Origin of the sequence: Chitinophaga silvisoli (genome assembly GCF_003412465.1) — a bacterium.
Lineage (GTDB): Bacteria > Bacteroidota > Bacteroidia > Chitinophagales > Chitinophagaceae > Chitinophaga > Chitinophaga silvisoli.
This window is the reverse complement of record NZ_QTJV01000001.1, coordinates 1,038,086-1,095,756: the sequence shown is the minus strand read 5'-3', so window position 1 is coordinate 1,095,756 and position 57,671 is coordinate 1,038,086. Positions and strand designations below refer to the sequence as shown.

Annotated in this window: 50 protein-coding genes (1 of these 50 cut by a window edge); 18 read left to right on the top strand and 32 right to left on the bottom strand. The window is 45.1% G+C overall.

Annotation, left to right across the window (positions count from 1 at the left end; all coding sequences use genetic code 11):
* Positions 1 to 903, bottom strand: partial view of a SulP family inorganic anion transporter gene (locus tag DXN04_RS04445; protein WP_116852077.1) — the 5' portion only. Its footprint begins 588 nt before the window's first position; only the first 903 of its 1,491 coding nucleotides appear in the window; its start codon is at positions 901 to 903; its stop codon lies beyond the left edge, outside the window.
* 73 nt (positions 904 to 976) lie between these two features.
* Between DXN04_RS04445 and DXN04_RS04440 the strand changes: the two genes are divergently transcribed.
* Complete coding sequence (locus tag DXN04_RS04440) at positions 977 to 1,498, top strand: hypothetical protein (protein WP_116852076.1); 522 nt, start codon at positions 977 to 979, stop codon at positions 1,496 to 1,498.
* Here DXN04_RS04440 and DXN04_RS04435 read toward each other — a convergent pair.
* Together DXN04_RS04435 and DXN04_RS04430 are read right to left on the bottom strand one after the other, a co-directional pair.
* The gene (locus DXN04_RS04435; RefSeq protein WP_116852075.1) at positions 1,487 to 2,020 is read right to left on the bottom strand and encodes a flavin reductase family protein; all 534 of its coding nucleotides are present in this window, start codon (positions 2,018 to 2,020) and stop codon (positions 1,487 to 1,489) included. The two genes, DXN04_RS04440 and DXN04_RS04435, sit on opposite strands and share 12 nt — an antisense overlap.
* 1 nt (position 2,021) lies before the next feature.
* On the bottom strand, positions 2,022 to 3,053 hold the full coding sequence (locus DXN04_RS04430) for an SDR family NAD(P)-dependent oxidoreductase (protein WP_116852074.1): 1,032 nt from the start codon (positions 3,051 to 3,053) through the stop codon (positions 2,022 to 2,024).
* A 99-nt stretch (positions 3,054 to 3,152) separates the two neighbouring features.
* On the opposite strand from DXN04_RS04430, the gene DXN04_RS04425 reads away from it, so the two are divergent.
* The 4 genes from DXN04_RS04425 (at position 3,153) to DXN04_RS04410 (ending at position 7,781) form a co-directional block, all read left to right on the top strand.
* Positions 3,153 to 3,935 carry a mechanosensitive ion channel family protein gene (locus DXN04_RS04425; protein ID WP_158568843.1) on the top strand — a complete coding sequence of 261 codons (783 nt, stop codon included), beginning with the start codon at positions 3,153 to 3,155 and terminating at the stop codon, positions 3,933 to 3,935.
* 133 nt (positions 3,936 to 4,068) lie between these two features.
* The gene (locus DXN04_RS04420; RefSeq protein ID WP_116852072.1) at positions 4,069 to 5,793 is read left to right on the top strand and encodes a carbamoyltransferase family protein; all 1,725 of its coding nucleotides are present in this window, start codon (positions 4,069 to 4,071) and stop codon (positions 5,791 to 5,793) included.
* 3 nt (positions 5,794 to 5,796) lie between these two features.
* Positions 5,797 to 6,762, top strand: a complete 966-nt coding sequence (locus DXN04_RS04415) for a glycosyltransferase family 2 protein (protein ID WP_116852071.1) — start codon at positions 5,797 to 5,799, stop codon at positions 6,760 to 6,762.
* A gap of 11 nt (positions 6,763 to 6,773) precedes the next feature.
* Complete coding sequence (locus DXN04_RS04410; protein ID WP_116852430.1) at positions 6,774 to 7,781, top strand: glycosyltransferase family 9 protein; 1,008 nt, start codon at positions 6,774 to 6,776, stop codon at positions 7,779 to 7,781.
* Here the strand turns inward: DXN04_RS04410 and DXN04_RS04405 are convergent.
* The 6 genes from DXN04_RS04405 to DXN04_RS04380 all read right to left on the bottom strand — a co-directional run bounded on the left by DXN04_RS04405 (position 7,687) and on the right by DXN04_RS04380 (position 13,752).
* Positions 7,687 to 8,820, bottom strand: coding sequence for a glycosyltransferase family 9 protein (locus DXN04_RS04405; RefSeq protein WP_116852070.1), 1,134 nt, complete (start codon positions 8,818 to 8,820; stop codon positions 7,687 to 7,689). The genes DXN04_RS04410 and DXN04_RS04405 overlap by 95 nt on opposite strands.
* Complete coding sequence (gene rfaE2, locus DXN04_RS04400; protein WP_158568842.1) at positions 8,817 to 10,301, bottom strand: D-glycero-beta-D-manno-heptose 1-phosphate adenylyltransferase; 1,485 nt, start codon at positions 10,299 to 10,301, stop codon at positions 8,817 to 8,819. Before rfaE2 ends, DXN04_RS04405 begins: the two co-directional genes overlap by 4 nt.
* Positions 10,270 to 10,860 (bottom strand): D-glycero-alpha-D-manno-heptose-1,7-bisphosphate 7-phosphatase, encoded by a 591-nt coding sequence (locus DXN04_RS04395; RefSeq protein WP_116852068.1) that lies wholly within the window; start codon positions 10,858 to 10,860, stop codon positions 10,270 to 10,272. The genes rfaE2 and DXN04_RS04395 overlap by 32 nt, the downstream gene beginning before the upstream one ends.
* A complete protein-coding gene (locus DXN04_RS04390) occupies positions 10,838 to 12,091 on the bottom strand; it encodes a glycosyltransferase family 4 protein (protein WP_116852067.1) in 1,254 nt (417 codons plus the stop codon). Before DXN04_RS04390 ends, DXN04_RS04395 begins: the two co-directional genes overlap by 23 nt.
* Before the next feature lie 3 nt (positions 12,092 to 12,094).
* Positions 12,095 to 13,123, bottom strand: coding sequence for a glycosyltransferase (locus DXN04_RS04385; protein WP_233525514.1), 1,029 nt, complete (start codon positions 13,121 to 13,123; stop codon positions 12,095 to 12,097).
* Between the two features lie 338 nt (positions 13,124 to 13,461).
* Positions 13,462 to 13,752: a hypothetical protein gene (locus DXN04_RS04380; protein ID WP_116852065.1), complete on the bottom strand. Its 291-nt coding sequence runs from the start codon at positions 13,750 to 13,752 to the stop codon at positions 13,462 to 13,464.
* Between the two features lie 38 nt (positions 13,753 to 13,790).
* Here DXN04_RS04380 and DXN04_RS04375 point away from each other — a divergent pair, with 38 nt between their 5' ends.
* Entirely contained in the window at positions 13,791 to 14,570 is a 780-nt protein-coding gene (locus DXN04_RS04375; protein WP_116852064.1) for a DNA-formamidopyrimidine glycosylase family protein, read from the top strand.
* On the opposite strand, the gene DXN04_RS04370 is transcribed toward DXN04_RS04375, so the two are convergent.
* Positions 14,559 to 14,783 (bottom strand): hypothetical protein, encoded by a 225-nt coding sequence (locus DXN04_RS04370; RefSeq protein WP_147319832.1) that lies wholly within the window; start codon positions 14,781 to 14,783, stop codon positions 14,559 to 14,561. The two genes, DXN04_RS04375 and DXN04_RS04370, sit on opposite strands and share 12 nt — an antisense overlap.
* A 1-nt stretch (position 14,784) precedes the next feature.
* Positions 14,785 to 15,315 (bottom strand): hypothetical protein, encoded by a 531-nt coding sequence (locus DXN04_RS04365; RefSeq protein ID WP_116852062.1) that lies wholly within the window; start codon positions 15,313 to 15,315, stop codon positions 14,785 to 14,787.
* Positions 15,316 to 15,498: 183 nt separating this feature from the next.
* Here DXN04_RS04365 and DXN04_RS34500 point away from each other — a divergent pair, with 183 nt between their 5' ends.
* A complete protein-coding gene (locus DXN04_RS34500) occupies positions 15,499 to 15,867 on the top strand; it encodes a hypothetical protein (RefSeq protein WP_147319831.1) in 369 nt (122 codons plus the stop codon).
* Positions 15,868 to 15,942: 75 nt separating this feature from the next.
* Entirely contained in the window at positions 15,943 to 16,119 is a 177-nt protein-coding gene (locus tag DXN04_RS34715) for a hypothetical protein (RefSeq protein WP_158568841.1), read from the top strand.
* 34 nt (positions 16,120 to 16,153) lie between these two features.
* Here the strand turns inward: DXN04_RS34715 and DXN04_RS04355 are convergent, their stop codons facing one another.
* A complete protein-coding gene (locus DXN04_RS04355; protein WP_116852061.1) occupies positions 16,154 to 17,644 on the bottom strand; it encodes an MFS transporter in 1,491 nt (496 codons plus the stop codon).
* Between the two features lie 62 nt (positions 17,645 to 17,706).
* Complete coding sequence (locus DXN04_RS04350; RefSeq protein ID WP_116852060.1) at positions 17,707 to 18,435, bottom strand: DUF6348 family protein; 729 nt, start codon at positions 18,433 to 18,435, stop codon at positions 17,707 to 17,709.
* Positions 18,436 to 18,556: 121 nt separating this feature from the next.
* Between DXN04_RS04350 and DXN04_RS04345 the strand changes: the two genes are divergently transcribed.
* The 4 genes from DXN04_RS04345 (at position 18,557) to DXN04_RS04330 (ending at position 25,360) form a co-directional block, all read left to right on the top strand.
* A complete protein-coding gene (locus DXN04_RS04345; RefSeq protein ID WP_116852059.1) occupies positions 18,557 to 18,946 on the top strand; it encodes a VOC family protein in 390 nt (129 codons plus the stop codon).
* Between the two features lie 26 nt (positions 18,947 to 18,972).
* Positions 18,973 to 20,865, top strand: a complete 1,893-nt coding sequence (locus DXN04_RS04340; RefSeq protein ID WP_116852058.1) for an AAA domain-containing protein — start codon at positions 18,973 to 18,975, stop codon at positions 20,863 to 20,865.
* Between the two features lie 104 nt (positions 20,866 to 20,969).
* A complete protein-coding gene (locus DXN04_RS04335) occupies positions 20,970 to 23,129 on the top strand; it encodes a hypothetical protein (RefSeq protein ID WP_116852057.1) in 2,160 nt (719 codons plus the stop codon).
* A gap of 128 nt (positions 23,130 to 23,257) precedes the next feature.
* Positions 23,258 to 25,360 (top strand): hypothetical protein, encoded by a 2,103-nt coding sequence (locus DXN04_RS04330; protein ID WP_116852056.1) that lies wholly within the window; start codon positions 23,258 to 23,260, stop codon positions 25,358 to 25,360.
* Between the two features lie 238 nt (positions 25,361 to 25,598).
* Here the strand turns inward: DXN04_RS04330 and DXN04_RS04325 are convergent, their stop codons facing one another.
* The 8 genes from DXN04_RS04325 to DXN04_RS04290 all read right to left on the bottom strand — a co-directional run bounded on the left by DXN04_RS04325 (position 25,599) and on the right by DXN04_RS04290 (position 37,682).
* Positions 25,599 to 26,609, bottom strand: a complete 1,011-nt coding sequence (locus tag DXN04_RS04325; protein WP_116852055.1) for an AAA family ATPase — start codon at positions 26,607 to 26,609, stop codon at positions 25,599 to 25,601.
* Positions 26,602 to 27,231, bottom strand: a complete 630-nt coding sequence (gene pnuC, locus DXN04_RS04320) for a nicotinamide riboside transporter PnuC (protein ID WP_116852054.1) — start codon at positions 27,229 to 27,231, stop codon at positions 26,602 to 26,604. The genes DXN04_RS04325 and pnuC overlap by 8 nt, the downstream gene beginning before the upstream one ends.
* Positions 27,231 to 29,204: a TonB-dependent receptor gene (locus DXN04_RS04315; protein ID WP_116852053.1), complete on the bottom strand. Its 1,974-nt coding sequence runs from the start codon at positions 29,202 to 29,204 to the stop codon at positions 27,231 to 27,233. Before DXN04_RS04315 ends, pnuC begins: the two co-directional genes overlap by 1 nt.
* Before the next feature lie 167 nt (positions 29,205 to 29,371).
* The gene (locus DXN04_RS04310) at positions 29,372 to 30,649 is read right to left on the bottom strand and encodes a histidine-type phosphatase (RefSeq protein ID WP_158568840.1); all 1,278 of its coding nucleotides are present in this window, start codon (positions 30,647 to 30,649) and stop codon (positions 29,372 to 29,374) included.
* A 5-nt stretch (positions 30,650 to 30,654) separates the two neighbouring features.
* Complete coding sequence (locus DXN04_RS04305; RefSeq protein ID WP_116852051.1) at positions 30,655 to 32,016, bottom strand: hypothetical protein; 1,362 nt, start codon at positions 32,014 to 32,016, stop codon at positions 30,655 to 30,657.
* Between the two features lie 21 nt (positions 32,017 to 32,037).
* Positions 32,038 to 34,806 (bottom strand): TonB-dependent receptor, encoded by a 2,769-nt coding sequence (locus tag DXN04_RS04300; RefSeq protein WP_116852050.1) that lies wholly within the window; start codon positions 34,804 to 34,806, stop codon positions 32,038 to 32,040.
* Positions 34,807 to 35,049: 243 nt separating this feature from the next.
* Positions 35,050 to 36,609, bottom strand: a complete 1,560-nt coding sequence (locus tag DXN04_RS04295) for a tetratricopeptide repeat protein (RefSeq protein WP_116852049.1) — start codon at positions 36,607 to 36,609, stop codon at positions 35,050 to 35,052.
* A 38-nt stretch (positions 36,610 to 36,647) separates the two neighbouring features.
* The gene (locus tag DXN04_RS04290) at positions 36,648 to 37,682 is read right to left on the bottom strand and encodes a serine hydrolase domain-containing protein (protein ID WP_158568839.1); all 1,035 of its coding nucleotides are present in this window, start codon (positions 37,680 to 37,682) and stop codon (positions 36,648 to 36,650) included.
* A gap of 139 nt (positions 37,683 to 37,821) precedes the next feature.
* Here DXN04_RS04290 and DXN04_RS04285 point away from each other — a divergent pair, with 139 nt between their 5' ends.
* The 5 genes from DXN04_RS04285 (at position 37,822) to DXN04_RS04265 (ending at position 44,279) form a co-directional block, all read left to right on the top strand.
* The gene (locus tag DXN04_RS04285) at positions 37,822 to 38,658 is read left to right on the top strand and encodes an SDR family oxidoreductase (protein WP_116852429.1); all 837 of its coding nucleotides are present in this window, start codon (positions 37,822 to 37,824) and stop codon (positions 38,656 to 38,658) included.
* A gap of 72 nt (positions 38,659 to 38,730) precedes the next feature.
* Positions 38,731 to 39,036: a hypothetical protein gene (locus DXN04_RS04280; protein ID WP_116852047.1), complete on the top strand. Its 306-nt coding sequence runs from the start codon at positions 38,731 to 38,733 to the stop codon at positions 39,034 to 39,036.
* Between the two features lie 147 nt (positions 39,037 to 39,183).
* On the top strand, positions 39,184 to 40,545 hold the full coding sequence (locus DXN04_RS04275) for a DNA/RNA non-specific endonuclease (RefSeq protein WP_116852046.1): 1,362 nt from the start codon (positions 39,184 to 39,186) through the stop codon (positions 40,543 to 40,545).
* Positions 40,546 to 40,831: 286 nt separating this feature from the next.
* Positions 40,832 to 43,024: a B12-binding domain-containing radical SAM protein gene (locus tag DXN04_RS04270; RefSeq protein ID WP_116852045.1), complete on the top strand. Its 2,193-nt coding sequence runs from the start codon at positions 40,832 to 40,834 to the stop codon at positions 43,022 to 43,024.
* A gap of 58 nt (positions 43,025 to 43,082) precedes the next feature.
* Entirely contained in the window at positions 43,083 to 44,279 is a 1,197-nt protein-coding gene (locus DXN04_RS04265; RefSeq protein WP_116852044.1) for a tetratricopeptide repeat protein, read from the top strand.
* Here DXN04_RS04265 and DXN04_RS04260 read toward each other — a convergent pair.
* From DXN04_RS04260 to spt, 10 genes are read right to left on the bottom strand one after another with little or no spacing between them, the layout of a single operon-like run.
* The gene (locus DXN04_RS04260; RefSeq protein WP_233525513.1) at positions 44,256 to 45,191 is read right to left on the bottom strand and encodes a phosphatase PAP2 family protein; all 936 of its coding nucleotides are present in this window, start codon (positions 45,189 to 45,191) and stop codon (positions 44,256 to 44,258) included. The genes DXN04_RS04265 and DXN04_RS04260 overlap by 24 nt on opposite strands.
* 5 nt (positions 45,192 to 45,196) lie before the next feature.
* Positions 45,197 to 45,829 (bottom strand): sterol desaturase family protein, encoded by a 633-nt coding sequence (locus DXN04_RS04255; protein ID WP_116852042.1) that lies wholly within the window; start codon positions 45,827 to 45,829, stop codon positions 45,197 to 45,199.
* A 36-nt stretch (positions 45,830 to 45,865) separates the two neighbouring features.
* Complete coding sequence (locus DXN04_RS04250; protein WP_116852041.1) at positions 45,866 to 47,128, bottom strand: DUF4833 domain-containing protein; 1,263 nt, start codon at positions 47,126 to 47,128, stop codon at positions 45,866 to 45,868.
* 23 nt (positions 47,129 to 47,151) lie between these two features.
* Positions 47,152 to 49,707, bottom strand: a complete 2,556-nt coding sequence (locus DXN04_RS04245; RefSeq protein ID WP_116852040.1) for a DUF5686 and carboxypeptidase-like regulatory domain-containing protein — start codon at positions 49,705 to 49,707, stop codon at positions 47,152 to 47,154.
* A 9-nt stretch (positions 49,708 to 49,716) separates the two neighbouring features.
* Entirely contained in the window at positions 49,717 to 50,085 is a 369-nt protein-coding gene (locus DXN04_RS04240) for a GtrA family protein (RefSeq protein WP_116852039.1), read from the bottom strand.
* A gap of 37 nt (positions 50,086 to 50,122) precedes the next feature.
* The gene (locus DXN04_RS04235) at positions 50,123 to 50,575 is read right to left on the bottom strand and encodes a phosphatidylglycerophosphatase A family protein (protein WP_116852038.1); all 453 of its coding nucleotides are present in this window, start codon (positions 50,573 to 50,575) and stop codon (positions 50,123 to 50,125) included.
* Positions 50,572 to 51,897 (bottom strand): inositol-3-phosphate synthase, encoded by a 1,326-nt coding sequence (locus DXN04_RS04230; protein ID WP_116852037.1) that lies wholly within the window; start codon positions 51,895 to 51,897, stop codon positions 50,572 to 50,574. Before DXN04_RS04230 ends, DXN04_RS04235 begins: the two co-directional genes overlap by 4 nt.
* A 41-nt stretch (positions 51,898 to 51,938) precedes the next feature.
* A complete protein-coding gene (locus DXN04_RS04225) occupies positions 51,939 to 52,919 on the bottom strand; it encodes an NAD-dependent epimerase/dehydratase family protein (RefSeq protein WP_116852036.1) in 981 nt (326 codons plus the stop codon).
* On the bottom strand, positions 52,916 to 54,097 hold the full coding sequence (locus tag DXN04_RS04220) for a GNAT family N-acetyltransferase (protein WP_199414981.1): 1,182 nt from the start codon (positions 54,095 to 54,097) through the stop codon (positions 52,916 to 52,918). Before DXN04_RS04220 ends, DXN04_RS04225 begins: the two co-directional genes overlap by 4 nt.
* A 27-nt stretch (positions 54,098 to 54,124) precedes the next feature.
* Positions 54,125 to 55,351 carry a serine palmitoyltransferase gene (spt, locus tag DXN04_RS04215; protein ID WP_116852034.1) on the bottom strand — a complete coding sequence of 409 codons (1,227 nt, stop codon included), beginning with the start codon at positions 55,349 to 55,351 and terminating at the stop codon, positions 54,125 to 54,127.
* A gap of 582 nt (positions 55,352 to 55,933) precedes the next feature.
* On the opposite strand from spt, the gene DXN04_RS04210 reads away from it, so the two are divergent.
* Entirely contained in the window at positions 55,934 to 57,022 is a 1,089-nt protein-coding gene (locus tag DXN04_RS04210) for a hypothetical protein (RefSeq protein ID WP_116852033.1), read from the top strand.
* A 23-nt stretch (positions 57,023 to 57,045) separates the two neighbouring features.
* Here DXN04_RS04210 and DXN04_RS04205 read toward each other — a convergent pair whose 3' ends face one another.
* A complete protein-coding gene (locus DXN04_RS04205) occupies positions 57,046 to 57,618 on the bottom strand; it encodes a GNAT family N-acetyltransferase (RefSeq protein WP_116852032.1) in 573 nt (190 codons plus the stop codon).
* Between the last annotated feature and the right edge of the window lie 53 nt (positions 57,619 to 57,671).

Genomic DNA, 57,671 nt, shown 5'->3' with positions numbered 1-57,671 from the left:
CGCCCTGGATCCGGCGGAGAGATTCACAAAGGTTTGCGCGATCATTGCACATCCACCCATTCCGGTGAAGAACCCATTTAAGACATTCGCACTCCCCTGGGCAATACATTCTTTATTGCTTCGCCCCCTGGTACCGGTGATTTCATCTACCACATTTAATGTAAGCAGGGATTCAACCAAACCTACACCTGCCATTACCAATGAATAAGGAAAGATGAGTTGCAGGGTTTCGAATGTCCAGGAGATAGCAGGGATATGGAATGGAGGAAAACCACCACTGAGTGCTGCGATATCTTTTACTGTTTTAGTAGGGATGCCGAAACCTACTACCAGGGCAAATACAATGATAATTGCAACGAGGGATGCAGGTACAGCCTTTGTCAATTTTGAGAAGAAAAAGACGATTGCAATAGTTAATAACACTAAGCCCAGCATAATATACAATGGCGACCCTGACAGCCATTCCCCACTTGCTGATTTAAACTGCTGTAACTGGGCAGTGAAGATGATAATCGCTAATCCATTCACAAATCCATACATGACCGGCTGAGGAACCAGCTTAATAAATTTTCCTAATCTGAACAAGCCGACCAGGATCTGTAAGATTCCCGCCAGCATAACAGCAGCAAATACATACTCAACACCGTGTGATTGCATCAGGGTAATGAGTACGACTACTGTAGCCCCGGCCCCACCGGAAACCATGCCGGGACGGCCGCCTGATACCGCTGTCACTAATCCCATAATAAAGGCAGCATATAAGCCTGTTAATGGTGAGAAACCTGCTAAGATGGCAAAGGACAGGGATTCAGGAATCATGGTCATGGCTACAGTGAGTCCGGCCAGGATTTCATTCTTATAATCAACTTTTTGTTTAAAGTCAAATAAATTCAGGTAAGCCATTATGGTGGTTTAATAATTGTGCGCGGGCCGCAAAGTTAGCCGATTTTTTCGGGGATTCCAGTAAATTCGCAGCATGCCCGCATCATCAAACATCCTGTTCAATGCCCTTAAACACCACAGAGGCTTTATTCACCAGCAGATTAAAATAGCGACACCAGCCACTTTGCCGGGTTTATTGAAGAAACTGGGGAATTCACAGATGGATATTTATTATGGATCTTTATCGCTGGAAGGATTGTTTGAAGCCGTTCTCACCCATATCCCTGTAGCAGATGAAGCTGGCTACCTGGCATGGCTGAAAGGGGAATACAAAGAGATTACATTATCTGATACCTCCCGGTGGATCCTACTGGCAGGTAATGTACCCGGGCAATATATTCACCTGCACCCCGCAAGATATTCACCTGAAAGCATGCGGGTAAAAGCGCCTATCTTAAAAACGGCGATTGCCTGTATGGTATGCCATCCGGGCTTGACTCATCCGGATCTGAAAATGGTAAATCATATCCGTACAGGCATGTTGCAACTCTCCCCGGTGAAAGACCTGGACCAATGCCAGCACCTGTGGCAGGTGATGAATATGCTACTTATCTGAGTGGATCCTGATATTTTTCCCCGAGAGCACAAACTGACTGTCTCCCCTATAGGCAATGGTTTCAGGGAATTTAGGCCGGGAGGCTACGTGCGCCCTGACTACTTCGAAAATGAAAAAGTTGTAAGCATTGATGAGCTTAGAGTCGTGGATCTTACATTCAAAACTGGCAAAACATTCTTTGAGCAAAGGCGCTTTCACTATACTGGCAGGCTCCGCTGTGAAGCCGATGCTTGTAAATTTATCTGTGTCAGCACCGCTGCAATTTCCTACTGCAACTACTTTTTTCGCAAGGTCTGAAGAAGGGATATTAATAACGCATTCTCTGCTTTTAGTAATCAGACCGAAACTGTAATTACTTCCTGTAATCATACAACCAATGAGGGATGGTACAAATTCCATGACGGTGTACCATCCCATGGTCATAATATTCTGTTTATCTTTGTAAGCAGATGTGACGAGGACTGTGGGCGTTGGCTCCAGGAACCGTCTTACATCTTCAACAGGAAAATCCTTTTTTATCATATTAATTTGAATCTTGTCTTTGTCCTGAACCTACCTTTCCACTGGACTCATTTGTCGCATCGGGCAGATTTTCTTTTGTGAGCACAGGCTCATTTGAATCAGGATCCGGCCTGTCCTTATACTTACGACCAGTGATCAAATCACCATCCCGCTCGCCACTCTGCTGCGAAATATATTCCCTTTCATTCAGGGAAGCCTCGTGCTGTGGCAACTTCTCTCCTGCCGTATTATGACTCGGCTCATTCAGCTTGCGGGCATTTGAGGCAGACATTTTCGATCCTAACAGATCATTCATCCATACATGCAATTTAGTCTTATTACCAGAGATAATTTTACGCTCCCCTTTCATCAATGCCTCATAACCATCCTTCGCCACCACCTCCGGTGAAGCCAGTTCGGATTCCCTGTAAGTGACAGTATCCTCCTGCCCTGCTTTGTGGAAGAAGTCCGTATCTGTAGCTCCCGGCAATAAAGCGGTAATAGTAATATTTGTATCACGCAACTCCTCAGCCAGTGCAGCACTGAATGAGAGGACAAATGCTTTGGTCGCAGCATATACTGACAACAACGGCATTGGCGTTGTTCCAGCCTCTGACCCCACCTGCAGAATCTTCCCTTCGTTGCGGCGCACCATGTCACGCAGGAATAATTTCGTGAGTGACAGCAGGCCGATTATATTCAGGTGAATGATATCCAGGTCACGCTCCAGGCTGGTATCAATGAATGGGCCCCATTCGCCCTGTCCGGCATCATTGACCAATACATCCACAGTAATCCCCATTTTTCTTGTTTCTTCGTAGATTTCTTCCGCAGATCCGGGTGCAAATAAATTCTTCGCAATAGGTGTTACCTCTACCGAGAAATTTTTCTTCAACTCATTCGTCACTTCATTTAAGCGATCTTCATTACGTGCGACCAGGATCAGGTTGTAACTATCCTTTGCAAAACATTTAGCCAACTCAAATCCAATCCCACTGGTAGCGCCTGTTATCAGCGCATATTTATTTCTGTTCTCTACATTAACAGGTTCCATAATTTAGGTTTTATACACAGGGAAATACAAAGATGAGGCCACGTGATTGCTAAGACTGGTATGATATTTCATATAGTGTTCATTAAAAAAGGTTTTATTATGATGGACAAAATGCTTCAGAACGCTTACCATTGGATCGTTCTCTACGGACCCAGAATAGCTCTTGCATTGTTCGTTTTATTAGCAGGACAATGGGTTATTCACGTAGTTAAGAAATGGTTGTTAAAGACCTTAATGAAGCACCGTGAAGACACGACTTTACGCCCCTTTTTAACCGGTCTAATCACAACAACATTACAGGTCTTCCTCTTATTAGGCGTAATGCAGATGCTCGATATCCGTATGACCATCTTTGCCGCCTTAGTAGGATCTATCGGTGTTGCCGCTGGCCTGGCACTTTCCGGTACTTTACAAAACTTTACCAGCGGTATTATAATCCTGTTACTCAAACCTTATAAGGCAGGTGATACAATCATGGCACAGGGCCAGACCGGCATAGTAAGTTCTATACAATTATTCAACACCATTATTATTACGACTGACAACAGGGCTGTGATTATTCCTAATTCCAAATTGTCCAATGAAGTAATTATCAATCATAGCAGCACTGAAACCCGCCGCATTGAAATAGATCTTAAACTTAGCTACGCTTATCCACCTGATCAGGTAAAGCCGATTGTATTGAAAGTGGCAACAGAAACGCCCAATGTGCACAATGATCCAAAACCAGAAGCCATTGTATCGAACCTGGAACCAGATGGATGGCATATCATGATCTATGCGTGGACCACCCAGGAAGAATTTGATGAAACTAAATTTGATCTGAACGCCAGGGTGATCCATACTTTGCGCGACAACGGCATTAAACTGCCGGGTATGTAGGCAAGCATGCTGTGTATGGGTAAATAACTCACACGGTGCCAATTCGCTGAACAGTTAAAGCACAGCATGGCTGTGCTTTTTGCATTCTGCAAGGTATTTGTGCTGCTACCCCTGACACAAAAAAATATTGCTTATGTACACGCTGGGCATTAATGCAGCCTTTCATGATTCCGCTGCCTGCATTCTCAAAGACGGTCAACTATTGGCAGCTGCAGAAGACGAACGCTTTACACATGTTAAACATGGGAAAAGACCCATTCCCTTCTCTGCATATGAATTACCGTTTCACGCAATTGATTATTGCCTGAAAACTGCCAATATTCATTTACGTGATGTAGACCATATTGCTTATTCATTTGACCCTTATTTGTTGATGGACCCGAACGATGTGATCCAGCAGAAAGTGGAATTACCTTTGGACCCTACGAAAAGATTAATGCCTGAGAAATGGTTATCACCATGGGATCCTTTATTCCTCTCCTCCATTATCAATGCTCCCGGCCAATTGATTGATGGTTATCCACATCACCTGCAGGAAAGATTCAGGGAGGCTGAGATGACAAAGGAACGCTGGCATTTTATCGAACACCATCTCAGTCATGCGAGTAGTGCGTTCCTGCCCTCTCCATACATGGAAGCGGCTGTGCTCACAGTGGATGGCCGGGGTGAAAAAGCCACTACTACTTTTAGTATGGGCAGTGGCAACGATCTGCGGAGAATCAGCCAGGTAGACATGCCGCATTCCCTGGGACTGCTATACGAAAAAGTGACTTCCCACCTGGGTTTCCTGCATTCTTCCGACGAATACAAGGTGATGGCACTTGCTTCTTATGGCAAGCCTGTATTCACCAATGCATTCCGCTCCATGATCAATATGAGTGATAATGGAATTTATACTATCAATGATGATTATATGGTGGAGTTACTTGGCCCTGCAAGAAAAAAAGGAGATCCATTCACAGATCATCATTTCAATATTGCATATTCTTTACAGCAGGTTTTGCAGGAATCGGTACTGGAGCTGGCCAGCTGGCTGAAAAGTGAAACAGGGGCAGAGAATCTTTGCTTTGCAGGAGGTGTAGCGCTCAACTGTGTGCTGAATGCCAAACTGAGAGATGCCGGTTTGTTTAAAAACATCTGGGTACAACCTGCTGCAGGAGATGCAGGCACAGCACTGGGTGCAGCTATGTGGGTAGATGCGACTGAAAGGAAAAGCACCAGGAAGGATTTTACAATGGATCATGCTTACTGGGGGCCGGAATATGGTGACGATGAAATTGAGTCCTTCCTGAAATGGACCAAGACCCCTTATCGTAAGATGACGAACATAGCAGAAGAGACGGCTGACTTACTGATTGAGGATAAAATCATCGGTTGGTTCCAGGGCAGAATGGAATTTGGTCCACGGGCATTGGGGAGCCGATCTATACTGGCATCTCCCCTGCATGCAGACATGCAGGCCAGGCTCAACGAGGTAAAAGACAGGGAAGATTTCAGGCCCGTAGCCCCCGTGGTGATGGAAGATAAGGCAGCTGAGTGGTTTGAAGGCGCTTCGTATTCTCCATTCATGTTGTTCGTATATGAAGTGAAAGAAGAAAAAAGAGGTATGATTCCTGCGGTGACTCACGTAGACGGAACAGCGAGGATTCAGACAGTCAACAGAGAACAGCACGAGAAATACTACAACCTGCTGGAAGCATTTTACAAAAAAACAGGCGTGCCTGTGTTAATCAATACTTCGTTCAATACTTTAGGAAAACCCATTGTATGCACACCACGCGATGCTATTGAATGCTTCTGGTCTTCACCTTTTGATGCATTGGTAATCGGATCATTCCTGGTGGAAAAACAAAAATAAAACATGAAGATTTCAGTTGTTATCCCAACATACAGGCGCCCGCAATTGTTATCGGCATGCCTGGCAGCTTTGTCAAGGCAGGACCTCGACAAAGCTGATTTTGAGGTAATCGTAGTCAGCGATGGCCCGGATGTAGCGACCCGTACTGTAATAGATGACTGGTACCAGAAAGGCTTACTGGACCTGCGATACATTCCACTGAACAGGAAAAAAGGGCCGGCAGCGGCTCGCAATAAAGGCTGGAAAGCAGCTGTAGCACCGTTGGTGGCATTTACAGATGACGATACTTTGCCGGATAGCCGTTGGTTAAGTGGCTTTCTCAGTGCCTGGGATGGCGTAAAACCAATGGCCTTTACAGGAAAAGTGATTGTACCCATTCCCAAAGAACCTACAGATTATGAACGGAATACTGCCCGCCTGGCCACCGCTGATTTCGTAACGGCCAACTGTGCCGTTACGAAAGATGTGTTGACTGCACTTAATGGTTTTGATGAAAGGTTTTCTATTGCGTGGCGGGAAGACAGTGATCTTGAATTCAGGTTACTGGCCCTAAAAGTACCCGTTCTAAAAATTCTGGATGCTATCGTTGTACATCCCGTACGTAAGGCAGAATGGGGCGTGAGCATCAGGGAGCAGAAGAAGAATATGTACAATGCACTGCTCTACAAAAAATTCCCGGGCATGTACAGGCGCAAAATTCAGCCGAGGCCGGCCTGGAATTATTATGCAATGATTGCGATGATTGTGCTGGCAGCCATCTGCCTTGCCGAAGGACTAATGCTACTTGTCAGCCTTTGCCTGTTAAGCTGGATAGTTATGGTAGGGATGTTTATTTCAAAACGCTTATCAGACACTACCCGGCGGCGCAGTCATGTTTTAGAGATGATTATCACATCCATGGCTATTCCATTTGTGGCTATCTATTGGAGCCTGTACGGCGCATGGCGGTACAGGGTATTTTTCCTTTAATATACATGCTTATGAACTTTGCAGGTAACCTTCAGAAAATTGCCATCTTCCGGGCATTACAGCTGGGTGATATGCTTTGCGCCATTCCGGCTATCCGTGCTTTGCGCACCGTTTACCCTGATGCACATATTACATTGCTGGGATTACCCTGGGAGGAATCCTTATTAACAAGGTTTCCAGGCTATTTTGATGCCTTTATTGAGTTCCCGGGATATCCAGGCTTACCGGAGCAGGAACCTGATTTAAAGGGTTTCCCTGCGTTTCTAAAGGCTATGCAACAGGAGCAGTTTGACCTGGTATTGCAAATGCAGGGAAACGGGTCTATTGTAAATCCTATGCTCACCCTGTTCAATGGCCGCTATACAGCTGGTTACTGGCGCAGGGAAGATTATTGCCCTGATCCGGCATTATTCCTGGAATACCCGGACCATGTCAACGAAATTGAAAGACATTTGTTATTGATGAATCATTTGGGAATTCCCTCCCAGGGTAAGGAGCTGGAGTTTCCGATTACCCCGCAGGACAAAGATGAGTTTGAGCAATTGCAATTGCCCCTGACACCGGGAGAATACATTTGTATTCACCCCGGATCAAGGGGAAGTTGGCGGCAATGGCCTACTGAATTATTTGCTTCGCTAGCAGATCACTTTGCTTCTTTAGGCTGGCAGATTGTATTGACCGGTACAAAGGAAGAAATTCCGCTCACTATGGAGGTAGCCTCACAGATGCAGTATACAGCCATCAATGCGGCGGGAATTACAACATTGGGCAGTCTGGCTGTCATGATAAAACATGCCCGTGCCCTATTTTCAAACTGTACAGGTGTTTCACACATTGCGGCTGCATTGCAGACACCAAGTATTGTCATCAGTATGGATGGGGAACCTGATCGCTGGGGACCATTGAACAAACAATTGCATTATACTATTGATTGGACAAGAGAGCAGCATTATGACCGCGTACAGAACTGGAGTGAACATCTGCTTGCTCAAACAGCGCGGCGGCCGATATTGCAATAGATTCCGGTGTAGCTGGGGGCAGCATCTTTTGTGCGGAGATGTGATAAGCATATCGAACCACTTCGTTTCTGCTCCTCAGTTTTTCCGGTATATCAAAATACAATACCTTGCTGTGCACATTCCATGGTGTATGCTGTGGATTGGTAAGTGCATAAATCACCAGTACGGAGGTATCGGTGGCCGCTGCAATATGAATAATGCCGGTATTGACAGCAATAACCAGTCTTGCATGACTGACCAGTGTAATAAGTTCGTAGATATCCAGTTGTCCTGTCAGTGAATAAACCGGGTAGCTTTCCAATGCCTGTATGAGTGCTTCATTCGGCTGTAAGCCTGTGAGCAAAAACTGACAGTTCAGCGTAGCTGACAATTTCTCGACCGCCGCCACCCATTCCGCTACCGGGTACAATCGCTTTTCCTCGGATACATCCGGATGCAAAATGATCCATGGCTTTTCCAGGTCCAATCCGGCGGCTGACATTTTTGTCCGGATCACCGGCCATAAAGATTCATCAACTTCCAGTTTTAATTGTTCATCAGCTGTAAAGGCACCGATACTGCTCACCAGGTCCAGGTCACGCCTTACCTGGTGACGAATGTAATCATAAGGCTCCTTATCAGGCTCCCAATGTGTGAGCAAACCGTAAGGATTCTCCCTGCAATAAGCGAGACGCAAAGGGATTCCTGCCTGGTATACCATCATGGCGGAAGGTAAGGGATTCTGACTATAGACGGTGAATATCACGGCACCATCAAATTCTTCATTTCTCAGCAACGTGATGATTTCATTATAATCGTCAGTAGATGTTGTCTTTACCCAGGGGGCATCAAAGACAATGGTATCATCTATTTCAGGAATACTATCTGCTATCAGTGCGCCTCTTGAGGAAGTCAATACGGTGATCTCACAGTCAAATGTCTGTTTCAGTGCCCTGATGGCAGGTGCGCTCATGAGCAGATCACCCATGTTATCAGGTCTTACTACCAATATGCGTTTACAACCGGCCCATTGCCGGTGTGGAGTCGTATTTTCTTTCATCCTTGTGCCACTTTTAATACCGGGGATGTATGGATCCGTCGAATCAATGAGGTTGTAGATCTGTCAGGAACAACCGGGAGTATGGTCACCACGCCACCGAGTTCTTCTACCACTTCAGCTTCAGGCAATCCTTCACGGGTATAATCTCCACCTTTGGTAAACACATCAGGAGCAATGGTCCTGATCAGTTCTATCGGGGTATCATCACCTGGTTTACCAAAAGCGATAATATGATTCACAGCACCCAGCCCGCCTAACACTTCCATTCTATCCTGGAGTTGATTGATGGGTCTTGTGCTCCCCTTTAGGCGTTTGATGCTTTCATCGTTATTGATACCCACGATGAGGATATCTCCTAATTCCCGGGCACGGGTCAGGTAACTCACATGACCACTATGCAGGATATCGAAACAACCATTGGTAAATACGATACGCTTGCCCTGCGCCTTGTATACGGCACATACTTCTTTGAGCTGTGCAGTACTATCCAGGTATTTATTGTGCATGGAGAAGAAGGCTATCAGCTCACCTCTGGCGCAGTATGCTGTATCATCCTTGTTGATCACAATAGCTGCGGCGGCGGCAGCCATTTCCGCAGCATCGCATAGCTCCATGCCTGACAGGCAGGACATTGTGAAGGCACTGATATAGGTATCACCAGCACCGGATACGTTCAATTGTGAAACCGGGTAAGCAGGTGTATGACAGACTATTTCACCCTTATTAAAAATCAGCGCACCTTCTGCATCCAGTGTCAATGCCACTACTTCTGCCCCGGTAAGACGGCTGATAGCGCCTCCCATATCCCGCAGTTGTGCAGCACGGTAAGACGATTTCTCAGGCAATTGGAGGAGCTGCATGATCTCGTGGTAATTCGGTTTCACCAGTGAAGGCCGTAATTGCCTGTACAGGTCCAGTCGCTTTGCATCTACAGCAATAAATTTCTTTCTCTCAGCATTCAGCCTTTCCAGTGCAGTAATAATACCGGGAGTGACCACTCCTTTATTGTAATCAGCGATCACGATGGCATCGTAGTGGTCAAAGGTATCCTCCAGGAAAGCAATCAGCTTTTCTTCACAACCATCAGGCACAGGTATCTCAGTACCTTCGTCATACCTGGTAAGCAACTGGCTGCCTGCTATCACCCTGGTCTTTACGATTGTATTCCGGCTATTGCAATTAATCAGGTAAGTATGAATTCCTTCTTTGGAGAGTAAAGCCTGCGCCTCTTTCCCGGCAGTATCCTCACCTACTATGGCTGCAAATGTAACCGCTGCTCCCAGGTATCTTAAATTGATTGCTGTGTTGGCTGCGCCACCAGGCACACAGGTGTGGGAGGTAATATTAACAACCGGTACCGGTGCTTCCGGGGTTAATCTTGTACTGGCTCCCCGAAGGTAGGTATCCAGTATCAGGTCACCAATTACCAGAACAGAAGGCTGATGCAGATTATTTACCAGTGAATGAAATTGTTGGGTCATGTTGATTAACTTTAGTAATAAATTGTGCGGCATCGAGCAGATCACTGGCAACGTATACAGGCTGGCGTTGAGGATTAATTTTCCACTCCGTTTCATGCCCGTTATTGATCAGTAATGAGCGACACCCAGCCTGATTGCCGGCTTCTACATCATGGAGGATGTCGCCGATCATCCATGATTGTTTTAAATCAATGCCCAATTGCTCAGCAGCTGTCAGCAGCATACCAGGATTTGGTTTGCGGCAATTACAGTTGATGGCATATGGAAAAATGGTTCCCTCAGGATGATGCGGGCAATAGAAAAATCCATCGAGTAGTACCTTGTATTCACCTAACAATGCATTGATCTTTTGTTGAACGCCCTCTAATTGCTCTTCTCTGAAGTATCCCCTTGCAATGCCTGACTGATTTGTAATAACTACCAGCATGTAACCCTGCTCCTGGAAAAGCTGCATGGCCTTTCCGGCATATGGTTCCAGTACTATCAACCCAGGATCTACATTGTAAGGAACATCTTTTATCAGCGTACCATCTTTATCAATAAATATGGCTTTTCTCATAGTAAGCTTCGTTGATAACCTGCTGGTACAGGTATTTCATTTTGCGGGCCACACATTCCCATGTAAACAATGCATGGATCCGTTTGATTGCATTGCTCCCCATTTCCTGACGCAGGCTATCATCCTGCAGCAGTTTAAAGATAGCCGCTGCCAATGATACAGGATCTTCAGGCGGCACCAGTAAACCGGTTCTTCCATCTGCCACACTGTATTTAATGCCACCTACATCACTGCCTATCACCGGTGTGCCACATGCCATAGACTCCAGCGGTGTAATACCAAAGGGTTCATACCAGGGAGTGGTAATAAACAGGTCTGCAGCAGAATAATAGTGTTTCAATTCATGGCGGCTTCGCTGGCCGGCAAAGATGACCTGTGCCCCTACCTTCAGTTCATTGGCCAGGGTACGCAGTCTTTCCAGTTCATAATCTACGTCTCCTGACGAAGCAGGTACATTGCTGCCTACTATGATGAGTTTTACATCCGGCATCTTCAACTGTGCCATTGCCCTGATCACGTTATCCACACCTTTTCGTGGCACCATTCTGCCCAGTTGTAAAATGATCTTTTCATTTTTAGGCAGTTTTAAAATCTCTCTTGCTTTTTCTTTATCTACAGCATACACCTCATCCAGGTTAACGCCGCAAGGAATGATGGTAATCTTATGGACGGGTGCCTTATAATAATTAATGAGGTCTTCCTTATCCTGTGGACATTCAGCAATGATCTGGTTGGCTTGTAAGATCACTTCAGTTTCAATGTCGGTACGTTCAGGCGGGAAGCGGTCCTTATCGCCCTGGTAGATTTTACGTACATGTCCCAGGGCGTGAAAGGTGACCACGAAAGGAATGCCCAGCAATTGTTTCAGCTCCATGGCCACAAGTGCAGACATAAAGAAATTTGCATGTACAAGATGATAAGCTGTTTGCTCCTCTTCCATGAAACTGATCATTTCTTCTCTGAATGCCGCCATATAAGGTAATAGTTCTTCTTTGGCGACCACCTTTGCCGGGCCTGCATCTATCTGGATAACCCTTACCTCCTCCATCCACATTGTGACAGCGGGCAGATCAGGGTTCTCGCGGCGTGTAAATACATCTACTGCATATCCCATACGGGATAATTGTTTTGCCAGTTCTCCTACATACACATTCTGCCCGCCGGCATCCACGCTCCCCGGGGTGACCAGGGGAGAAGCGTGTTCACTAATAAATGCAATCCTCTTTTTCATATTCTACATGATTTTTTCTTTTCCGCTTACATTCGCATTGCAGGTATCTGCATTGAAAGGCTGTCCTGGTACATTGGCACAGACAGCATTGAAAAGGTTTTCCCAATCCGCTGTGAAGCGGTCTATGTTAAAGCGTCTGAGAGCGGTTTCCCTTGCAGCTTTACCCATTTGAGCAGCCAGTTCGGGATCATTCATCAGCAGTTTCATTTTATCAATCAGGAAGTCGATATCAGTGTGAATCCAGCCATTCACGCCATTTTCAATCACGGTCACCAGTTCAGTGGTAGCCAGGCCAATTACAGGCAATCCCTGCATCATGGCTTCGCATACGGCCAATCCTAAACTGGTATGGCGTACCGGATGGAAAAAGTAACGGTATTTCCCTCTGAATGCAGGCAGCTGCGGGTGTAGTACCTCAGCTCCGCCCACAGCCTCATTGCCCATGCCTGCAAGATCCACAGGCACCTGCCTGGTTACCTGCTGGAATACATCCCAGCCCAGTGCACGACCTCTTTGAGGCAGGTGATTGATGATGGTTACACCTTTGTCCAGTTCTCCTGTATAAGGAATATTTGAATCTGTGACACCATGTTCTATTACTGTAACAGGCGTACGGTTATTATCCCACATCAGTCGATTATAGTGGGTGACATGTACCAGGCAAATACGACGGTCATTTACCGTATGGCGGGTGCCAAAAGGGCTTTTGAGCGGCGTATTGTGCTCCAGATATACTCTGGGAAGCCTGCGCTGTGTAGGTGTCAGAATCTCGTATTGGTCTACGAGATAATTCTTTACTGACTGATACATGATGACATCAAAGTCATAACTCTTCACCATATCAGCAGGAATTTCTATTACATTACTTCCAAAAGGAAATGTCCTCCCACGACCATAATAACCGGGTGTTCGCTCATCATTTACCGGGATATATATATCATAGTTCCCTTGTGATAGATAATACAAATAGCTTCCGTGAATATGCCATGTAAAGATTTTCAATCTGGTTTCATTTCCAACCCGGGTCATCATACAAACAGAAATTTGATTTTATAGTGAGTGAATATTTGTCGCGCGTCATTGATGGATCAGAGCCAAGCATACAGGTGGAATGTTCGTCGGATAGTAATAGTGCCTTTCACTAATAATAACAAGAAGTAAACCAATAGTACTCAATGAATAAGGAAACGTACGGGGAACAAGCGTTTATTCCGGTGAAAGTGTCTCGCAGTGGGCGGGGGTTTGCGGGCGGATGAGAAAGATGTTCCCCATTTATAGGAACCATGGGAACAAGTAAAGCAAATGTACAGATCGCCTGAAATTCTTCGCCGGGGCAGTAATTAAAAAGGGAGGACCTGCCTCCCTTTTATTCATTTACTTTCGTTTTCTCTGCTGATTAACTTGTTGAAATAACTAACTTCGCCGTCTGCTGTTTTCTCCTGGTAAAGAAACGCGAGACTTTCTTCATCAAACTTTTCAAAGAATTGTTCCCAGGAGATTTCCTGTAGCCGCCCGGAATCATTTCCCGGGAAATCGATTCGCAGAACGCCCGGTTCCTTCTTGTTGCCGGTGCCTTCTACCTGTGCAGGTTTGCCCTTTCGTTCCTCTACCCATTGCCTGATCGTTTCGTGATCAGTAGTTGTATTTGATAAGCTGCTCATGATATATTAATTTTAAGCGTGAATAAATCTTCATTGTTATGCCTGAAATACCAGACCTCGAAGTGTTCAGTATGAACCTTACGAAAATGCTCAAAGGGAAAGTGGTAAAGAAGCTGGAAGTACCCTACCCCAAAAAACTAAAAACGACAGTCGCCGCTTTAAAGAAGCAGATTGAAAAACAAAAACTCACGGAGATTTATCGTGAAGGAAAACAGTTACGACTTGCTTTCAGCAATAAAAATAAACTGGGTTGGCACCTGATGCTTCATGGAGAACCTGCTCTCTTTGAGGGAAAGGATTTTCCCAAATGGACGATTATCGCATTGCAATTCACGGATGGCAGTGGCCTGGCGATGACTGACTTCCAGGGGCAGGCGACAGTAACGCTCAATCCTGAAGAGAGTGAGGTACCTGATGCCATGTCCAAACAGGTCAATACCAAATTCCTGAAAGAGACTTTCGCCTCCTCGAAAAAAGCCATTAAAGAGGTGTTGATGGACCAGGACCTGATCCGGGGTCTCGGGAACGCCTACACAGATGAGATCTTATACCATGCACGTATTTCGCCCTTCTCTGTGGCCAATAAGATTCCCGGCACGCAAATAAAAGTGCTCGCCAGCAGTATTAAAAAAGTACTGAAGGACGGCATTAAACAGATTCTCAAACACGATAAAAATCTTATCAGCGGTGAATACAGAGACTTTATGAAAGTGCATCATGCGAAAAAAGAAGAAAGCCCTGGCGGATATGCTATCCGGAAGCATAAAGTGGGTTCCAGGAAAACGTATTATACAGACGAACAGGAGTTATTTTCCTGAGCGTTCATGATAAGCTTTTTCCCAATTTAATAAGGCTGCTTCTACTGTATTGCCCTCTCCATATATAGCCTGTTCTGTACCAGCCCCTATTACGCAATAAAACATATCGCCGTCAGTATAAACCTCAGGACGAAAATTGAGGACAGTAGCAGGTAGATTCATTGATGTGAAATCTACCTGCACTTTTTCTTTATCAAGAGATGTATGCTTCATATTATAATTCATTACGGTCACCACCTACGCTGTAAGGATTATTTTCTTCATCTTCTGCACCCTGGCTTTCATTGTCGTCATCCAATTCGCTACCGGGTACATCCAGGTCTTCGCCGGATAAATGGCTGGATTTCTCCTCCAGGAATTCACCTTCATCATCTACATTATTTAACTGCGCACGTTTCAGATCTCTTGCGCCTTCATCGCCCGGAGTCACATTAGCACTTTCGTATAAATCCTGTCTTTCCTGGCGGGATACATTGCTGCTTTCATCAGTGATCAGCTGTTCATCGTCTGTTTCTATTGCATCCTGTGGACTGCCATTCAGGTCGTCGAGCACACCATATCCTTCTTCATCATCAGAGGCTGCTGTCGGCACACGACCTGTGCCCGGAGGCAATGGTTCTACATTCTCCTGGCCGGGAATATCACTCACTTCAGGCAGATCTACGATAGTTGTTTCTGGTTTCATGCGTTCCTGATCGCGCTTGGAATCCTGTATATCGCTTGTAATTTTTGTCTTGTTTGCCATAACATTCGTTTTCTTTTTTAGCAACAAGAATAAGGCCATGCCATTTACACAGCAGGAAGTTGTTTTCACTTCGGTATGCGGGGAAATAACTCACAGAAACGCTTTATAAAAAAGGTAATTAGGGCATGGAACCATGTTTGCACTATTGTTTATAAAACATTCACCCTTTAAAAATTCTATTTTATGCAAAACAAAAAAGACCAATTGGAAAACCCTGTTGAAGACAAAAATGAACAGGCTTTTGATGATCAAAGAGGGAAAACTACACAGGAAGGCGACAATGATTCTTCTGTAGCTGATGATGAAAATGATTCTTCTGTAGCTGACGATGAAGAAGATGATGGATCACCAGTCCTGGATGAAGCTGATCTGGAAGAAAATAATATTTCTGATGATGAGGCCGAAAATATTGAATGGGGCCCTGAGGGCAGGAAAGGCGGCAAACAGGATATCACTAATGCTGCAGACACCGGCTCCCAGAATAAGGGAACTGATGATGATAACAGAACGGGGTCCAATACGATGCGCACATCGGACCAGCCCCTTAAATAAACGCTGATGAAGCCGCCAGAAAGCATTCTGGCCTTGTATTTGTGCTTTCATTACTATTCACTAAAACTTCATTTTATGAAAAAGTCAAATGATCAACATCCTTCCCAGGATCAACAAAACAGGCAAAAGGCCTTTGATGATCAGAGACGCAGAAGAATGCAGGAAGGTGAAAAAAATGAAAGAAAGACTGCGGACTCGAACAGAAACGACAGAGACAATACTTTACAACCGCAGCAAAAACCACTTAAATAACAGTGGCATTTTAACAAACAGCAAACAGGCAGTATCAGACGACACTGCCTGTTTTTTTTGCGTTCCTTTTTTGCTGTATCCGCTTTAATATACCCCACAATTGTTCATGCAAGGTGATCATATTTCCTATCAGGAAGTAATCCCGAAGATTGTTTTTAATACTGCTTCGCATGACACGTTTCGCCATTTCCTTATCTACTTCTCCAGTTTCCCTGACCTGTACCAACAGTTCTACCGCTACAAACAACAGCACCGCACTGATCAGAAATAAAAACGTCCATTCATTCAGATTGATCAGGTGAAAGAGTTTACGGGTATGAGGTCCGGTCCATAAGGCATCTATCTTCAAGGTACGGCTTGTAAAGTAATCTGCCAGTAAGCCGCCTACCAGTGGAGAGATAGAAGAGAACACAGCAGTGACCATATTTTGTGTAGACAGGTATACGATTGCATACTCTTTCGGGGCCAGTTTGAGACCAATATTCACCAGTGCTAAATTGATTCCTGACAAGGACAATCCTGTAAAGATGTGAATACCCAGCAACAATATGAGATTAGGCCACAGTGCTGACCAGATCCCCACAAAACACCAGGCTATTACACAAGCTACATATAATGGGCAAGCGAGGGCGAGTATGGTTTTATTGCTATACCTGTCAGAAAAGAAGCCCCAGACTCTTACAGAAAATACATTGCAGAGCAGACTGATCACACTCAATCCAATTACATAAGAGATCGATAAGCCTAAACCTTTCATCATATACACTGTAAAGAACGGTGTGGCAATATTCAAGGCAAATACCCAGAAGGAATGAAAGATGAGCATATGTACAAAGTTACTATCCTTCAGTGGCCGGCTGAAAAGCTTAAACATATTCTCCCTTGACAAATAAGATTGCTGTTCCGGTGTCCGCGCCAGGAAAACGGCTCCTATTATTCCAAAGATTCCAGCTGATACAAACATGATTGCATAGGTATCCAGTTCAAATTCCACATGCCGGGTGCGGATCACATCAATTAATCCGGCGCATACCAGGCTAAGGATTACATTCAACATTTGCAGGTAACTGGTTCTTTTGGCAAAGTAAGTACCCAGTGAATCCTCGGGTACCAGGTCCTTCATCCAGGCATTCCAGCTGGGGCCGGCTATGGAACCAAAGAAATAATAAAAAAAGAGAAAGACGATCATAGTCGTTAAGGACCTCTCTGCCAGGAGAATGCTTGCTCCAATTACCAACAAACTCACACGGGCAAATAATGAACAGACTACACAAATGAGCCTGCGATTATTGAAACGCCGTACAAGCCAGATAGATAACAGCTGGAAAATATTCGTAAAGGCCGGTAAGGCACTGATGATGCCGATTAACAGGTTGGAAGCCCCCATCAGCAAAGCCATGGCTGTTAGAAATGCACCACCTGTGAGCGTAGTCATTGCTTCTGCCGCCAAACCATCCGCTATTACCATGCGGAGTCCTTTATGTACATCAGTCTGGTTTAATGCTGGTTTGGGTCGCAACCACATATACTTAAATTTTGTTGCGTAAACCACACAAACCACACCAGTTTTAAAAGAAATTCACCAATTTATTTAGGGCATCTGCGAATAAAAATGAATTGTTTCTTGCCCAGGAAACGGTCTGTTTCTTTCCATAGTTTGTAATCATACTCAATGAGTTCATTGAGTGCATAATCCCAGATATTGTTGTCGAAGCGACATTCACCTATGAATTTACCGTTGGGTTGTCTGCTCAGATAAATTTTGATCCAGTAGAAATCTTTGTAATCATGATCGGGTGCTGTGATCTCTCTTTCAAAGACTTCTTTGATAGCGGGATAGAGAATGTCGGGGAAAGTGTTGTCCTGGAGTTCTTCCATATCATCCATAAAGGCGCCCTGTGCCTGCAGATGACTGTAGTTGAGATGAAACTCATCGCCTGTGGGGCTTTTGAGCTCATAGACAGGTTCGTAGTAACCCAGCAGGCATTGGAAGAAACCAGTGAGGAACCCCCTGAAGAAAGTGTAAGCACCCTGAGACATAGATTCTTCGGGGTCGGTGCCGATGGCGGCCATTTCTTCATACATGATATTGTCTCCCTTAAGGCGGATCATAAAGGCCAGATGATATACTTTTACATCATTGCCATGGTCTTGTTCGCCTAATACGTCACAAACAATTTCAAGCTCAATTTCCCGCAAATGAACAGTGTCGTTTACAGCTTCGATTGTAAGGCTTTGGGGGACTTCAAAATCAAACGATTGAATAGCGGTCGCAAGATGGGTTGCCAGAGTGGGTACAAGTACATTTGTTTCCATGCGGGTCTGTAGGTTAGTTTTCAACAAACTTATTAAATTTTCAGATATTTATTGCAGCGGCTGCTGTATGGTCCTGTGGCGGAATATGCTTAAATTGTCAGTTCAACAAAACCCCATGGTTATGATACTCACCAACAAAGCCTTCAGTGGATTTTCTGTAAATGATATCAAGAAAGCGAAATCATTCTACCAGGATAAACTGGGTATGGAAGTGACCGATGGTCCTATGGGTGTAATGGAGCTACACATTAACAAAGATTCGAAAATATTGGTTTACCCTAAGCCCACCCATTCTCCTGCTTCCTATACAGTATTGAATTTCCCCGTGGACAATATTGATCAGGCTGTAGATGAGCTGAGCAGTAAAGGCATCCGCTTTATTCAATACGGCGGTGAAATCGAAACGGATGAAAAAGGTATTTTCAGGGGAGGCGGACCATTGATCGCCTGGTTTGAGGATCCCGCAGGCAATATTCTGTCGGTGATCGAGTCGCCTGAGCGCGGTATGTAATCCCTGAAAGGCGTACCTTTGCGCCCATGGATTATTTTAAAAAGCTGCTGGATCTGCTGAAGATTGAAAGAGAAGAAGATCGCCAGTCGTATATATCACTCACAGAAAAGACATCTGTAGCCGAACGCCGTGCCAACGGCCTTACCTGGTATCCTATAGCCATCAGGGGCACGGAAATGAGCCGCGGCGACTACCTGACCGTTGAAGTAGAGCGAACCACCCACCAGGACATATCACATCAGTTGCGCTTTGGTGTATCTGCCGTGCTGTTCTCCAACCACGATCCTAAAAAGGATAATATAGAAGGTACCGTTTCTTACCAGAGCGGTAACCGCCTGAAAATCACCTTACGCACCGATGAGCTGCCCGAATGGGCAAATGACGGCAAATTAGGCATTGACCTGTCATTTGACGACAACAGCTACGAAGAGATGCAAAATGCCTTAAAACAGGCATCAGGGGCTGAAAAAAATCTACTGGTACAAATTCTCACAGGCCAAAAGGCACCTACCTTTAATAATGAGCTGCCCCGGTTTACACATCCCAGGCTGAATGCCTCCCAGCAGGAGGCGGTAAACAGGATCCTGGCTGCCAATGAACTGGCTATTGTGCATGGCCCTCCCGGTACCGGTAAAACCACTACCCTGGTCCAGGCCATTAAGGCCCTGTATGCGCAGGATCGTAAACAGATCCTGGTGGTTGCCCCCAGCAATACCGCGGTAGACCTGCTGAGCGAAAAACTCAGCGATGAAGGGATGAACGTATTACGCGTGGGAAACCCGGCAAGAGTATCTGAAAAGCTCATGTCCCTCACCCTCGATAGTAAAATGGCTGAACATAACAGCATGAAAGAGGTGAAACGGCTGCGCAAGCAGGCGAACGAGTTCAGGGACATGGCACATAAATACAAGCGGAATTTTGGAAAGACGGAACGCGAACAACGCAAAGCCCTCTTTGATGAAGCCCGTAATATTATGAAAGCTGTGGAAAACACCGAGTCCTATATTGCTGAAGATCTCATTAATAAGGCACAGGTGATCACAGCCACTTTAGTAGGTGCCAATCACTATACCGTAAAGCAGCTGAAGTACCATACTGTAGTGATAGACGAAGCCGGGCAGGCACTGGAACCCGCCTGCTGGATTCCCATCCTGAAAGCAGAAAAGGTAGTACTGGCGGGTGATCATTGCCAGCTCTCCCCTACTATTAAATCTGATGAAGCAGCGCGTAACGGTCTTGCACATACATTGCTGGAGAAGTGTACGGAATTACATCCGGCAGCGGTAGTATTGCTGGAAGAACAGTACCGGATGCATGCAACCATTATGGGGTATTCCTCTTCGATCTTCTACCAGGATAAACTGAAAGCACATGCTTCTGTCGCTTCACATCTCCTTTTTTCTGCAGACAGTCCACTATCTTTTGTGGATACAGCAGGCTGCGGATTTGATGAACAGACGGAGGGTACCAGTACAACGAATCCGGAAGAAGCTGCGTTCCTCTTTAAACACCTCTCTCAGTTTGTAGATACATTGAACACTCATTACAAACCTGCGGATTTCCCCAGTATTGCAATTATCTCTCCCTATAAACAACAGATCCAACTGTTGAAAGAACAATTGCAGCATTCACCGGAGCTACAGCCTTTCGGAGACAGGATCACAGTAAATACAATCGATAGCTTCCAGGGCCAGGAAAGAGATATTGTGTATATCAGTATGACAAGAAGTAATAGTGACAGCAAGATCGGTTTCCTCTCAGACATCAGGCGTATGAATGTAGCCATGACCAGGGCCAGGAAGAAACTGGTGGTGATTGGTGATAGTGCTACGCTCTCCCAGCTGCCGTTTTATGCGGACTTCATTGCATATGCAGAAGGGAAAGATGCCTACCAGAGCGCCTGGGAATATATGGCATAAGTACCTGTTCAAATCACGTATTAATACGCTAGGCGAATTTTTTGGGGCATTCTAACTTTGTATCACCACAACGATATAAGTTTAGTCACCCCAAAAAAAACGTCATGGAAAATCTGAAGATTCCCGGTCTGTCAGCGGAGCAACTCTTTACCCGTCAGACCTTCTTATTGCAGTCGTTCATTTCAAAGGCTGCTATCACCAACAGCATTACTACCTGGGAAGAGATTTCCTGTGTAGGCTACAATCCTTCCAAAGGCAAGCTGGAGGCGATTGTAAGCATCAAGCAATCCGGCGGCTACAGCGGCGGCCTGTGTAGCAACGGTTCTAAAGAATATGTACGCTTTTTTGTAGACTTCAAAGACGGAAGTGGTTTCCAGGATATGGGATACACCAGCTTCAAGGTAGCTGATATCTCCGAAGCACCTGCAGGCCCCCAGCACCCGCTTAAGTACATGACCTTCCTGTACATCAATGATGAGAAATACCGCCGCTTCCTTTCATGCAACCAGGCCGTAATTCCAACTGTAAGAGCAGTGTTATCATGGAACAGCATTCCTGCTGCTGACCCGAATGCTATTCCATTTTATGGCAATGTAAAGGATGTGCATATTCAACTGCCACGCAAAAAGTTCATTATCTGGAATGATATCTTCACACTCCTGAATGTGAAGGAGAAACCGGACTTTCTGGCGAATATTGACCTGCAGGCAAAAGTTGATTTACCACCTGTAGCCGCTGTGCCACCTTTAGAGCAACTGTATACCAGCTACCAGCGTGCCCAGGTACCCGATCACCGTACATTTTACCCGACCGTAGCCGCAAAGCTCAGTAATGGAACCAAATTCTATAAAGCTGTCGGGGCTTATAACCTTGCAGACATTTCAAAACTCAAAGTCGATATCAGTGCAATCTCCAAGCTCATTCTGCAACCTGTAGGACAGGCGGATGTGACCTTTGAAGAAGTAACCTGTGTAGGCTTGAATACGGCACAGGATACACTGGGAGCTGTCATTAAGATCAAAAAGAACAGCGGTTTCAGCGGGGACATGTGTCATGCAGGTTCGCAGGAACACGTCGCTTTCTGGGCTGACTGGGATAACAATGGCACCTTTACCCAATACCTGGGTACATCCAGTGTAACCGTACACGATATCAGCAACATTCCTGAAGAGGGTCTATATTACAATGTAGACCTGCCTATTAACCTGAGCAAACATATCAGGAGCTGCACGAGCCCGAATATTATCAGGGTACGCGCGGTACTGTCATGGTCTTCTCTCCCGTCTACTACGAATCCGAATGCACTGAATACCTGGGGCAACAGGGTAGATGCGGTGGTACAAATCCGTCCAAGTCAGGCTGCACATGTAGAAGGTGAGCTGACGCTGGTGGGTGGTGTAGACCGCGATGCGATCGATACGGTGAGCTTCCTTGTAAATGCATCTTCCTCTCCTACCCGGGACAATAACCGTCCTTATGGCGGATGGGTAAGTTTCCATGGCATCATCAACCGGAATGGTTTCAATGGTGAGATCAAATATAAGATCGAGTATAAGAAATATGGTGCGGACGACAGCACTTATGCACCTGTTTCTACTGCTGAAAGCTTTGCAATGATCGATTTCAACCCGGATCCAAACCTGGAATATGCTGATGCACAGAACCCTGCGGATGGCTGGTTTATTTACAAGGCTAATCCGGCATTGGGTATTTACAATGAATACAATTACCTCGCCGGCTGGAGCACTGGTGGCCTGGCCGATGGTAACTATACCATCCGGTTTTCGCATTACGATGCTAACGGGACAATCGTGTATCCTGACACCTTCTCCGTGGTGATCTGCAATGAGCCAATGACGATTAGTCCTACAGCGAATACATCGCTGGATGTAAGTAAATCAATTGACCTGGTCATCACGGGTGGCGATTGCCATTGCTATGACAAGACAGATGCAAATCACATGATCAATGGGGAGCTGCGTGCTACGCATCCTTACTTTGCGAACTGGGATTTTAGCCTGCAGCCCTCTTCTCACACCAATGGCGCTTTACCGGCACCGCTGAATCACTACTATAATAGTATTGGGGATAATGGTGATACTAATTTACCATGGTCGCTGGATGTGAAAGTGATGGATACCTGCGGATATGCGTTGAGCATTTCAGCACAGACAAGGGTGATCCTGAACAGTAGTACACAATTCCCATGGTATGGTGTGAAAGCGGTGGGCTTCTCTGTTTCACAAAAGTGCCCTAACGCATAGCTGTTGTTGTTTTATTTTGTGCGCCATTCTTTTACCGCTGGTAAAAGAATGGCGTTTTTTTTATTATTTATTTCTATTTTGTCTGTATAATTTATTTAACAGGGTCTCAACTTTCATTATCAGGAACAATGAATACAAGGAACAGCTTCCTCGCTGCTTTGCTATTATTGGCAATGCCGGCTTTTGGACAAAAAGAAAAAACCTCCTTCCAGATTGCAGAGAAATGGCGGCCGGAGTACGATGTACGGGCAGATGTAGCTATTATGTATGGTATGGATAGCACTTTTCATACACGTGCACAGTCGTGGAAAGAGAAAGGGTACACAATTCAGTTTATGACGGGTATTGCATGGGGGGAATACCAGGATTATTTCAAGGGGAATTTTGATGGCAAAACGCATTATGAAGAAGGGCAGAAAGATGTGAGTGGAAACATCATCTGGCATGGTCCGGAAGTACCTTATATTGTGCCAACGGAGACCTACATCAATTACATCAAATCGCATGTAAAGAAAGCAATTGATGAAGGTGTAACTGCTGTTTACCTGGAAGAACCGGAGTTCTGGGCCTTTGGTGGATATGAAGCGCCGTTTAAGAAAGCATGGCAGGATTACTACGGGTTTAAATGGATGCCACAGGATTCTACGGCGGAAGCTACTTACCTGTCTTCAAAACTGAAGTATCAAATGTTCTTTCATGCACTGAAGGAGGTATTTGTCTATGTAAAAGATTATAGCAAAGGGAAGGTGCGTTGCTTTGTGCCTACGCATTCATTACTGAACTATGCATCCTGGCATATTGTGAGTCCGGAAGCCAGCCTGGCACAGTTACCAGGCATGGATGGATATATTGCACAGGTATGGACGGGCACTTCGAGGGTACCGAATTATTTCAACGGTGTGCGAAAGGAAAGAGTGTTTGAGAATGCCTACCTGGAATATAACACCTTGTATAGCATGATCGCACCTACGAAAAAACAGGTATATTTTCTGACAGATCCGATTGAAGATGGGGTTCGGTCCTGGGATGATTATAAAGTGAATTACCAGGCTACCTTTACGGCGAAGTTGCTCTATCCGAAAGTGGATAAGTATGAGGTGATGCCATGGCCCAACAGGATTTACCTGGGTAAATTCAAGATGGAGGGATCTGATGAGGCCCAGCCTATTTCGCCGGCGTATGCCACGCAGATGCAGGTGATGGTGAACTCACTGAACGATATGCCGCTTTCGGATAATAAGGTTTCCGGTACACAGGGCATTGGCATCCTGCTGGGTAACAGTATTATGTTCCAGCGTTTCCCTACACACAAGGGATATGAAGATCCGCAATTATCCAATTGGTATGGCATGGTCTTGCCTTTACTGAAGCGTGGCATTCCTGTGCAGACGATACATATGGAGAACCTGGGTTTTGCGGATGCACTGAAGGACATCAGAGTATTGATCATGAGCTATGCAGACATGAAGCCATTTGCGGCAACTGTGCATGAGCAGCTGGCAGCCTGGGTGCGTAAAGGGGGAGTGTTGGTATATGAAGGCAGAGATGATGATCCCTTTCAGGAAGTACAGGAATGGTGGAATACGAAGGGGAATCATTATAAGGCAGCATCAGAGGACTTATTTAAGCAGTTAGGAATTAAGGCTACAACCGGAATAGCGCATCCAGTAGGTCGTGGTACTGTTTACGTGGTAAGAAAAGATCCGAAGGAACAGGTAATGGAAGCCGGGCAGGATCAGGCTTTTGTTGACCTGATCAAAGAGGCCTATGTACGCAGTGGCGGTAAGAACTGGAAGATGAAAAATAGTTTCTACCTGGAAAGAGGACCATTTACCATTGCAGCGGTGATGGATGAACATGCAGACACGACTGCTTTAACGATTAAGGAGCCCGTCATTGACCTCTTTGATCCCTCCCTGCCAGTACTTAGTCAAAAAGTGATTCGGCCCGGAGAACAGGCTTATTTGTACGCTTTAAACAGAAAGCCCCTGGGCAAGCCTGCGGTGTTGTGTGCAGCGGCACGGGTAACTGCGGTCAACAATGCAGGCAGAAAATTTTCATTTACAGCGACAGGGCCTTTACTGACGAACAATGTAATGCGGGTATCACTGCCTGTGAAACCTGTGAAAGTAACGGAAGGTATTGAATATGCCTGGGACAAGGGCTCGAAAACTTTGTTATTGAAGTTCCCGAACAGCCCGGATGGCGTGAAGGTAGCAATAGCTTATTAAAATAACAAAAGGGCCGGCTTCATAAGCCGGCCCTTTTGTTATTCATGTGAAAATGCATTATCTTCTGTATATCAAAATATCCATTATTTTATGAAAAAGAACCATTCAAAAAAACTCCGGCTGGGCAAGCTTAAAATCTCCCGCTTAGCCACTGACAATCAAGCTAAAGGAAACAACAATGTAAAAGATGCCACCAGTAATTCCAGTTGCGGTCACATCTGCCCCACAGTTTGTTCTATTAACTGTGTGTGACGCTTGAAAAGTTTGCGCCTTGTGAACGAAAGTTTACAAGGCGATTTATTAATGCTACAGCCTGCTCAAACCGTTCTTCCCAATCACCACTGATCAGTTCATAATTAACGCCATATTTTTCCAGCACATTCCTGTGTGAAAGATCCAGTTCATTTCTTGCCGCTTCATTCATACGGGTGCCATCCTGCACAAAGGGTACATCATTATCCAGGTACAAATAGAGATCTGCTTTATTTATTGCGAAGGTATTTTCTTCGACCTGCATTGTTTGTCCGAATGCATATTCCCCATAAGAAATGGTAATATGAATGTCTGTATCTACGATGATTAAGGGAGCATCAGCAGCCTGTATATTCCGGGCATGTGCAGTGGCAATAGTATACAGATCATCCATGCTGAAATCGTTGGAGTCTTCTACTATATTACGGCCGGCTTCCATTACTGCCACTGCGTTGAAGTACCTGGCCAGTCTGCCGGTGAGGGTGGTCTTACCGGTGGATTCCGTACCTAAGATCACCACTTTTCTCATCATAGTTGCTTTTACACTGTCAGGCAGGTAAGGCCATGCCAGGTCCAGGTTATTCCTCACCATGGTAGCAGAAACCGGAAAGCGTTTTCTTTCAGGATCAAAGGGAATGTGCTGAATGCCCATGAAACCTGCCACCAGTTCACCATAAGGTTCTGAGGTAACCAGGATGCTGTAATCAGCGAATAATTCTTTGAAAGCTGCTGCCCATACTTCGGATACACTTGCGGAAGTTACTGAAGTGCTGGGAAGGATCTTTTCATCATAATGATAAGTCAGGATTTCTACCCGTTGTTCCTGTCTGAATGTTTCATCCAGCCAGGATTTTCTCAACACAGCCGGCATGGTTTCCTGGTCACTGACACAAATCAATACTGACAGGAAATCACATTTTGTGAGGGCAAATCGGATCATTGCCTCATGACCTTTGTGAAAAGGCATATACTTCCCAAATACAAATGCTTTACGCATACCTCAATTTTTTATGCCACTGCCACAATCCCCAGGATGCGAGTCCTAAAAAGATGACATATTCTATTGACAAAAAATTAATTCCTTTGACCAGGTATAGTCCTACACTAATTACATCTACGATTATCCAGCAGATCCAGTTTTCCAGTTGTTTCTTTGCGAGCAATATTGTTGCCAGGATGCTTGCTACTGTTACAAAAGAATCTACATATGGATAAGCCGCCGGATGCGGGAAATATGCAGGCAGCCAATGAGGCAGGTTCCTGATACATGTTCCTAACAATAAGGTTCCGGCCAGCAGACTGAAGATATACCATTGCCGGGTGCTTGTACTGAGTCTTGTGATGGGTACGTCCGCCTTATTACTCTTCCAGTGGTACCATCCGAAAATAGTGACTGCAAAAAAGAATACCTGCAGCAACATATCTGCATACAATTGCACCTGGTAAAATAAGATAGCCAATGCTGTCTCGTTGATAATGCCGGTGGGCCATGTGAGCACATTCCCCCTGGAGGCATAATAAACGGAGATAAGGCCGGACAGGGTGCCCAACAGTTCGATATAACTGAGCGGGTACCCCATTATGGTAAAAGCAATATGGTTGATATCCAGGTAGTTCATCAAAAGCTGTATTTAAAGGCTGCATACACATTAGCCGGTGCCTGCACAAATAATTTACGGGTACCGTCTGCTTCTACATAACCATTGTTGTAATACTTAGCGCCGGTAATATTGTTCACAAAGAAGCTAAGCGTACAGCCACCCAGGGTATATTCTGCCCTGGCATTCACTAAAACGTAGCCTTTGATAGTATTGGTATTAGCGAAGTCCAGGTAAGACCGATCCTGGTACCTGCCGGATACTGCCAGTCCAAGTTTCCGGTACTGGTATCCTACTTCCTGGTTAATAATGAACCGGGGAGTAAGAATGGGACTGAATGTGGTACTCTTTTCTTTAATACGGCTGTGATTGAAAGAGCTGTTGTTACTGAAGCGGAAAGCGTGGCACCGGTAATCAGCGTTGAGTTCTATACCTGTTCTGTAGCTGCTCTTTACATTGTCTGTGAGCAGTAAACCATTCGGACCAATCTTGCCATTCAATACGATTTCATTGCTGAAGTTCATATAGTAGCCGTTCAACTGGAAGTTGAATCGTTTATGATTGACCCTGATGCCCAGCTCCTGGTCTACAACAGATTCTGCCTGTTGATTAAAAGTACTGTTAGCAGGCAGGTCGTCATTACCAGCGAATAAATCGTTTCTGGTTGGTTCACGACCAGTGCGGCCAATGCTGTAATACAGGCTGGTGTAGTTATTCACAGCGAAGTTTACACCCGCTTTGGGATTAAGGAATTGCCAGTGCATTTCGTTGAATGGTACGCTGCCTTTGTAATCGAAGGTAGTCCATCTGTATTGCAGATCAGCATACAGGGTGAAGCGGTTCAGGTAATATTCTATCTTGCTGAAAGCACTTAATTCATTCTTATATCCCTTGTTGCGATAGAGTTCTCCCTCTACATTGTCAGTTCCCAAATGGCGACGGTTGTAAAGATTACCATGAATGCCGGTAGTCCATTTAAAATGATCTTTTGACAAGGTATAGTTACTGAATAAACCTACAAAGTGTGACTGGAAATTATAATCAAACAGGTAGCCTTCTGATGGAAGGCCTATATAGTTGTTGACATCAAAGCCATAACCACCTTTCAGGTAAGTATAGTATACACTGGAGCTGATAGTTGCGTGAGCAGCAGGCTGCCAGATATTTTGTAACTGCACCAGGCCCTGGAAGAAGTGATCTTTTTCATCGGGAAGATTAGCATTTGTTCTTCTGTCTTTTGCAATGAGTGTGTCAGCGACACCCAGCCAGGCCATGTCGTTCTTTTGATGACCAGCCATAATATTGAGCTTCCAGGTACTTTTATCATAGAATAATCCACCACTCACAAAGATGGATTGGGAGTTATTGGCAGCATGGTATTTATACCCATCTGTGTAGACTTTCGATGCACGTACATAGAGGGCTTTGTGATGCTTAATACCGGTCTGGTATTCTCCAAAGAGGCGATAGCTGTTGTAAGACCCATAGCCGCCACCGATAGTCACCTTTGCAGTATCATGGAGATCCGGCGAAAAGAGCTGAACACTGCCGGCATAGCTGGCAGCCCCGTTCTTGGATGTACCTACCCCGCGCTGGATCTGGATATTGCTGACAGAGTTAAGGATGTCAGGGTAGTTGGAGAAATAAGCCCCCTGGTCTTCCGGTTCATTCAGCGGCATGCCATCGAGGGTGGTATTGATACGGGTTTGGTCCATACCACGCATCCTGTAATAGGAATAGCCCTGGTAGGAGCCGGCATCAGAATATACAGTGATGGAAGGAGTTTCTGAGAGGAGGAATGAAGGTTCCTGACCGGTGTTTTTCTGGTCAATGACTTTCATATCCAGGTTTTGATAGGTAACGGGCGTGATAGTATTGGCCTTGTAGATGACTACCTCATCCAGTTTCTTTTGGGTTATTGTATCCTTATCCTGGGCGTTGACAAACAAAGTCCATAACAATAGTGATACAGTGGCAGATAGATGTCGTTTCATATATTATATTGTCCTCTAAATTGTTATTAATGGGTTATCACATGACTAGGTCATAGGTAGATAATAATGTAATTATTACACAAATATAGGAATTGAATTTAAATAACAAAAAAAATGCTTCCACCTGTGGCAGAAGCATTTTTTGTCGCGGGTTTAAGTGCGAACGCTTATTTTACATTTAACAGGTATTTATGCATATCGTCACCTGGCTTCACTCCTATCTTTTTCAATTTAGATAAGTAATAAGTTTTCACCTCTTCCCATTTATAGTAGGGGTAGTTAGTAGTTTTTACCGGCAGGGCCACTTCTCTTTCATTCAACAGAACTTTGATGAGGAATTGTTTCCCATTGCTATAAATAACCCACTGGATATTTGCACTCAAAGGAATGATATTCTCTGCTTTCCAGTACTTATCATAATCATAAATACTGGCGGATGGCATGCTTGCTTCAGGAATACCCATGAGAGTCGCCAATGGAGCAATCGCTTCTGCATGCGAGAACCTTAGTACCGCATCTTTTTTCAACTTTCCTCTGATGAGGGCATCAGTTGAAGTAACCAGGTCCAATAACAGCGGAGCTGCGATCCTTGATTGTATACCTAAGGTATCCAGGCCTGCACCTTTCTCCAGGAAATCAGCGGCACTGTTTATTTTATCCAGCCATTGCAGGTCTTCCTTTGTAAAAGCTTTTCCGAAATCAAAATGCACATTGGCTTGCTGCATTTCCATGACCAGGGAGAACTGGATGCTGTAGAGGTCATACAGCCATTCAGCTACCGCTGCCTGATCTTTTTCAGGTAAGGTTGTTTTAAATAATCTTTTACTGATATCAGATGCGATCTTCTGGCTACGCGGATCATTTCGCAATGAATCCACTCTTATGGCGATGACCTTCCCATCTTTATATGCCTCATACGCCGGCGAGAGATCATAAAACCGCAGTACATTTTCATTTGTGTCCTGCACTATTTTAAACTCCTTCTTTCCTTTGTAATCTGCAAATGCTTTCAGGAAACCATCTGCACTCTGCCTTGTTCTTTTCTTATGCGTTACTGCAATTGACAGGCCACGGCCTTTAAAAGCACTTGCTTGTCTTTCGCGTAAACGCGAGCCTATTGCATGCTGTTCTGCATCGCCCAGTAAACTGATATTTTCGTAATTGTCTTTTTCTATTTCCAGGAAGTGTGCAGTCATAACTTTGATACTATCTCCCAGGGCTGTCAGTTGCGACTTATTCAGTAATGCCAGCAACTTTACATCACTTCCTGCTTTCGTCATGAATCGTGCACCATGTCTGCCTGTATAGTTCACATATGCAGCGCTGAATCCTTTTGGCACAGGTGTATAATCTGCCTGCTTAAACGGATAAGGGGTTTTCGTTCCTGTATAATTCTGCCCTACAGCGGTCACACTCAACAATAAAAAGAATACGATCTTATACATGCTCATTATTTAGAAGCTAAACTGGAAGAATAGTGCTGGTTGCCGGTACCATCAGACTGATAAGCCCCCATATCCACACCCGGTTGAAGAATAGTAGCACCATATGTACCGCCGCTTGTTACCTTTGCCTGTGCCTGGAAACTATCTGCGTCACCCTTTCTCAGACCTGGAGAACCTGGCAATAATGTCCAGTTATAAGACTGCGCAGTGATGATGGTCAATGGCATCTTTGAGATATCCAGTGGCGGGGTCACTGTAGAGAAATCAAACTGGTCAACATCGTAAGAACCAAAGATCGGATTCTTATCTTTTACTGATGCACTGCTGATGTCTGCACTTGCTGCCCTGCCTACACCATCTGTTGACCTGAACTGTTTGATCATGTAATCTGCATTGGCATAATAATACTGGTTATTATACGCAATGTGTGTAGTATCTGCATCTGAAGTAATTCTCAGGCCAAAGCGACAATTTACGATAATGTTGTTATAGACCTTACCCTGCGCACCTTTTTCATAGTTGATAGAACCACCACGACCTGACTTCACCTGGCGCATACCTCCATTCAGGATAGTATTGTTGTAAACATACACATTTGTCTGAACTGTGGCACCACCACTATTAGAAACTTTGAATGAGTTGGTAGCAGCGCCGATTGATACATTGTAGGCGACATCACCTACGGTACCTGCTTTCATGTTCAGCGACTCACCACCCGCTTTACCACAGGCTTCGAAGGTATTGCGCATAAAACTGATATTACCATGCAGGATACGGATCCCATCATCTGTACTGCCATAGAACCATGAATCTTCTACAATCACATGGCCATTGATATTGGTATAGCTCAGGAAATTGCGCGGATCGCCAGCAGCAAACACTGCAGGGTCAGCCGCATCACCGGCAGGGCCACCGGCAAACTCCATGTGGGTCCATTTAATGATCACATCACCACTACTCTCTCCACACTGGATACCACCCCAGAAACCCGCACCGATATTTGATGTAGTGCGGAGACTATCCGGTACTGTGATGAAATTATTTTTGTCCTGTGTACCCAGGCTGATGAAGGTACCATTATTAGTGATCTGAGGGCTGGTGGCAGTGGTTTTACCATTACCGAGGGCAATCAGCCTGGTTCCTTCCTGCATCAGCAGGGTATCACCGGCATTGATGGTAATATCAGCGCTGAAATAATAAGTATGGCCGGATTGCAGTGTACCTTTTACAGAACCGGACAATGTATCGGAGGTAATGGTCTGGCCTACAGTTACTGCAGCTGTAGATACCTTTACGGATTCTTCTTTATGACAGGCACTGAAAGCGAGTCCCAGTAAACCTAACAGCAATATATTTTTAGTTTGCATGGTAGTCGGATTTTGTTGTTCTTATAATTTGAATTTTACACCCAGCAGGTAGTTAGCGCCATAGGTATCTTTGCGAACGAATGTGTTCCTGCCCAGTGTCTGGTGAGGCACACTACCTGTAATACCGCTTGCAGTATAAGGCTGCCTGATCTCCAGTTCATAAGGTGTGTTCAGGATGTTGTTCACCTTGGCATACACGGCGAAACGCTTGCAGAAGCTCTTTTCGATGGAGAAGTCCATTTGTGCAAAACCTTTTTGCCAGATATCGTTGTTCAGGAACTGAGATACGGTGTTGATTCTTCGGCTGGTATAACCCAATGCCAGTTGCGCATTCAGACCCAGTTTATTGTCATCCTTGAACAGGAGTGATACATTTGCCACATGTGCAGACTGCCCCTGCAATGGTCGTGTCTGATCCACCTGCTTCTGGGATGTACCTGTGCCGGTGCTGTAGTATAAAGTTTTAGCAGTAGTAATGGCTGAGTGAGTATAAGTATAGTTTGCTCTTACCCCAAACCTGCGCAGGTATTTGGTTACATCCAGTTCGAAACCGTAGTTACTGGCTTTACCAAAATTGTCCGGCATGTAGTATACATTGGTACCCACATTCTCCAGCGCATACTCAATAGGATTGTTCAGTCTCTTGTAGAATACACCTGCCAGTACCTGGTCCAGTCCATGCGGATAATATTCGTAACGGAGATCGAAGTTGTCAGCAGTCGTTCTCTTCAGGTTAGCATTTCCTTTCTCCTGGTAGTCGGCATCGGGATCACCACCTGTATGAGGGATGACTTCATAGAAGTTAGGCCGGCTGATAGCAGAATAATAAGATAAGCGGAGTGCCTGGTGTTTGTCGATAGTATACTTCAGCAGGCCGCTTGGCAACACATCATAATAATTGATAGCGCCGGTTTTGCCGGAAACTGTTTTAGGCACTGCACTGTTCCAGCTCAGGTCTGTGTGCTCATACCGTGCACCACCTGTCAGTTCTAATTTGCGCCAGGTGATCTTTGCCATTGCATAAGCAGCACCTACATTTTCAGTAGCGTCATAGTTCAGTGCATTGGTAGCAGTACCTTCGCCATTGAAGACTGTGAAATTGTTGTGGTTGATATTACCGTCGTAAGTCTGTGTGCTTGGATCGGTAGGGCGCAGTGTGTATTCATCATAAGTGCTGGTCCTGGTTTTGTTGCGGTACATACCACCTACAGACCAGTCCACCTTTGCATCTGCGAGATCTGTTTTATAAGTGAAGTTCAGGTAGCCTGCTTTGTCCTGATCTGAGTTGCGGGTGAACTCGCGGGTAGAAGTACCATCCAGGTAAAGAGGAGCCTGTACCAATGCACCGGTAGTAGCATCTTTGCTTACACCGGTGGTGAGACTCAGGGTCGCTTCGTCAGGCCTGTTGTCGGCTGCCTTGCTGAATACAGCTGACCAATCCATATGCAGGCGTGGAGCGATCTCGTGGTTACCACTCAGCGTGGTGTTGAAGATCTGCTGTACGTCGTGGTAAGTACGGTAGCTGTTGCTGATACGGCCGGTTCCCTCGCCGGTACGGCCCAGGATCAGGTTGGTGTCTGACTTGCTTCTGAATTCATTCTTAGCCAGGTTCATATAGCCTACATACAATTTGACCTGGTTCTTATCATTCAGTTTCAGGTCAAATTTGGTATGCATGCCACTACGTTGCTGCTGGATGGAGTAATTCCTGGATTCGATGCTGGTTACTTTCGCATCGCCATTGTTCATGTCTGTTTCAGTATCGAAGAATACAGCATTTACATTACGGTAGTTATTCTGGTAGCTTCCTGCTACGATGATCCCCAGTTTATCTTTCCATACCCGACCACCGGCAGAGAGATTGAAGAGGGTATTGATTGGGTTATGTTTGGTATTGTAAGTGAAAGCATTGTTAGGGAAGTCCTTCATGGTAGCCTGGTAGCCTGCAGCATTGGTAGCTCTTGGAGAACGGTCCTGGCTTGCACTGTGATCGAAGGTGGTGAAGTCCTGGTGAGCGAATTTATCAGCATACCCCACAGCTGCATTTGCGCGGATGCTGAGTTGATTAGGTGCATCTTTCATCACCATATTGATAGCACCGCCAATTGCATCACCTTCCCTGTCGGGTGTGAGGGATTTGATTACTTCCAGTCTGTCCAGGAGGTCAGCAGGGAAGATATCCAGTGGTACATAACGGTTTTTATTGTCAGGGCTGGGGATCTTGATACCATTTACGAGGGTGTAAATATAACGTTTGTCCATCCCCCTGATGATTGGGTACTGACCTTCACCATTGGTGCTTCTTTCCAGGGAAACGCCTGAAATACGCTGAGAAACGTTGGCTACGGACAGGTCAGGAGAGATTTCGATAGTTCTGGCAGCAACGGAGTTCATCACAACGTTGGCCCTTCTGTCGGCCTGAATTGCGGAAGCGGCAGTCGTTTTATCATGCCTGCCGGAGATGTCTACGGCATGGAGCGAGCGTTCTTCTTTTTCCAAAGCTACTTTCAGCGGCGCACCGGTTGATAGGGTGCCTGAGAAATGTTTATATCCTACATATTTTACATGTACAGGGTAAGTACCTCCAGGAAGGTTTCTAAAAATGAAGGAGCCATTCAGGCCGGAAACTACAGATTGTTGTTTTCCTTCGGCTTCGATGGTGATGCTGGCACCTGATAAAGGGTCGCCGGAAAGTTGGTCAATAACCTGACCGCTCAGGTTGACCTTTTGAGAAAAAGCTGAAAGTGTCCCAACATTCAGCATGATAAAAAGAAAGAATTGTCGCTTCATTGTAGCAGTTTTAAAAGCTGCTGCAAGTTGGAAAAAGGCATATTTGAAACCGAAAAACAGGCGTAAACAAAATGTAACAGCGTTAACAGGAGCGTATACAAGACAGCAACAAGGTGTGTTAAACTACTGAAAATCAATCGTTACATTGTACATTAACAAATTGTTACCGTACGCAGGAGTGTAGCAGATTTAGATGTTTGAAATAAACTCTATTTAGAAGAATACTTTTAAATAAGTCCCTTTTTAAAGAGAATGAATGAAAGCTGACAGGCTTTCACCCTCATCTAAACCCAACTTTTTACGCAATCTGTAACGGGCCACTCTCAAACTATCCTGGGATATTGCCAGCAAAGTGGCCATATCTTTTGAGTTCATATTGAGTTTGATCAGGGCAGCTAAACGCACGTCATTGTAACTAAGATCTTCTTTTTTCTTCCGGAGGTTGGCAAAGAAATCCTGGTGGATCTGTTCAAATACATCCCGGAATTCATTCCAATATTCGTCGTGATTAAAACTTACATTGATTTGTTGGAGTACCTGTTGGATTTGTTTCTTCTGGTCACGCCTGTCATCTCTGGCCATCAACTCCAGTTTCCCCTTCAGTTCTTCCAGTAGCTGGTTTTTCTGGATCATGTGGAGGGTATTGGAAGCCAGTTCCTTTCCTTTTATCTCCAGTTCCTGTTTTAATTTATCCTCCTGTAGCTCCTTATTTTCCAGGGCCGTCTGCATCAGTTTCTGCTGGGAGGCGTGCATCAGGCGTTGCCGGCTCAGGATCACCCGGCCTAATACCAATAATAATATAATGACGATAATAGTAGCAATGGTGACGATAATGTGAATATCCCTGGTATGTTCCAGCCCAATGATCTCAGCATCCTTTTTATTAATATCGAATAAGACACTGAGAAATGCGGTCTGCCGGTTATTTTCCAGGGAATAGATATCTATAGTTGCCTTGCGGGAGAGTTCAGCGTATAAATAGGCACTGTCTTTCTGCTGCATGAGGGCGTAGGTCTTACCTAAATCCCTGTAGGCAGCCCCTTTTTCATAGAGGTCATTGGTTTTTTCTGCCAGCAGCAATGCCTGGCGGGTACGTAAAAGGGCTTCATTGTATCGGCCTGTTTTACGGAAAATGTCGCCCAGGTTGTTTAAGACTTCTATGCTGGCTACATTTTCCCGATCCTGTTCATAAAGTTCATACGCATGACTATAGTAATAATATGCAGAATCGAAATTTGAGAGGTCTTCGTAGATGCTGCCTATGTTTTCGAAGATCTTGGCCATACCCTGCTTCTTGGCAAGGCTGCTGTATTGGGACAATGCCTTTCGCTGGTAGGCAAAGGCGCTGTCATACTTAGCGCTTTTCTCGTATAAGTGGCCTATTTTACCATAGGTCATAGCAAGGCCTTCCCCATCTCCGCTTTGCTTATATATTAATAAGGCCTCATTATATTGTTTGCGGGCGATGGAACTCTGCCTGTTATAATAATATAAGATGCCCATATCATTCAGGTTGGCCGCAAGCAGGTCTTTCCGGTTTTGTTCCCGGAAAATTTTGTCAGCCTTGAGATGATATTCTAATGCCTGTGGATAATTGCCGAGGTAATAACAGATATTACCCATCTTTTGAAGTGATACACCAGTGGTGACATGATCTTTTTCTTCAATAGATTTACTATAAACTTCCTTCAATTTCAAAAAGGCGGAGTCGGGAAATTCGGGCGTAGTCTGTTCCGATTGATCTGCCTCCTGTGCAAATGCACTATTCACTGCCAATAATAAGCACAATAAGAAAATACGCATACTGATGGCAAAGAAACACCTTTAATATTAAGAAATTGTTAAGGCTTCTTATCCAGGATATCCCTGATCATCTTGCGGATTTCTAAACTTACAAGGGCGCTCTTTTTTAATTCTGTCCTGGTGAAGATGATACCGGCTACATGGTGTACCTCGTCTTGCCAGGGATGTGTACCAAAGGCACCGGGACTGCTTGTTTCAAGTATCTTCCCATCAGGACTCACTACATCAATCCAGTTGCCGATACCATAACGAACCGGTTTATCAGGTTGTGGAGAAAAAGGATTTCTGGGATAAGGTGTGTTTTCTATGGCTGCACCATTGGTTTGATCCTGTAGCATGGTAGCGATAGCTGCTTCGCTTAAGACTCTCTTATTTTTATAGACACCTTTGTTCACAATCATTTCCAGGAAGTGTATGTAGTCGGTAGCGGATGTTCTGACACCTCCGGCAATCATTGGATTTCGAAAGCTCATAATAATATAATTCGCATTCATATCGCAGGGCTTCCCGATCTTTTCATTAAATAATGCCTGCCAGGATTTGCCGGATACCATTTCAGCAATTCTACCAGCTACCTGCATACTCACACCGCCGTAATTAAATTTTGTACCCGGAGGATTGATCATGTCTGTGTATACAGCAATGGAATCGACTGCTGATTCGAGTGTCATAAAAGCGGAGGATTCATAACGCCCCGGGCTGTTGCCAGGAAAGCCGGAAGTATGCGAGAAGAGCTGGCGAATGGTGATATTACCTTTGTGATATTGGGAAAAAATGGGCAGGAATTTTCCAATGGTGTCTGTTAAGGATAATTTTCCTTCATCTACCAAAGACATGATTACAGCACCTGATAACCATTTGGAACAGGAAGCTACGAGTCTTTTATCATCCACCCCCAGGCCTGATTCCTTTTTATAAATCACCTTTCCATTTTGGGTGACCAATACAGCCACACCATTATCATATACACCCGCGTGGTCTTCGATATATTTATCGACAGCGGAGAAATCGTATTGTTGCCCATAGGCGATAGTACTATACAGGCATAGTAATGTGATGAATATCTTGCTCATAGACCGAAGGTACATGAAGGTGAAAGGTTTGCTGTTGATTTTCCCTGTGAAGCTGTTAAAATCCCACCTGAAATTTCGTTTTCTTACAATACCCGCTCCTGTGAAAGTGAGAATTTTGAGTCATAAAAATACAAACATTATGATTCTCATTACAGGCGCTACCGGCAACATTGGTACAGCACTCGCAAAACAACTGGCTGCACAGGGAACTGCATTTCGTGCACTGGTAAGATCACCTAAACATATACCAGGTGCTGACACCCTTATTGGCGATATGAGTGATAAGGATAGTCTGATAAAGGCCTTACAGGGAGTGGAAAAAGCGTTCCTATTAACCAACTCATCTGAAGAAGCGGAACAGTTACAAAGTAATTTTGTAGATGCTGCGGCTGCAGCAGGTGTCAAACATATCGTTAAGCTTTCCCAGTTTGCGGCAGAGAAAAACTCCCCTGTTCGGTTCATGCGTTATCATGCTGCTATTGAAGAAAAGATTATTCAATCCGGTATGGCCTACACTTTTTTAAGGCCTAACTTATTTATGCAGGGTTTATTGGGTTTTGCTGATCTAATCAAACATACACATCAGTTTTATGCATCCATTGGTGATGCACCGGTAAGCCTGGTAGATGTCAGGGACATTGCAACAGTAGCAGCGATAGCTTTATCGCAGCCGGATCATGAAAATAAAGTGTATGATTTAACAGGTCCGGCAGCCATTACACATGCACAAATTGCACAGTTTTTATCCGAGGCTACAGGGAAGTCAATTTCCTTTGTAGATGTACCTGCAGCAACTATGCGCCCTGCATTGATACAGGCTGGTTTTCCTGAATGGCAGGCAGATGGCTTGCTGGAAGATTATGCGCACTATGCAAGAGGAGAAGCGGCAGCTGTAAGTTCAGTTATTGAGGAACTGACTGGCAATCCTGCGCGGGATTTTGCATCTTTTGCAAGAGAGTTCGCCTCCTTTTTTTGACACTTCACCTGAAAGCTGCGCCGCTGTTTTCGTTGCATCCCTGATCTTTACAGCAGCTAAAAAATAAAAGCCATGAAAAACACCATTATTCTGCTTTCGATGTTCATCAGCTCTTTTGCTATTGCACAAACTGTACCCCAGACGAACCGTGCTAACAGGCAGGCAACAGCTACCCAGAACGCTACAAACAGGCAGGCGACCCGCACCCAAAACAGTGCGAATAGACAGGCTACAGCTGCTGATGGTGTAGTCACCAGGGAAGAAGCGAAACAAACAGCGGCAACGAATAGTGCTAACAGACAGGCTGACCGCTCTACCAACAGGAATAACCGTGCTGCTACGCTACAACAAAACAGGAATAACAGAAGAAACCATTAACAAGTGCCAATAGGGGGATGCCTTTCGCATCCCCCTATTGTTAGTAATATTTTTAGTAACAAAATAATAACCCTTCTTCCAATAGCTGCTCCCCGCTAAATACCGTAAATTTCCAGTTTGGTAAAACCCTCATAAAAACCCAACGTAATGAAAGCCCATCTGTCGTCACGCCTGCTATACATTATAGCAGCAGCACTTATCGTCGTATCCTGTCGGAAAGACCAAGCACCCACACCGATCGCTAACAAGGACAAGACTGTAGCCGCCACTACCGCAGCTACCACTACTACCTTAAGCGAGTCTTTCGAGTCTGGCACTAAAACAGCCTATGCAACAGGCAACGTTACACTTAGCAGTGGTAGCTGGAGCTTTGATGATGCCCTTATTGGCATCCTCTCTACTGATGCTAAGAATGGTTCTCAGTCTGCCCGTATCCGGAATACAGGTTCTCTCACTATGAACTTCGATGCTACCGGCGGAGCTACTACTATTACCATTGCACACGCCGTATTCGGCTCCGATGGCAGCAGTACATGGCAACTCTGGATCTCTACCAACGGTGGCAGTTCTTATTCACAGGTAGGCAGCACAGTTACCAGCTCTTCCACTACCCTCTCTACTGCTACCTTCACCGTAAATGTAACCGGCAGTTACCGCCTCTCTATCCGCAAGGCATCGGGCGGTACTAACAGAATCAACATCGACGATGTTGTTGTTACAACCGGTTCATCCACTGGCGGTGGCGGCACAGGTACTACCGGCGATAACAGTCACCTGCTGTTAGGGAATCCAAGTGGTGCCGTAGCCAGCTCCGTCTACACCACCAACTATCTCTACAATGCTACCTACTACATTGAATCTTACAACAGTGTAAGAGGTACGCCTAACTGGGTGAGCTGGCACCTGAACAGCGCTGATATTGGCAGCACCTCCAGGCAGGATGATTTTCGTGCCAATACAGCATTGCCTTCCGGCTGGTACCAGGTAGATGCTACCAGCTATTCAGGCAGTGGTTTTGATCGTGGGCACAACTGCCCTTCCGGCGACAGAACATCTTCTGTTGCTGCTAACTCTTCGACCTTCCTGATGACGAACATGATTCCTCAGGCACCTAACAATAACCAGGTAACCTGGGAAGGTTTTGAATCTTACATCAGAACCCTTGTAAGTGCCGGCAACGAGTGCTACATCATCATGGGTAGCTATGGTACAGGCGGCACGGGTAGTAATGGAACTGTCTCCACCATCGATGGCGTTCATGTAACTGTACCAGGCAATATCTGGAAAGTGGTGGTTGTACTTTCCAATGGTAATGGCGACCTGAGTCGTATCACCACCTCTACCAGAGTGATTGCAATTAATACACCGAATAACAACTCAATTGGCAGTGACTGGAAGAGCTATCGTACCAGTGTAGATGCGATTGAATCTGCCACCGGTTATGACCTGCTTTCTGCTGTTTCTACCACCATACAGGCAACTATTGAAGCAAAAGTTGACAACCAGTAATAACCCCGGATTACTTCGTTTAAGAAACATTTACTGTATACAGTAGCAGCGTCCGTAGTCGTTGTTGCCTGTAAAAAGACACACAACCTGTAAAAGCTCCTGACACTGAAGCTGTCACACACTTCAAAGTAGCATAAGGTGTTAAGGCAGGCATCATGGTGTACGCAGGAAATGTGGTTTCTTCCTACACGAACAAAGTAGTCAGGGCATTGCAATAAGCCCTTCAAACGCTGCTATCTGCTGGTAGCAGCGTTTTTTCCCCCGGTTTCCCTAATTTCGCACTCAAATGAGTGCTGTTTTTCTGATTACACCACCTTTCACACAGCTGAATACGCCATACCCGGCCACAGCTTATCTGAAAGGCTTCCTGAATACAAAGGGGATTTCCTCCTTTCAAGCTGACCTTGGCATAGAAGTAACCCTGGCCTTATTCTCAAAAGAAGGTCTGGAAAAGCTTTTTGCCCATATCAACCAGCAGGAAGTTCCTCATTCAGAAAATATCAGCCGCATCATTGCCCTGCAGGACGATTACATCATGACAATTGATGAAGTAGTTGCTTTTCTGCAAGGTAAGAACCCTACCATCGCCCACCGGGTGTGCAAAAGGGATTTCCTCCCTGAAGCCGGCCGGTTCTCCCAACTGGAAGACCTGGACTGGGCATTTGGCTCCATGGGTAACCAGGACAAAGCCAAACACCTGGCTACCCTGTACCTGGAAGACCTCTCCGATCTCATCATGGAATGTGTGGATGAGCACTTTGGCTTTAGCCGTTATGCGGAAAAACTCGGCCGATCGGCGAATAGCTTTGACGAACTCTACACCGCCCTTCAGCAGGAATATACTTACATCGATCATATCCTGATCGATATCCTCAGCAGGCATATGGAAAGGGAACAGCCACAATTGGTGGCCATATCCGTTCCCTTCCCGGGCAACCTGTACACCAGCCTCCGCTGCGGACAATGGGTAAAGCAACATTACCCGCAGGTAAAAGTGGCAATGGGCGGTGGCTTTGCCAATACAGAACTCCGCTCCCTCTCCGATCCAAGAGTATTTGAATTTTACGACTTTATCTCCCTGGACGATGGAGAAGCTCCTATAGAACAACTCATTTCCCACATCAACGGCACACCCGGTACTGAGCTGAAGCGCACCTTCACCCTGGTGGATGACAAGGTCACTTATATCAACAATGCCAGCTGTAAAGATTACAAACAATCACAGGTAGGCACGCCTGATTACAGCGACTTACTGTTAGATAAATATATCTCTGCGATCGAAGTAGTCAATCCCATGCACCGTATGTGGAGCGATGGTCGCTGGAATAAACTTACCATGGCCCATGGCTGCTATTGGGGCAAGTGTACGTTCTGCGATATTTCTCTCGATTATATCCGTGTATATGAACCTATTGCTGCGGCACTGCTGTGTGATCGTATGGAAGAGATCATTGCGCAGACAGGGCAGAATGGTTTCCACTTTGTAGACGAAGCAGCACCACCTGCACTCATGCGCGCACTGGCACTGGAGATCATCAAAAGAAAACTGAACGTAAGCTGGTGGACGAATATCCGCTTTGAGAAGAGTTTTACCCGTGACCTGTGTCAATTGCTTAAAGAGAGTGGTTTGATTGCAGTATCCGGTGGCCTGGAAGTAGCCTCTGACAGGTTGCTCGCACTCATTCAGAAAGGTATTACAGTCGCCCAGGTAGCGCAGGTAAATAAACACTTTACTGAAGCGGGCGTGATGGTACATGCCTACCTGATGTACGGTTTTCCTACACAAACAGCACAGGAAACCATTGATTCACTGGAAATGGTACGCCAGATGTTCCAGGCGGGGATCTTACAATCTGCTTTCTGGCACCAGTTCACTATGACAGCACATAGCCCTGTAGGGTTGGAACCTGAGAAATACAATGTAAAAAAGGAAAGCGATGTAATTGGTTCCTTTGCCAACAACGATATCATTCACATAGACGATACAGGGGCAGAACATGAGACCTTCAGCTATGGCCTGAAGAAATCTCTCCTGAACTTCATGCATGGCATTTGTCTGAACGATCCACTGCAGAAGTGGTTTGATTTTAAAGTACCCAAAACCAGGGTAGCCCCTGACTATATCCAAAAATCACTTGAAGAGGGAGAACTTGCTTCTGCAAAACCTACAGCAAAAGTAGTCTGGCTGGGAAGAACTCCCTCAGTAGAAACGGTTACCAAATCCAAGAAAGGTGCTACCTGGGAAGTAGCACTCCTTACTTTTCAGAGTAAGAAAGATAAACATACCATCAGCATAGAACCGGATAAAGGTCAGTGGCTGGCGGGTATGCTCGAACAATTATCCGTTCGCAACAGCAAGACCTATACATTGAAGGAAGTGATGGACAACTATACAGCTGCCGGGCTGGAAGACTTCGAATTGTTCTGGGACAATAAGCCTGTCAATACCTTATATAAGTACGGTTTGCTGCAATTATAAAGCGGTTCGTAATATGCCTCATTTATTTTAAATTTGATATGTACTCAAAGTTGAATGAATGCTTGCGCCGTCCTATGAATTATCAGCCGTGTTTGCCTATGCCAGGAACTTTTCTCTGGAACGGAATCTCTATTACATTGATAGTCAACTGCTCCTATTAGGCATTCTCGAAACCTGCACCAGTGATATCGCCATCGATACCCCCGACCGCGAAAAAATGATCTTCTGGCTCAAATCCCTCTCCTGGGAAAAGGGAGGAGAAAAACCGAATAAGGATACCCTTCCCCTTACCGCAGAAGCGGAAAGGATGCTGGAAAATGCCGTTTATTACCAGAAAAGACTGGGTGACAAGCATTTAAGCCCCCAGCACATCATTCTCTCCATTTTAACGATAGAAAACCGCTGTCAATATAAGTTGCAATCCCTGGGCATTGTATATGCCTCGTACATAGACATTATTAAGACAGAAAGAAATATACAGGAGGATATTCCCCTGCACACGCCGGGTATCAGGCTGCCTTTTATGGCCAGGTACTACCCTTTCCTCCACTGGCTGTACAGCGCAAAAAAGAAGAAACAAATTATTGAGAAATACTTCAGGGAAGCACAATCCTGCCTGCAATACAACGAAGGTAAAAAGTGTCGTACCCTCTGCCAGTACATCCTGCACATAGACCCGGAGCATGTAAATACGCTTTGGTTAACAGGGGTATCTTACAGGGCAGAGCGCAACTTTGTACAGGCGCTTCCTTACTACGAGAAGGTATTGGAAAAACATAGTGCACATACAGGTGTCATTGCCGAAATAGCACATTGTTATAGTGAAATGGGGAATCACCATCGTGCCCTGCAACTCTATAGTTATGCACTTTCCCTCAATCCGGGATCTTCTGAACTGCTGAACAGTCTTGGCTTTACCTGCATACACATGCAGCTTTTTGTCGAAGCAATTTCTTATTTCGACCAGGCGATCGCCTACGATGAATCCTGTGCTTTTGCGTATAACAACAAAGGCTATGTGCTTATGCGCCTGGGTCATCCCGTACAGGCGGAAGAACTGATGTACAGGTCATTGCAATACAACAAAGGCAATGCATATGCTTACAGGAATCTGGGCATACTGTACACCAAACAAAAGAATATCGCGGCCGCCAGGGACATGCTCCTTACAGCCAAGCGCTATTATTTCGACCGTAAATATGGAAATGAAGTAGATGAGTTGCTCCGCAAATTACCCACGTACGAAACTGTATAACCACTGTATGCCCCTGTCATAGAACTTTGCCTTCATCAGGAACTTCCTGTAAATGAAGATACCAACAGTAGCAGTGGTAATACCTGCTATTACATCCACTACATAGTGATGACTCAGGTATACCGCAGCGAACCAGATACCCACCGTTACAGTTGCAAATACAAGCTGGAAGAAACGGTTTACATGGTGCCTGGAATAATACAGCACGATCAATGGGTAAGCAGAATGCAATGAAGGCATAGCTGCAAATACATTCGAGCCTTTGCTGTAAATAGAATGGAAAATATTTGCGTGAAAGTAGGCATCAAAACGTGCCAGCCCCGCTGTATTGCCTGGTGTATTTGGTATAAACTCAAATCCATGGATCTGTACATACCATGGTGGCGCAGCCGGGAAAGTATAATAGATTACAAAACCCAACAGGTTTACAAAAAAGAAGGTAGCAGCAAAATGCAGGAGCGCCAGCCTGTCTGTAGTAAATAAATATACGGCAAACATCAGTGGCACCGGTACCCAGCACAGGTAGAAGATTCCCGTCATCACATCGATCCAGGACTGTGAATGAGTGAGCCAGTATTCATTTGGGGTCAGTATTTTAGCGCCTTCATGAATACCAAACAGATGCTTTTCAAATTCATAGATATCCGCTATATGCACCTTAAAGAACATGTAGTTCGGCGCGGCCTTCATATAGTCGAATATGATCCAGTAAACTAAAAAAATGGAAAATCCTATAATGAACCTACGACTGATCCAGGAGCCATAATAACAACCGTTGAATATGGCAATCAGCCACACCTGGTCGGTTTTGAAGCCAACCAGGAGGGCAGAAAGTAACAGGTAGGCTATACTTGCAAGTGTAGTAAATATGATGTCTTTTCGTCCGAAGAGTGTCTTGTTGTTCGTCTCCACTTCCCTTATTGATGTTCTTCTTTTTGAGGAAAATCTGATCCGAACACCCGATCCCATATAGCGGAACTCACACCATAACCTTTATCAGCATTTTGATAATGGTGTTTCATATGGTGCTTTTTCAGCTTCTTCCAGAAGGAGTTCTTAAAATTCAGATGGTGTAATGCGTAGTGGGAAATATCGTAGAAAAGGTATCCCGTCATGAACCCGGCAAAGAAACCATACAGGTAGTTGACAGGGATGATTGCCCTGAACAGGTAGAAAAATCCCAACGCCAATGGCACGCTCACCGAAGGTGGCAATACCAGTCGCAATGCATCGTTTGGATAATCATGATGCACACCATGAAATATAAAATGTAACCTCAGTCCCCATTTGGATTTGGGCACAAAGTGAAATACAAATCTGTGTAATACATACTCCGTCAAAGTCCAGAAAAACAGACCTCCCAATGCTGATAACAGGAACACCGTAACGCCTGCATCTGTATGCGTCAATCCATAATAACATACATAACTGATCACTGGAATATACAGGATCAGTGGCACACTGAAATGTACCTTGGATAATGCCTCCAGAAGCCCATTCTTAAACATGGGTACCGACTCCGTTGAATTGGAAACATATTGCTTTTTCATCACTCTAAATCTATTATATGTGTGGTGTTTACTGCCTTAAGGTTTGATCTGCTCCTTTACTTCCTTACCGGTGGCCATGTCTTTACCTTTCAGCTCAATGTACAGCACATTCGGATGCCAGAATGTACCACCATCGATCTCAATGTAAATACGGTCCAGTACAGCCATGGAATTACCAATCTTTGCATACACATGGTAGTCAGATTGCCCGGCAGCTTTCATCAGGTACAGGTCCTTTTTGGCATAAGCTACGGAATGTAATTCATATTTCCCCTGTCCCAGGTCCTTCACTTTGATTCCGTATGCAAATTTACGCTGTATGAAGTTCAGTGGCTTCTTCTCCCCTCCATCTGCATAGCGAATCCAGTAAACATTTACCGGTTCATCTGCATCCAGTTTACCATTAACGATATTCAGATCATATACAATCGTATTGCTGTTTGGTGTACGCTGGATATAGAATAACTGTCTGGGCACATTTGGCACAGGAAAGTTAGGTTCACCGGAGGTAAAGGCCATGGTTGGCAAAATTACGATGGCAGCTACCAGTAATACCTTTACAGTAGTTGCTGCACCTCTGATCACCCTGGTTACCTGGTCCTGTTTGTCCAGCGCTACTTTTGCATCGCGCATTCTGCCGATAGCAGTAATGTTCGTCATGACCGCCATAATAAACAGCGGGAATGTAAAGATAGAAATGGTTTCAAAAATATGGAAAGGAATTCCTGGTACAAACAGTTTGTAATCGCCCCCGATAAAATGAGAGGCAATACCGCAGGCGATAGCTGAAACTGAGATCACTACGATACGTTCCGGACGTTGCATCAGGCCACCCTTACACTCTATGCCCAGGCCTTCTGCCCTGGCACGGGTATAGCTCACCATCATAGAACCGATCATAGCTACAAATGCGGCCATGGAACTCAGGAAATAATGATGGCCTACCAGGTAGTAACAAATACCCAGGAACAGCACCATCTCGCTATATCTATCCAGAACGGAATCGAAGAATGCACCAAACCTGGAACCCATATTACCCAGTCTGGCGACCTGGCCGTCCAGCATATCAAACAGACCTGCAAAGAGCGTCAGTGCACCGGCCCATCCTACATACGACAGGTCTCCCCTGTTGCCTTTTTGCACGCCGGTCACAAAGATGACCACCACGCCAATGTTCAACAGGAACCCTACCAGGGTCACTATATTAGGCGTAAAGCCTATTTTGATCAATCCTTTCACAATTGGATTGATAATCAAATAGATCAGTTGCTGTAACTTGTCTCTCAATGACTTTTTCATACTCAGACTTTTTAACCTCACTGTTAAAAATCGAACCGTACACGTGTTCTGATACCCCAGTTAGATACGCCAGGATTGTCCAGATAAGTAAACCTTCTTACAAGGTCCACACGCACCAGTTTAAAAATGTTAGAAATGCCCACACTACCCTCTATATAAGGTTCTCTGCCCAGTGTGTATGTAAATGATGAACCGTCAGTATATTTTGAAAACTGAATCAGGTCAGGATTGTTGGCAGGATTATTTTCCTGACGTAAACCACCATATATAATCTTACCAGCCAGTACCTCACGCCATTTCAATTTCTTCAACAGCGGAACTTTGTTAAAGATAAAACCATTAAAGTTATGGTCAATGTTTAATCCTATATAGTGATCACTCACAAACTCCAGGAAGTTCATGAGGTTGTAACTTTCCAACTGGTAAGCATAGGTCTGGTTCGCTCTATGGATGGTCAACAATGGATAAGGCAGGTGACTGCCGAAAATATTGCCACCTTCCAGTACGACTTCGCTAAATCCCAGCACTCCCAGGTAACACATCTTGTAAACATTTAGTGTCAGGTTCTGGTAGTTGTATTGGCTGTTTGCAATTCCTTTCACGCCTGCTATACCTCTCAGGGTGAAGATGGGATATTTATTTGGCAGCGGAATACGGAAACTCTTACCCTGGTAGAACTTTTCGTTAGGAGCCCAGCGCAGTTCCGTACTAAACTCTGCCGTCGTCAATTCGGTAACAGGTGTATTCGGTTCTGTTCCTTTATAATATGCCAGACTACCAGCTGGTGTCTGGATCCAATGTTTAAATCCTACCTGGTAACTGAAGTGGTTGGTGAACTCCTGAATAAAAGTCAGGTTAAAGATCTTGTTATACAGCCACTTATCGTTATTACCACGTTTGAAAGACAGCAGGAAGTTGTCTTCCTGAACGAACTGCAATTCCTGGCCCGGAATCTTGGTTTCATGCTGATAGTTTGCCTTCAGGGCTACTACAGGCCAGTCATAAATAGACTTATGGTTAAAGGCATATGCACCGCCGAAGTAGTATTTCCATTTCTCATCCTTTAAACCATATGCCCCATAACCTTCAACATAGATGCTCTTGCTCAGCCTTGGAGTAGATCTGCCACCAAGACGGGGGCGAAATCCTTCTACCGGGTTGAAGCTATAGAATGTATTTACCGGACCTATTTCAAAATAAGGACCTGCCTGCTTGTAACCGGCCAGCAACAGCGTAAGGAGGTCAGCTGTACGCTTGAAAGATTTCATGTGCTGCAGGCTGTCGATATTGGAATATACTTTTGATTCCGCCGTTGACAGGGAATCATGCCTGTTCTGAACCCAGAAGTCTTCTCCATGCTGCACCGTTTTCTCATCTTCCACAACAGAAGCACCATTATAGAACTCTGCAGGCTTTGGCTGGTTGATCGCCATATCCTTGATTGATACGGTACGCTCACCATAGATCCCGCTACTGCCTTTGAAAATCCCGAAGTCCGCCATCAGCGTTTGCTTGTTGGTATAGTAACGACCGTCGGGAGTCTTTTCAAAATCAAAATACAGGTGGAAATCTCTTACCCAGTTCAGGTTAATTTCCTTGTTTGCTGTCATATCTGCTTTCTGTACAGCATAGTTACCATCCAGGGTAATGAACAGTTCACCTTCCAGCAGCAGGTCACTTTTATTGCGGGGATAGAATTCAAGTTTGATCAACCTGGTGCTATCCGGCGCCACAATGGTATCAGCAATATAGAATTTATAGAAAGTAGGCGCAGAGTTAGCTATCGGACTCAGAAACTGGTTCGTGAACAGCATCATCTGGTTATCATAGATATCCACATCCTGGTAGATATGGTTCAGATATTGGCTCAGGCCCCTGTTATCGATAAAGTTTTCAAAGCTCACTTTCTTATCGCCTGTCACAATCGTCTTTTTCTTCTCCGGGTCGCGGCGATAGTAAACATCGGCCAGTTTTTCCTCCAGGTAGATAGGCAGAATAGATTTGCCTGCAAACTTGGTAGTGTCCTGGTTCTCAAAAATGAATTTATACTTACGGGTCAATCGACCGTTGCTAATCTTTTCAGAGAGGTTACTCAGCGCAAACTCCAGTTTTTCGTACTGGTTGTATTGTGCATAGTCATAATGGGTCATACGGTTTTTATCCCTGTTCTCGATCACGAGGCGGATCAGCTCCACAGCCGGGTTATCCTTGTTACGATAACGCTCTTTTTTCTTTTTAATGACAATCTCGTTCAGCGTCTTGGCCGTACTTTCCAATTGAATATTGATGGTCTGAACCACACCAGGATTGATCTTTCTGGTGATGTTCTTATACCCCATGTAAGCAAAACGAATACTATCTCTTGTGATAGAAACCTCCAGCTGATATTTACCATCAGCATCAGTGCCAGTGCCTATTGAAGTGCCCGGAATAAATACGTTAACAAAAGGTAAGGGTGCCCCTGTACGGCTATCCGTAACAGTACCTTTAACGGTGGTGGTCGTTTGTGCGATAACCGAACTAAAGCCAGAGACGAGCAGTAAAAGAATTCCGGATACTATATTTTTAAATCCATTCATTAACCAAAATCATTTAAAAACAAACCGCTTTTGCATTCCATAGTTATACCCAACGGCGGTGATAACCGATGCCATAACCACAGCCACTCGCTGATCGATAGCGGTATAATTCGTCAATACCCAAAAGCAGGTAGTATTGACTATCAGGTTTCCGAACCAGACAATGATATATTTAATGGCTTGCCAGTTCCATGTGTCGTTCCCCTTTTGGTAAACCCACTTCCTGTTAATCATGAAGTTGGTAATACCGCCACAGGCCACTCCTGTCACATTGGCAGCTACACCATACCCTTCCCATATATATAATAATAGAAAGGATACCGAAAATTGAACTCCGGTCGCTACCAGTGCCGAAGCTTGTGCTTTAATAAAACGCATATGGTTTACAATTCTGCAAAACGCGTACCCAATAACTCTAAATCAAATGAATCACTAGTTGCAACAATAAATTGGAATAGATACCTGCTACAATATCGTCCATCATTACGCCTACACCACCGGGAAGAGCCTCTGTGCGCCTGATATATAAAGGTTTTACTATATCAAAAAAACGAAATAAAACCAATCCCGCCAATATGTATGCCGGAGTGACAGGTACAAAAAGCACACTTATCATCATCCCGGCTACCTCATCGATGACAACTTTCTTGTCGTCTTTGCCCCAGTAGGGCTCTACTTCCGTACCAGACCAGATGCCCAGTAATGTAATAACTACAGTAATTAGTAATGGCCCAAAGTTGGCAGGATTGCTCCCAGCCAGTACAAGGTACCAAACCAGTGCGGCGACTGCAGCTGCAACCGTTCCTCCGCCCTTGCCTATGTAACCTATGCCCAGGCTGGTAGCAATTAATTTGTGTATTCTTATCATTCAGTATCAAAAATTCCTTCGTAATAGTCCAGTCCCAGATGCGTGATCAGATCCTCACCCATCAGGTAGCGCAAGGTATTTTGCAGCTTGATAAGCTGCTTGAAAATATCATGTTCAGGACGTAAGCCAGGAGCAGTTTGAGGAGATTTCAGGTAGAATGAAAGCCATTCCTGTATGCCGCTCATGCCTGCACGCTTTGCAAAGTCAATAAATAATGCGAGGTCCAGTACAATCGGTGCGGCCAGAATTGAATCACGGCACAGGAAGTTTACTTTTATCTGCATTTTATACCCTAACCAGCCGAAGATGTCGATGTTATCCCAGCTTTCCTTATTATCCTTGCGCGGCGGATAATAGTTAATACGGATTTTGTGGTAAAGGTCACCGTAAAGATCAGGATATTCTTCCGGACTTAAAATATCTTCTAAAACGCCAAGCTTGGAAACTTCCTTGGTTTTGAAGTTGTCAGGGTCGTCTAACACCCATCCATCGCGGTTTCCAAGGATATTTGTGCTGAACCAGCCTTCCATACCCAGGGCTCTCGCCTGCAGGCCCGGAGCCAGAATTGTCTTCATCAGGGTCTGACCGGTCTTGAAATCTTTACCCGCAATTGGTGTTTTTGTCTGGTGAGCCAGCTCAACCAATGCCGGAATATCACATGTCAGGTTCGGTGCACCGTTTGCAAATGGTACGCCCAGCTTCAGTGCCGCATAAGCATAAATCATACTTGGGGCAATTCGCTCGTCATTTTCTCTTAAACCCTGCTCAAAAGCTGCCAGTGAGTTGTGTACGTCTGCTGCTTCATGGTAAATTTCGGTAGACCCACACCACACCATTACTACACGATCTACCTTATTTTCCTCCTGGAAGGTTTTGATATCCTCCATCACCATCTGCGCCAGATCATAACGCGTCTTGAAATCCTTTACATGCGTACCATCCAGATTTTTAACAAAGTTTTTGTCAAAAGCCGCCTTCATGGGAATAATAGCTTCCAATTCAGGCTTTATTGCTTCTATCTGAAACCTATCCAGTACTTCAGCTTTTACCGCCGCTGTATACACGTTATCTTCATATACATCCCAGCCGCCGAATACAATGTCTTCCAGTTTTGCAAGGGGAACAAAATCTTTGATCAGTGGATTCTTATTGTCTGTTCTCTTACCCAGACGAATATGTCCCATTTGAGTCACTGATCCGATTGGCTTGGAAAAGCCCTTGGTCACAGATAAGACTCCTGCTATGAAAGTGGTCGCTACCGCGCCAAGGCCTGGCATCAGTACTCCCAGCTTCCCATTTGCTTCTTTAATTTGATGTTTCATAAAATCTTTTGCCTCTTTGTTTTTCAATTAGTGAACGTTTGTTATAACCAGTGGTTCCCGGTATACCAATCCAGGGTCTCCCTCATTCCTTTTTCAAGTGTGAAGTCAGGTTGGTATCCAAGTTCCTTTTGTATACGTATTATATTGCAATTCCAGTTTTGGGCAGTTAACTCATTTAACCGGTCCCTATTTAACAACGGCATGCCCTTACTTGTTGCCTCGGCTATTCCGGCTATCCACCGGATCAATGTTAATGGCATGTGAATACGTAATGTCCTGATGCCTAACAAACCTTTCGTCACTTTGGCTAATGCATAACGGTCATAACTATTTCCGTCCGAAACATCATAACAGGTATGTATAAATTGTCCGTTTAATGCGCGAATGGCAGCCTGTGCCACATCTTTTACATAAACAAAACTCAACTGCTGGGGCCCTTTTCCCATATACGGCTCCAATCGCCAACCATAAGTTTTGAACAAAACGAACAGGTCCTTGTCCCGGGGGCCATAAATGGCCGTAGGACGCAACACTACCCAGGGGATCTGGGCATATTGCTTCAGCAGTTGCTCCGCCAGCAGCTTACTCTTGCCATACAAGGTCACTGGTGCTGGTGACACCTCATCCTGCTCCGGCCATTTTGCTTCATAAGCCTTAGGCCCTACTGCTGCCAGACTACTGAAATACACAAACCTGTTCAGTTTAATACCTGATTGTACGATCGCTTTCAGAAGATTGTCAGTATACCCTGCATTAATCTCGTTGAAAGCTGCCTCATTTTTTGCACGGGTGGCACCTGCAGCATGAATAATATCACTGTATTGCTGCTTCTGTAGCAAGGCTGCCATGCCAGGTACATCACGGAAATCGAGGTTCACGAAAGAGATCTCCAAATGTTGTAAATGCGCAACATCGCTGGAGGGCCTTACTCCTGCATGCACTTCCATTCCTGCTGCCAAAGCGGCCTCAATTAAATGGAATCCCAGAAATCCGCTTGCACCTGTTATCAATACTTTCCTCATATCGCTTTCTCGTAAATCCTGTATCGCTTGTATGGTACCCCATTTACAGCCTGGATCGCACTGTTCATAAGGTCATTGTGTTCAAGGATCCAGGAGGCTTCCGCCACATTGATACCTTTCTTACGGCAGTCTCTGATGATCTGGCCATAGAATACTGCCTCTACACCCAGCTTGCGGAATGGCTCCAGTACACCCAGGGCCAGTACACGCACACCTTTGATCTTACTTTTACCCAGCAGCAGTTTAAAAATACCGGTAGGTAATAATCGTCCTTTGCGGATCTTGATCAACACCTGGTTCAGATCAGGTATACACAAGGCAAAACCAATTGCCTTTCCATCCTTTTCTGCCACGATACAAAAATCAGGATCCAGTATCATTTTCAAGTCCTTTGCCAGATACGCAAATTCATTGTCCGTCATGGGAACAAATCCCAGGTTCTTGTCCCACGCTTTATTATAGATTTCTCTGATCTTCACCACCTCCTCATCAAACTTCTTCAGGTTTATTTTGCGCACCACTATATTTCGCTGCGCAAGCCTGTTCTCCAGCATCTGCATCATACGCAGTGGCTTGTCTTCCACCGCATCGGCCGTTACCTGCCATGCGATCAGTGTCACATTCTCCTTCATCTCAGCAGCCTTGATCAGCTCTATGTAATAAGGACGGTTGTAAGGCATCATTACTACAGGTGAACTGTCGAATCCTTCTACAAGCAAACCACAGGTTTCATTGGTAGAGAAATTCACTGGTCCGATGATGGTGGATAATCCCTGCTTTTTTAACCATTCTGCAGCTGTATTAAACAGCGCATTGCTCACTGTCACATCAGGTATACACTCAAAAAAGCCAAAGAAACCATCGTTGGTGCCATTGAACGCGTTATGATTGCGATTGTTAATAGCCGCAATACGGCCTACTACTTTTTTGTCACGAAAAGCGAGAAACAGTTGTATTTGTGAATGTTCGTGGAAAGGATGTTTGCCCGGTGTTAAAAGGTCGCGTTGTGCTATAAACAACTCGGGCACGTATAGCGGATCATTGCTGTATAGGTCATGCGGAAAGTCAATGAATAACTTCATTTGATGTTTGGTGCTCACCTGTTCAATAACAGGAGCACTTCCTCTGACTACAGTGACAGTTGTGGTTGAAACGGAAGGTGTCTGTATAGTGTCCATTATTATTTGCTTTATGTGTTACAGGCGTTATTGCAGCACTATGTTCCCGTTCTGTTTTTCTTTTAAGGCGATGCCCTCTTCTTTAAATGCTTTTTTCAGCATTTCTACCGCATGCTCAATCTGGGCGAAAGTATGTGTCGCCATCAGAGAGAAACGGATCAGGGTAGCATCAGGAGGAACAGCAGGCGGTACCACAGGATTCACGAAAATCCCTAATTCCTGCAGCCTTTTAGTAATACTGAACACCCCTTCTTCATTACGGATGTAAATTGGGATGATGGGGGTTTCAGAAACCTCACCTGTATCAAAACCTGCTTCTTCCAGCAGCTTGCGGGCATACTCGGTATTATCCCACAGTCTCTTGATATGCTCAGGTTCTGATTCAATAATGTCCAGGGTAGCCAGCACACTTGCCACGGCAGCCGGGGTCATGCTTGCACTGAAGATGAGTGCGCGGGCAGTGTGTTTCAGGTACTCAATAATGGTATTGTCCGCTGCTATAAATCCACCCAGAGATGCAAAGGACTTACTGAAAGTACCCATTATCACGTCTACCTTGTCAGTCAGACCAAAGTGAGATGCCGTACCGGTACCATTGATACCCAGTATTCCCAGACCATGTGCATCGTCTACCATGATATTCGCACCATAGGTATCAGCAAGAGATACGATATCAGGCAGCTTAGCCAGATCGCCTTCCATGCTGAAAACCCCATCCACGGCAATCAGTCGCACAGCTGTTGATGGCAATGCCTGGAGCTTCGCTTCAAGGCTGTCCATATCATTGTGCTTGTACTTCACTACCTTGGAGAAGGATAAACGGCTACCATCAATAATAGAAGCATGATCCAGTTCATCCAGCAGGATGTAATCATTGCGACCCGTCAGACTGGATAATGCTCCCAGGTTAGCCTGAAAACCAGTGCTGAACACGATCGCATTCTCCTTACCGACAAACTTCGCCAGCCGCGCTTCCAATTCCAGATGTAAATCCAGCGTTCCATTCAAAAAACGAGACCCGGCACAGCCGGTTCCGTATTTTTCTGTAGCTCTGACAGCAGCTGCTATCACCTGAGGATGGTTTGTCAACCCTAAATAGGAGTTGGATCCAAACATCAGTACTTTCTTGCCCTCAATTTCCACCTCTGTGTCCTGACCGGAAGAGATTGGTCGGAAATAAGGCCAGATGCCTCTCTCTTTTGCACTTTCTACCCGGGCATTTCCCGCCATCTTCGCACGTAACATTTTACTCATCTTTTTTGCTCTAAATCGGTTGTTATAACACGATACCTGTGCAATTTCAGATACCGTGTTTTATGACCTGCACCTTTTTCAGATCATAATTGACAGTATTTAATACCTGTGACAACAGGCTAATAAGCCAGCATCACACCACTGAATGCAGCGTTAAAAAAAGGTCCAAAAGCAGTATGCGAGTTGCGGTTTAAGCACAGTTCACGAAAAATCGTAAACAGTTAATATTTAACTATGTTTGAAAACAAAATGGTGACTAATATATTCAAACAATGTCCTAATTTGGTGGCCCAAAAACAGTATGCGAGTTGCGGTTTAAGTAGTCTGTCCGGTAGCCCGGACCCTATGATTGACGGCACCAAATTAGGAAAAAAACCGTAATAAAATCAAAAAAAAATCTAAATCATCAAGAAATACAATCAGATAGACAAACAAAAATTATTTATACGTTTTAGATTTTCCCCTTTAATTATCAACTAGTTATCTCCTAAAATGGCCAGCCCCATCCAATTGGCACAGTTTTTATATAATATAATTAAACTATTTGTAAATTCACTTGCCTAACGATCTAAAATATATCGTATGAACCTTTCAAAAACCATCTCTGCACTGCTCCTATGCTTCTCTATAGCAGTTACTGCCAGCGCACAGGATCAGGAAGCAGATTCTACCGGTTTGCCCGGGGACAATTTCAGCTTACAGGGAGCTTTGGACTTATTTAAAAAAGCAGGATCACCCGAAGAATTCGAAAAATTATTAAACACACAGGATAATAAAGTAAATAACCTCGACCTGAATGGAGACGGACAAATTGATTATATACGTGTTACAAGCAAAAAACAGGATGATGTACAGATTTTCGTACTGCAAGCCCTGGTTTCTTCCAGCGAAAGCCAGGACGTAGCCGTAATCTCCCTCCAGAAAACAGCGGAAGAAAATGCGGTCATCCAGATAGAAGGTGATGACGATATCTACGGTGAATCCACCATAGCCGAACCATTACCTGAAGCTGAAAGCGCTTTTAACTATAGCCCGGCTACCCACGGCCCCTCTGTATCAGGTCCTGAAGGAATCATCGTGAACGTATGGTTCTGGCCCTGTGTTCGCTATGTATATGCACCAGCCTATACCGTATGGGTTTCCCCATTTACCTGGGTGGCTCACCCCGTATGGTGGCATCCATGGCGCCCAATGCCCTATTATGTATACCGCCCATACTGCGTACATTACAACACCCGCTACGTAGTGGTACCTACCCGCAGAATTCAGCCTGCCCGCATTATGTACCGCCCTACCCGGGTGACTTCTGTTACAGTAATTCAGCGTAACAGAGTAGTTGTAAATAACTACCGCAACAGCCGCCATGAATACCGTAACGGTTATCGTCAAACTAACTATGGCAACAGAGGTGGTAACTACTACGCACCAAACAGGACATATAACAATGGTGGCAGAAATTATGCACCAGACAGAGTTAATACCGGTGGCAGATCTGGTTACAACGGTGGCGACAGAAGCTACAATGGTGGCAGCAGAGGCTATGGCGGTAACTATAGCCCTGGCAGAGTAAACAATGGTGGTGGTACCAGACAATCCGGAGGCGGATTTGGTGGAAACAGATCTGGCGGCAACAGCGGTGGCCGTAACAGCGGTCGCGCAACAAGGAACTAATATATTTTCACAGGCAGTTTCTATCAGGAAACTGCCTGTTCTTTTCTCTTACAAAATGCCAGGTGTGCCGTCTTCTCCGGCAATTCTATCAAACCCTGGTATTCGAACCCCGCTCGCTTATTCAACACATGAATCTTCTCATTCCTCGCATCAGGTTCTACTATTAATCGCTCTACCCTTGCATCACTGAACAAAAACGACATGATCACCTGGAATACCTGGAATGTAAAATCAGGAATCCGCTTTTCCACAGGTGCCATCAGGATATGAAACCCATAATCACCCGGCAGCGCATCATAGTATTCTCCTATCCTATCCTCCTGCGCTTTGTAAAACTCCACAAGAAAAGCAGGCTTGTCATTATAAAATCCCAGGAAAGGCTGCACATGCGGCAAAGCAATCAGCTCAGCATACATCTTCCTCACCTGCTCCACCGTACTGTTCTGCAATTGCCAGTACACGGCATAATCCCTGTTCACCCAATCATGGATCAATGTAATATCTGTATCCAGCACCAATGGCCGTAAATAAAAATCACCGGAGGTAAATGAAGTCTGTGCATCAGCACTTAAAAAAGCAGGTAGTTGTTGCGTCATTGTGGAACGGGTTAAAAACAGCAAGCTATAACAATTCAAAAATACCACCTGCT

Coding starts and splice junctions, on each gene's coding strand:
- DXN04_RS04225 (WP_116852036.1), bottom strand. CDS start 52,919: ATGAGGAAAGTATTGATAACAGGTGCAAGCGGATTTCTGGGATTCCAT.
- DXN04_RS04440 (WP_116852076.1), top strand. CDS start 977: ATGCCCGCATCATCAAACATCCTGTTCAATGCCCTTAAACACCACAGA.
- DXN04_RS34500 (WP_147319831.1), top strand. CDS start 15,499: ATGCAAAACAAAAAAGACCAATTGGAAAACCCTGTTGAAGACAAAAAT.
- DXN04_RS04375 (WP_116852064.1), top strand. CDS start 13,791: ATGCCTGAAATACCAGACCTCGAAGTGTTCAGTATGAACCTTACGAAA.
- DXN04_RS04420 (WP_116852072.1), top strand. CDS start 4,069: ATGTACACGCTGGGCATTAATGCAGCCTTTCATGATTCCGCTGCCTGC.
- DXN04_RS04430 (WP_116852074.1), bottom strand. CDS start 3,053: ATGGAACCTGTTAATGTAGAGAACAGAAATAAATATGCGCTGATAACA.
- DXN04_RS04335 (WP_116852057.1), top strand. CDS start 20,970: ATGGAAAATCTGAAGATTCCCGGTCTGTCAGCGGAGCAACTCTTTACC.
- DXN04_RS04310 (WP_158568840.1), bottom strand. CDS start 30,649: ATGTATAAGATCGTATTCTTTTTATTGTTGAGTGTGACCGCTGTAGGG.
- DXN04_RS04290 (WP_158568839.1), bottom strand. CDS start 37,682: ATGAGCAAGATATTCATCACATTACTATGCCTGTATAGTACTATCGCC.
- DXN04_RS34715 (WP_158568841.1), top strand. CDS start 15,943: ATGAAAAAGTCAAATGATCAACATCCTTCCCAGGATCAACAAAACAGG.
- DXN04_RS04410 (WP_116852430.1), top strand. CDS start 6,774: ATGAACTTTGCAGGTAACCTTCAGAAAATTGCCATCTTCCGGGCATTA.
- DXN04_RS04365 (WP_116852062.1), bottom strand. CDS start 15,315: ATGGCAAACAAGACAAAAATTACAAGCGATATACAGGATTCCAAGCGC.
- DXN04_RS04280 (WP_116852047.1), top strand. CDS start 38,731: ATGAAAAACACCATTATTCTGCTTTCGATGTTCATCAGCTCTTTTGCT.
- DXN04_RS04270 (WP_116852045.1), top strand. CDS start 40,832: ATGAGTGCTGTTTTTCTGATTACACCACCTTTCACACAGCTGAATACG.
- DXN04_RS04250 (WP_116852041.1), bottom strand. CDS start 47,128: ATGAAAAAGTCATTGAGAGACAAGTTACAGCAACTGATCTATTTGATT.
- DXN04_RS04415 (WP_116852071.1), top strand. CDS start 5,797: ATGAAGATTTCAGTTGTTATCCCAACATACAGGCGCCCGCAATTGTTA.
- DXN04_RS04245 (WP_116852040.1), bottom strand. CDS start 49,707: ATGAATGGATTTAAAAATATAGTATCCGGAATTCTTTTACTGCTCGTC.
- DXN04_RS04205 (WP_116852032.1), bottom strand. CDS start 57,618: ATGACGCAACAACTACCTGCTTTTTTAAGTGCTGATGCACAGACTTCA.
- DXN04_RS04345 (WP_116852059.1), top strand. CDS start 18,557: ATGATACTCACCAACAAAGCCTTCAGTGGATTTTCTGTAAATGATATC.
- DXN04_RS04305 (WP_116852051.1), bottom strand. CDS start 32,016: ATGCAAACTAAAAATATATTGCTGTTAGGTTTACTGGGACTCGCTTTC.
- DXN04_RS04275 (WP_116852046.1), top strand. CDS start 39,184: ATGAAAGCCCATCTGTCGTCACGCCTGCTATACATTATAGCAGCAGCA.
- DXN04_RS04220 (WP_199414981.1), bottom strand. CDS start 54,097: ATGGACACTATACAGACACCTTCCGTTTCAACCACAACTGTCACTGTA.
- DXN04_RS04425 (WP_158568843.1), top strand. CDS start 3,153: ATGATGGACAAAATGCTTCAGAACGCTTACCATTGGATCGTTCTCTAC.
- DXN04_RS04330 (WP_116852056.1), top strand. CDS start 23,258: ATGAATACAAGGAACAGCTTCCTCGCTGCTTTGCTATTATTGGCAATG.
- DXN04_RS04230 (WP_116852037.1), bottom strand. CDS start 51,897: ATGAAACATCAAATTAAAGAAGCAAATGGGAAGCTGGGAGTACTGATG.
- DXN04_RS04395 (WP_116852068.1), bottom strand. CDS start 10,860: ATGAGAAAAGCCATATTTATTGATAAAGATGGTACGCTGATAAAAGAT.
- DXN04_RS04350 (WP_116852060.1), bottom strand. CDS start 18,435: ATGGAAACAAATGTACTTGTACCCACTCTGGCAACCCATCTTGCGACC.
- spt (WP_116852034.1), bottom strand. CDS start 55,351: ATGAGTAAAATGTTACGTGCGAAGATGGCGGGAAATGCCCGGGTAGAA.
- pnuC (WP_116852054.1), bottom strand. CDS start 27,231: ATGAACTACCTGGATATCAACCATATTGCTTTTACCATAATGGGGTAC.
- DXN04_RS04405 (WP_116852070.1), bottom strand. CDS start 8,820: ATGAAAGAAAATACGACTCCACACCGGCAATGGGCCGGTTGTAAACGC.
- DXN04_RS04370 (WP_147319832.1), bottom strand. CDS start 14,783: ATGAAGCATACATCTCTTGATAAAGAAAAAGTGCAGGTAGATTTCACA.
- rfaE2 (WP_158568842.1), bottom strand. CDS start 10,301: ATGACCCAACAATTTCATTCACTGGTAAATAATCTGCATCAGCCTTCT.
- DXN04_RS04315 (WP_116852053.1), bottom strand. CDS start 29,204: ATGAAACGACATCTATCTGCCACTGTATCACTATTGTTATGGACTTTG.
- DXN04_RS04300 (WP_116852050.1), bottom strand. CDS start 34,806: ATGAAGCGACAATTCTTTCTTTTTATCATGCTGAATGTTGGGACACTT.
- DXN04_RS04285 (WP_116852429.1), top strand. CDS start 37,822: ATGATTCTCATTACAGGCGCTACCGGCAACATTGGTACAGCACTCGCA.
- DXN04_RS04325 (WP_116852055.1), bottom strand. CDS start 26,609: ATGCGTAAAGCATTTGTATTTGGGAAGTATATGCCTTTTCACAAAGGT.
- DXN04_RS04265 (WP_116852044.1), top strand. CDS start 43,083: ATGCTTGCGCCGTCCTATGAATTATCAGCCGTGTTTGCCTATGCCAGG.
- DXN04_RS04380 (WP_116852065.1), bottom strand. CDS start 13,752: ATGAGCAGCTTATCAAATACAACTACTGATCACGAAACGATCAGGCAA.
- DXN04_RS04240 (WP_116852039.1), bottom strand. CDS start 50,085: ATGCGTTTTATTAAAGCACAAGCTTCGGCACTGGTAGCGACCGGAGTT.
- DXN04_RS04295 (WP_116852049.1), bottom strand. CDS start 36,609: ATGCGTATTTTCTTATTGTGCTTATTATTGGCAGTGAATAGTGCATTT.
- DXN04_RS04340 (WP_116852058.1), top strand. CDS start 18,973: ATGGATTATTTTAAAAAGCTGCTGGATCTGCTGAAGATTGAAAGAGAA.
- DXN04_RS04385 (WP_233525514.1), bottom strand. CDS start 13,123: ATGATGACCCGGGTTGGAAATGAAACCAGATTGAAAATCTTTACATGG.
- DXN04_RS04255 (WP_116852042.1), bottom strand. CDS start 45,829: ATGAAAAAGCAATATGTTTCCAATTCAACGGAGTCGGTACCCATGTTT.
- DXN04_RS04390 (WP_116852067.1), bottom strand. CDS start 12,091: ATGAAAAAGAGGATTGCATTTATTAGTGAACACGCTTCTCCCCTGGTC.
- DXN04_RS04355 (WP_116852061.1), bottom strand. CDS start 17,644: ATGTGGTTGCGACCCAAACCAGCATTAAACCAGACTGATGTACATAAA.
- DXN04_RS04435 (WP_116852075.1), bottom strand. CDS start 2,020: ATGATAAAAAAGGATTTTCCTGTTGAAGATGTAAGACGGTTCCTGGAG.
- DXN04_RS04210 (WP_116852033.1), top strand. CDS start 55,934: ATGAACCTTTCAAAAACCATCTCTGCACTGCTCCTATGCTTCTCTATA.
- DXN04_RS04235 (WP_116852038.1), bottom strand. CDS start 50,575: ATGATAAGAATACACAAATTAATTGCTACCAGCCTGGGCATAGGTTAC.